The 57,671-nt window shown below is 42.0% G+C and carries 53 protein-coding genes and 1 riboswitch (1 of these 54 only partly in view); of the genes, 43 read left to right on the forward strand and 10 right to left on the reverse strand.

Annotation, left to right across the window (positions count from 1 at the left end):
* Nucleotides 1–309: 309 nt before the first annotated feature.
* Nucleotides 310–411: riboswitch (purine riboswitch) on the reverse strand.
* 184 nt (nucleotides 412–595) lie between these two features.
* The 12 genes from KH400_RS04315 to KH400_RS04370 all read left to right on the forward strand — a co-directional run bounded on the left by KH400_RS04315 (nucleotide 596) and on the right by KH400_RS04370 (nucleotide 11,614).
* Nucleotides 596–1,369, forward strand: coding sequence for a thiazole synthase (locus KH400_RS04315; protein ID WP_217222260.1), 774 nt, complete (start codon nucleotides 596–598; stop codon nucleotides 1,367–1,369).
* Nucleotides 1,370–1,401: 32 nt separating this feature from the next.
* Nucleotides 1,402–2,505 carry a 2-iminoacetate synthase ThiH gene (thiH, locus tag KH400_RS04320; protein ID WP_217222262.1) on the forward strand — a complete coding sequence of 368 codons (1,104 nt, stop codon included), beginning with the start codon at nucleotides 1,402–1,404 and terminating at the stop codon, nucleotides 2,503–2,505.
* A 161-nt stretch (nucleotides 2,506–2,666) separates the two neighbouring features.
* Entirely contained in the window at nucleotides 2,667–3,332 is a 666-nt protein-coding gene (locus KH400_RS04325; protein WP_217222264.1) for a uracil-DNA glycosylase, read from the forward strand.
* 102 nt (nucleotides 3,333–3,434) lie between these two features.
* Nucleotides 3,435–4,253 (forward strand): aldo/keto reductase, encoded by an 819-nt coding sequence (locus KH400_RS04330; protein ID WP_217222650.1) that lies wholly within the window; start codon nucleotides 3,435–3,437, stop codon nucleotides 4,251–4,253.
* Nucleotides 4,254–4,420: 167 nt separating this feature from the next.
* Nucleotides 4,421–5,380, forward strand: coding sequence for a YbgA family protein (locus KH400_RS04335; RefSeq protein WP_217222266.1), 960 nt, complete (start codon nucleotides 4,421–4,423; stop codon nucleotides 5,378–5,380).
* A gap of 181 nt (nucleotides 5,381–5,561) precedes the next feature.
* Nucleotides 5,562–6,830 (forward strand): ammonium transporter, encoded by a 1,269-nt coding sequence (locus tag KH400_RS04340; protein ID WP_217222268.1) that lies wholly within the window; start codon nucleotides 5,562–5,564, stop codon nucleotides 6,828–6,830.
* Between the two features lie 35 nt (nucleotides 6,831–6,865).
* A complete protein-coding gene (locus tag KH400_RS04345) occupies nucleotides 6,866–7,834 on the forward strand; it encodes a DUF294 nucleotidyltransferase-like domain-containing protein (RefSeq protein WP_246589368.1) in 969 nt (322 codons plus the stop codon).
* A 4-nt stretch (nucleotides 7,835–7,838) separates the two neighbouring features.
* On the forward strand, nucleotides 7,839–8,576 hold the full coding sequence (locus KH400_RS04350; protein ID WP_246589369.1) for an exonuclease domain-containing protein: 738 nt from the start codon (nucleotides 7,839–7,841) through the stop codon (nucleotides 8,574–8,576).
* Between the two features lie 50 nt (nucleotides 8,577–8,626).
* On the forward strand, nucleotides 8,627–8,974 hold the full coding sequence (locus tag KH400_RS25250; protein ID WP_217222270.1) for a MerR family transcriptional regulator: 348 nt from the start codon (nucleotides 8,627–8,629) through the stop codon (nucleotides 8,972–8,974).
* 259 nt (nucleotides 8,975–9,233) lie between these two features.
* The gene (locus KH400_RS23965; protein ID WP_217222271.1) at nucleotides 9,234–10,841 is read left to right on the forward strand and encodes an ATP-binding protein; all 1,608 of its coding nucleotides are present in this window, start codon (nucleotides 9,234–9,236) and stop codon (nucleotides 10,839–10,841) included.
* 13 nt (nucleotides 10,842–10,854) lie between these two features.
* On the forward strand, nucleotides 10,855–11,154 hold the full coding sequence (locus tag KH400_RS04365; protein WP_217222274.1) for a DUF5327 family protein: 300 nt from the start codon (nucleotides 10,855–10,857) through the stop codon (nucleotides 11,152–11,154).
* Between the two features lie 85 nt (nucleotides 11,155–11,239).
* A complete protein-coding gene (locus KH400_RS04370; protein ID WP_217222275.1) occupies nucleotides 11,240–11,614 on the forward strand; it encodes a DUF423 domain-containing protein in 375 nt (124 codons plus the stop codon).
* Between the two features lie 94 nt (nucleotides 11,615–11,708).
* Here the strand turns inward: KH400_RS04370 and gerQ are convergent, their stop codons facing one another.
* The 3 genes from gerQ to hemQ form a co-directional block, all read right to left on the reverse strand.
* Nucleotides 11,709–12,410, reverse strand: coding sequence for a spore coat protein GerQ (gerQ, locus tag KH400_RS04375; protein WP_312889026.1), 702 nt, complete (start codon nucleotides 12,408–12,410; stop codon nucleotides 11,709–11,711).
* Between the two features lie 35 nt (nucleotides 12,411–12,445).
* On the reverse strand, nucleotides 12,446–12,877 hold the full coding sequence (locus KH400_RS04380) for a cell wall hydrolase (RefSeq protein WP_217222277.1): 432 nt from the start codon (nucleotides 12,875–12,877) through the stop codon (nucleotides 12,446–12,448).
* A 344-nt stretch (nucleotides 12,878–13,221) separates the two neighbouring features.
* Nucleotides 13,222–13,971: a hydrogen peroxide-dependent heme synthase gene (gene hemQ, locus KH400_RS04385; protein ID WP_217222279.1), complete on the reverse strand. Its 750-nt coding sequence runs from the start codon at nucleotides 13,969–13,971 to the stop codon at nucleotides 13,222–13,224.
* A 313-nt stretch (nucleotides 13,972–14,284) separates the two neighbouring features.
* Between hemQ and pta the strand changes: the two genes are divergently transcribed.
* Nucleotides 14,285–15,274 (forward strand): phosphate acetyltransferase, encoded by a 990-nt coding sequence (gene pta, locus KH400_RS04390; protein WP_217222281.1) that lies wholly within the window; start codon nucleotides 14,285–14,287, stop codon nucleotides 15,272–15,274.
* A 56-nt stretch (nucleotides 15,275–15,330) separates the two neighbouring features.
* Here the strand turns inward: pta and lipL are convergent, their stop codons facing one another.
* A complete protein-coding gene (gene lipL / locus KH400_RS04395; RefSeq protein WP_217222283.1) occupies nucleotides 15,331–16,158 on the reverse strand; it encodes an octanoyl-[GcvH]:protein N-octanoyltransferase in 828 nt (275 codons plus the stop codon).
* A gap of 222 nt (nucleotides 16,159–16,380) precedes the next feature.
* Here lipL and KH400_RS04400 point away from each other — a divergent pair, with 222 nt between their 5' ends.
* The 4 genes from KH400_RS04400 (at nucleotide 16,381) to KH400_RS04415 (ending at nucleotide 19,961) form a co-directional block, all read left to right on the forward strand.
* Nucleotides 16,381–16,605, forward strand: a complete 225-nt coding sequence (locus tag KH400_RS04400; RefSeq protein WP_217222286.1) for a YuzB family protein — start codon at nucleotides 16,381–16,383, stop codon at nucleotides 16,603–16,605.
* A 154-nt stretch (nucleotides 16,606–16,759) separates the two neighbouring features.
* Nucleotides 16,760–17,989: a dicarboxylate/amino acid:cation symporter gene (locus KH400_RS04405; RefSeq protein ID WP_217222288.1), complete on the forward strand. Its 1,230-nt coding sequence runs from the start codon at nucleotides 16,760–16,762 to the stop codon at nucleotides 17,987–17,989.
* Nucleotides 17,990–18,145: 156 nt separating this feature from the next.
* Complete coding sequence (locus KH400_RS04410; RefSeq protein WP_217222290.1) at nucleotides 18,146–19,441, forward strand: HD domain-containing protein; 1,296 nt, start codon at nucleotides 18,146–18,148, stop codon at nucleotides 19,439–19,441.
* A 13-nt stretch (nucleotides 19,442–19,454) separates the two neighbouring features.
* Nucleotides 19,455–19,961, forward strand: a complete 507-nt coding sequence (locus KH400_RS04415) for a YwgA family protein (protein ID WP_217222292.1) — start codon at nucleotides 19,455–19,457, stop codon at nucleotides 19,959–19,961.
* 158 nt (nucleotides 19,962–20,119) lie between these two features.
* Here the strand turns inward: KH400_RS04415 and thmT are convergent, their stop codons facing one another.
* Complete coding sequence (gene thmT / locus KH400_RS04420; protein WP_217222294.1) at nucleotides 20,120–20,305, reverse strand: 2-hydroxymuconate tautomerase; 186 nt, start codon at nucleotides 20,303–20,305, stop codon at nucleotides 20,120–20,122.
* Nucleotides 20,306–20,699: 394 nt separating this feature from the next.
* Here thmT and KH400_RS04425 point away from each other — a divergent pair, with 394 nt between their 5' ends.
* Entirely contained in the window at nucleotides 20,700–21,224 is a 525-nt protein-coding gene (locus KH400_RS04425) for a YwhD family protein (RefSeq protein WP_217222296.1), read from the forward strand.
* A 182-nt stretch (nucleotides 21,225–21,406) separates the two neighbouring features.
* Here KH400_RS04425 and KH400_RS04430 read toward each other — a convergent pair whose 3' ends face one another.
* On the reverse strand, nucleotides 21,407–23,473 hold the full coding sequence (locus KH400_RS04430; protein ID WP_217222298.1) for a transglycosylase domain-containing protein: 2,067 nt from the start codon (nucleotides 23,471–23,473) through the stop codon (nucleotides 21,407–21,409).
* 374 nt (nucleotides 23,474–23,847) lie between these two features.
* Here KH400_RS04430 and speE point away from each other — a divergent pair, with 374 nt between their 5' ends.
* From speE to KH400_RS04460, 6 genes are all read left to right on the forward strand, one after another.
* Nucleotides 23,848–24,681 (forward strand): polyamine aminopropyltransferase, encoded by an 834-nt coding sequence (gene speE, locus KH400_RS04435; RefSeq protein ID WP_217222300.1) that lies wholly within the window; start codon nucleotides 23,848–23,850, stop codon nucleotides 24,679–24,681.
* Nucleotides 24,682–24,705: 24 nt separating this feature from the next.
* Nucleotides 24,706–25,578, forward strand: coding sequence for an agmatinase (gene speB, locus KH400_RS04440; protein ID WP_217222302.1), 873 nt, complete (start codon nucleotides 24,706–24,708; stop codon nucleotides 25,576–25,578).
* Nucleotides 25,579–25,728: 150 nt separating this feature from the next.
* The gene (locus tag KH400_RS04445; protein ID WP_217222304.1) at nucleotides 25,729–26,178 is read left to right on the forward strand and encodes a YwiB family protein; all 450 of its coding nucleotides are present in this window, start codon (nucleotides 25,729–25,731) and stop codon (nucleotides 26,176–26,178) included.
* 4 nt (nucleotides 26,179–26,182) lie between these two features.
* Entirely contained in the window at nucleotides 26,183–27,853 is a 1,671-nt protein-coding gene (argS, locus tag KH400_RS04450) for an arginine--tRNA ligase (protein WP_217222307.1), read from the forward strand.
* A 177-nt stretch (nucleotides 27,854–28,030) separates the two neighbouring features.
* Entirely contained in the window at nucleotides 28,031–28,210 is a 180-nt protein-coding gene (locus KH400_RS04455) for a XapX domain-containing protein (RefSeq protein ID WP_217222309.1), read from the forward strand.
* A gap of 37 nt (nucleotides 28,211–28,247) precedes the next feature.
* Complete coding sequence (locus KH400_RS04460; protein ID WP_217222311.1) at nucleotides 28,248–29,024, forward strand: alpha/beta fold hydrolase; 777 nt, start codon at nucleotides 28,248–28,250, stop codon at nucleotides 29,022–29,024.
* A gap of 1 nt (nucleotide 29,025) precedes the next feature.
* On the opposite strand, the gene KH400_RS04465 is transcribed toward KH400_RS04460, so the two are convergent.
* Together KH400_RS04465 and cls are read right to left on the reverse strand one after the other, a co-directional pair.
* The gene (locus KH400_RS04465) at nucleotides 29,026–30,909 is read right to left on the reverse strand and encodes a heavy metal translocating P-type ATPase (RefSeq protein WP_217222313.1); all 1,884 of its coding nucleotides are present in this window, start codon (nucleotides 30,907–30,909) and stop codon (nucleotides 29,026–29,028) included.
* 231 nt (nucleotides 30,910–31,140) lie between these two features.
* Nucleotides 31,141–32,337: a cardiolipin synthase gene (gene cls, locus KH400_RS04470; RefSeq protein WP_217222315.1), complete on the reverse strand. Its 1,197-nt coding sequence runs from the start codon at nucleotides 32,335–32,337 to the stop codon at nucleotides 31,141–31,143.
* A gap of 339 nt (nucleotides 32,338–32,676) precedes the next feature.
* Here cls and KH400_RS04475 point away from each other — a divergent pair, with 339 nt between their 5' ends.
* The 10 genes from KH400_RS04475 (at nucleotide 32,677) to pyrG (ending at nucleotide 47,127) form a co-directional block, all read left to right on the forward strand.
* Nucleotides 32,677–34,779, forward strand: coding sequence for a heterodisulfide reductase-related iron-sulfur binding cluster (locus KH400_RS04475; protein ID WP_217222317.1), 2,103 nt, complete (start codon nucleotides 32,677–32,679; stop codon nucleotides 34,777–34,779).
* A 201-nt stretch (nucleotides 34,780–34,980) separates the two neighbouring features.
* On the forward strand, nucleotides 34,981–36,162 hold the full coding sequence (locus tag KH400_RS04480) for an acetyl-CoA C-acetyltransferase (protein WP_217222319.1): 1,182 nt from the start codon (nucleotides 34,981–34,983) through the stop codon (nucleotides 36,160–36,162).
* 81 nt (nucleotides 36,163–36,243) lie between these two features.
* On the forward strand, nucleotides 36,244–36,462 hold the full coding sequence (locus KH400_RS04485) for a hypothetical protein (protein ID WP_217222321.1): 219 nt from the start codon (nucleotides 36,244–36,246) through the stop codon (nucleotides 36,460–36,462).
* A 90-nt stretch (nucleotides 36,463–36,552) separates the two neighbouring features.
* Nucleotides 36,553–37,404 (forward strand): 3-hydroxybutyryl-CoA dehydrogenase, encoded by an 852-nt coding sequence (locus tag KH400_RS04490; RefSeq protein ID WP_217222323.1) that lies wholly within the window; start codon nucleotides 36,553–36,555, stop codon nucleotides 37,402–37,404.
* A 36-nt stretch (nucleotides 37,405–37,440) separates the two neighbouring features.
* Nucleotides 37,441–38,583: an acyl-CoA dehydrogenase gene (locus KH400_RS04495; protein WP_217222325.1), complete on the forward strand. Its 1,143-nt coding sequence runs from the start codon at nucleotides 37,441–37,443 to the stop codon at nucleotides 38,581–38,583.
* 146 nt (nucleotides 38,584–38,729) lie between these two features.
* A complete protein-coding gene (locus tag KH400_RS04500; protein WP_217222327.1) occupies nucleotides 38,730–39,872 on the forward strand; it encodes an acyl-CoA dehydrogenase in 1,143 nt (380 codons plus the stop codon).
* Between the two features lie 107 nt (nucleotides 39,873–39,979).
* Complete coding sequence (locus KH400_RS04505; RefSeq protein WP_217222329.1) at nucleotides 39,980–40,618, forward strand: TetR/AcrR family transcriptional regulator; 639 nt, start codon at nucleotides 39,980–39,982, stop codon at nucleotides 40,616–40,618.
* Nucleotides 40,619–40,669: 51 nt separating this feature from the next.
* Nucleotides 40,670–43,933 carry a fused isobutyryl-CoA mutase/GTPase IcmF gene (gene icmF / locus KH400_RS04510; protein WP_217222331.1) on the forward strand — a complete coding sequence of 1,088 codons (3,264 nt, stop codon included), beginning with the start codon at nucleotides 40,670–40,672 and terminating at the stop codon, nucleotides 43,931–43,933.
* Nucleotides 43,934–44,689: 756 nt separating this feature from the next.
* Nucleotides 44,690–45,157 (forward strand): DNA-directed RNA polymerase subunit delta, encoded by a 468-nt coding sequence (gene rpoE / locus KH400_RS04515; protein ID WP_246589382.1) that lies wholly within the window; start codon nucleotides 44,690–44,692, stop codon nucleotides 45,155–45,157.
* A gap of 371 nt (nucleotides 45,158–45,528) precedes the next feature.
* On the forward strand, nucleotides 45,529–47,127 hold the full coding sequence (gene pyrG / locus KH400_RS04520) for a CTP synthase (RefSeq protein ID WP_217222335.1): 1,599 nt from the start codon (nucleotides 45,529–45,531) through the stop codon (nucleotides 47,125–47,127).
* Nucleotides 47,128–47,794: 667 nt separating this feature from the next.
* Here pyrG and KH400_RS04525 read toward each other — a convergent pair.
* Nucleotides 47,795–48,322: a DUF2529 domain-containing protein gene (locus KH400_RS04525; protein ID WP_217222337.1), complete on the reverse strand. Its 528-nt coding sequence runs from the start codon at nucleotides 48,320–48,322 to the stop codon at nucleotides 47,795–47,797.
* Nucleotides 48,323–48,525: 203 nt separating this feature from the next.
* Between KH400_RS04525 and KH400_RS04530 the strand changes: the two genes are divergently transcribed.
* The 9 genes from KH400_RS04530 to KH400_RS04570 all read left to right on the forward strand — a co-directional run bounded on the left by KH400_RS04530 (nucleotide 48,526) and on the right by KH400_RS04570 (nucleotide 57,310).
* Nucleotides 48,526–48,885 carry a response regulator gene (locus KH400_RS04530; RefSeq protein ID WP_312889027.1) on the forward strand — a complete coding sequence of 120 codons (360 nt, stop codon included), beginning with the start codon at nucleotides 48,526–48,528 and terminating at the stop codon, nucleotides 48,883–48,885.
* Between the two features lie 318 nt (nucleotides 48,886–49,203).
* Nucleotides 49,204–50,067: a class II fructose-1,6-bisphosphate aldolase gene (gene fba / locus KH400_RS04535; protein WP_217222341.1), complete on the forward strand. Its 864-nt coding sequence runs from the start codon at nucleotides 49,204–49,206 to the stop codon at nucleotides 50,065–50,067.
* A 155-nt stretch (nucleotides 50,068–50,222) separates the two neighbouring features.
* A complete protein-coding gene (fsa, locus tag KH400_RS04540) occupies nucleotides 50,223–50,861 on the forward strand; it encodes a fructose-6-phosphate aldolase (protein ID WP_217222342.1) in 639 nt (212 codons plus the stop codon).
* A gap of 242 nt (nucleotides 50,862–51,103) precedes the next feature.
* Nucleotides 51,104–52,393, forward strand: a complete 1,290-nt coding sequence (murA, locus tag KH400_RS04545; protein ID WP_217222345.1) for a UDP-N-acetylglucosamine 1-carboxyvinyltransferase — start codon at nucleotides 51,104–51,106, stop codon at nucleotides 52,391–52,393.
* 102 nt (nucleotides 52,394–52,495) lie between these two features.
* Nucleotides 52,496–53,461 carry a class II fructose-bisphosphatase gene (gene glpX, locus KH400_RS04550; protein WP_217222347.1) on the forward strand — a complete coding sequence of 322 codons (966 nt, stop codon included), beginning with the start codon at nucleotides 52,496–52,498 and terminating at the stop codon, nucleotides 53,459–53,461.
* 620 nt (nucleotides 53,462–54,081) lie between these two features.
* Nucleotides 54,082–55,359: a transcription termination factor Rho gene (gene rho / locus KH400_RS04555; RefSeq protein WP_217222350.1), complete on the forward strand. Its 1,278-nt coding sequence runs from the start codon at nucleotides 54,082–54,084 to the stop codon at nucleotides 55,357–55,359.
* Nucleotides 55,360–55,554: 195 nt separating this feature from the next.
* Nucleotides 55,555–55,800 (forward strand): type B 50S ribosomal protein L31, encoded by a 246-nt coding sequence (locus KH400_RS04560; protein WP_217222352.1) that lies wholly within the window; start codon nucleotides 55,555–55,557, stop codon nucleotides 55,798–55,800.
* Between the two features lie 338 nt (nucleotides 55,801–56,138).
* Nucleotides 56,139–56,747, forward strand: coding sequence for a thymidine kinase (locus tag KH400_RS04565; protein WP_217222354.1), 609 nt, complete (start codon nucleotides 56,139–56,141; stop codon nucleotides 56,745–56,747).
* Between the two features lie 107 nt (nucleotides 56,748–56,854).
* Nucleotides 56,855–57,310, forward strand: coding sequence for a hypothetical protein (locus KH400_RS04570; RefSeq protein ID WP_217222356.1), 456 nt, complete (start codon nucleotides 56,855–56,857; stop codon nucleotides 57,308–57,310).
* Nucleotides 57,311–57,414: 104 nt separating this feature from the next.
* Here the strand turns inward: KH400_RS04570 and KH400_RS04575 are convergent, their stop codons facing one another.
* Nucleotides 57,415–57,671: the 3' portion of an FAD-dependent oxidoreductase gene (locus KH400_RS04575; RefSeq protein ID WP_217222358.1), read on the reverse strand. Its footprint extends 1,075 nt past the window's final position; the window shows 257 of its 1,332 coding nt (coding positions 1,076–1,332); its start codon lies off the right edge, out of view; it ends in the stop codon at nucleotides 57,415–57,417.

Here is a 57,671-nt window from a genome sequence, read left to right on the forward strand (position 1 = left end):
AAGCGCTGTTATGCTTCGAATGACGGACCGAAGTGACCTCGAGCCGATGGCACCTGAAGCTAGACAAATAGAAAAGCTGAAGGTGCCCGCTTATCGGCGACCAGCACTGGAGGGCCGACATAAGAAGCGCTGTTATGCTTCGAATGACGGACCGAAGTGACCTCGAGCCGATGGCACCTGAAGCTAGACAAATAGAAAAGCGCCAGGTGCCCGGTGGAGAGCACTAAAACAAAAAAAGCTTTGGCCTCTTCGGCCAAAGCTTCCACAAAGGATATGTAAAATAAACACAACCTTAAAAGGGGAAAAGGTTGTGTCCTCATAATCCTTCGTAGTCAGGCCATTTATGGTAGCCTGGTAGAAACTTTCAAGCCATATCCTTGAAAATATACGACAAAATTATACTTTTTCGACTAGTATGGTAACCAATTTTAGCAGGGGGCTATAGCCTCGTCAATCATTTTCTTTTAGAGTGTTATTGTTTTAAAGTATAGAATCTTCAGTGTCTTTTTGTGAGCGTGAGGGAACGCACAGTTTTTCATAGAGAGCGGTGCTATAGTGGGGAAGTGGAATATTTTATCTCTAAGGGGTTGACCAAATGAATGATCAATTAGTTATCGGAGGAAAAGAACTTTCTAGCCGATTGTTTATTGGGACGGGTAAATATTATAGTGACGAGGTAATTCCTGAAGTTATCAACCGATCGAAAAGTGAGGTTATTACGGTAGCTGTTCGACGTGTTGACTTGAATCGTTCTGAACAGCATGTCATGAAATACATACCGAAGGAGATGACGTTACTTCCTAATACGTCTGGAGCCAGAACAGCGGAAGAGGCGGTTAGGATTGCACGTTTAGCTCGTGCTGCTGGGATGGGGAACTGGATTAAGATTGAAGTCATCTCAGATCAAAAGTATCTTCTCCCTGATAATGAAGAGACGATCAAGGCGACAGAGCAATTAGCTGCAGAAGGATTTGTTGTTTTACCTTATATGAGTCCAGACTTAATGGCGGCAAAAAAGCTTGAAGAAGCAGGTGCAGCGGCAGTGATGCCACTAGGAGCACCAATTGGAACAAATCGCGGTTTGCAAACGAAAGAATTAATTAAACTACTAATCTCTGAAAGTAAAGTGCCAATTATTATTGATGCAGGTATCGGAAAACCTTCAGAAGCCGCTGAAGCTATGGAATTAGGTGCAGCGGCTGTTCTTGTTAATACTGCGATTGCCGCTGCAAAGGATCCGGTTGCAATGGCTGAGGCGTTTGCACAAGCGGTCGAGGCAGGACGAACGGCGTATCGCACCGGTATGGCGACAAAGTCAGAAACAGCAAATGCATCTTCGCCATTAACTAGTTTTTTAGACTCGATATAAGAGGAGAAACCAATGAGAAGGGAAGGGAAAGTGTGAGTTTTTATCTGATTTACAAACAGCTAAAAGACGTACCGATTGAAACTTATATGCAAAGTGTTTCAGAAGCTGATGTTCGTGTGGTACTAACGAAGCAGGAACTGAATCAAGAGGATTTGCTTGCCTTGTTATCACCAGCAGCTGAACGTATCCTAGAGGAAATAGCAGAGCAAGCTCATCGTTTAACTGTACAGCACTTTGGCAAAACGATTCAATTGTTCAATCCACTTTATGTCTCAGATTATTGTGTTAATCATTGTACGTATTGTAGTTTTAGTGTTACGAATGAATTTGAAAGGAAAATTTTAACGGAAGAAGAGATTGAAGTAGAGGCACAAACACTTCGAGCAACAGGGATTGAACATGTGTTGCTCTTAACCGGTGAATCGAAGCAGCATACACCTGTTTCCTATTTAAAAGATTGCGTTAAAATCTTAAGAAAATATTTTTCATCGATTGCGATTGAAGTCAATCCGCTTGATACCGAAGAGTATGAAGAGCTCTTTGCAGCAGGTGTTGACGGGGTTACTGTTTATCAGGAAACTTACAATGAAGATATTTACAAGCAATATCATGTTAAAGGACCAAAACGAAACTACTTGTACCGTCTTGATACGCCGGAACGGGCATGTGAGGCAGGAATGCGCTCGGTTAACATTGGTGCTTTACTTGGCCTAGATGACTGGCGTAAAGAAGTATTTCTGATGGCGATGCACGCTCAATATTTGCAAACGACGTACCTCGGTACAGAGATTAGTGTGAGTTTACCACGAATCCGACCAACGATTGGGGACTTTATTCCAACAACGGCGGTATACGACCGCTATCTTGTGCAATGTATGCTCGCATTACGCTTATTTTTACCTCGATCAGGGATTACATTGTCAACGAGAGAGTCCCCTGAATTAAGGGATCATTTACTACCTTTAGGGGTAACGAAAATGTCTGCAGGTGCTAGTACAGAAGTCGGCGGTTATTCACAAGATGATAAAGGCACCAACCAATTCGAGATCTCGGATGAACGTAATGTCAATGAGATTAGTGAAGCACTAATCCGTAAAGGGTACCAACCGATCTATAAAGATTGGGTTCATTTATAAACGAGAGAACAATCGTTCAGGCGATGTTAGAGAGTAGTCAGCCAATCGAGGGTAGCGGATCTTTTCTTTTCCGTTACCCTCATTTTTCTGCTTTACTGTCACGGTTGCTCGTATGGTAAAATCATAGCGAATAAAAGGATTGATAAGGTGTGTTTTTATAGATGAGATTTGTAAATAATGATTGGGCTGAGATTCTTGCTGAAGAATTTGAGCAGGAATATCTCCAAAGGTTAAGTGAACATTTGCGAAATGAATATCAAACAAAGACGATTTATCCTGCGTATGACGATGTTTTCCGTGCGTTTACACTAACGTCTTATCATGATACGAAGGTTGTCGTTTTAGGACAAGATCCTTATCACGGTGAAGGGCAGGCACATGGATTAAGTTTTTCAGTTCAGCATGGGGCGAAGCAACCGCCGTCGTTAAAAAATATCTTTAAAGAACTTGAAGCTGATCTTGGTGTCTCTATTCCAAGTCACGGTTCACTCGTTTCGTGGGCAAAGCAAGGGGTATTATTGTTAAATACGGTGTTAACGGTCGAAGAAGGAAAAGCCAATGCTCATAAAGGAATGGGTTGGGAGAGGTTTACAGATCAAGTGATTAAGAAGCTAAATGAGCGTAATCAACCCGTCGTTTTTCTCTTATGGGGTAAGCACGCTCAAGCAAAACAAGCGTTCATTACACATCATCCGATCATCACTTCGCCACATCCAAGCCCACTATCAGCTCGACGTGGCTTTTTTGGGAGCCGCCCGTTTTCTCGCGTCAATGAGTATCTCACTCAATCAGGAATAGAACCGATTGATTGGGGGAAGTTTGAGTGAGGAATCCTTACCGATCAGGTCGGGATCGTTGAAAGCGAGCTAACGATATCGGTATAATGAAAGAGTACTATGACAAAAGGGGGCTTTCTTTTGATAAACAAGATGAGTGACGATACAACATTACATAACGGTGTAAAAATGCCATGGCTAGGCCTCGGTGTGTATAAAGCAGAGGAAGGAAATGAAGTTGAACGAGCGGTGAAGACAGCGATTGAAGCTGGCTATCGTAGCATTGATACGGCTTCATTTTATTTTAATGAAAGTGGTGTTGGTAACGCCGTTAAAGATGTTGAAGTACCTAGAGAAGAATTGTTTATTACGACGAAGGTTTGGAATGACGATCAAGGCTATGAAGAAACATTGGCAGCCTTTGAAGAAAGCCGTAAGAAGCTCGACCTCGATTACATTGACCTCTACTTAATTCATTGGCCGGTAGCAGGAAAGTTTAAAGATACGTGGCGAGCACTAGAGAAATTATATAAAGATGGTCTTGTGAAGGCAATTGGGGTTAGTAATTTTCAAATTCATCACCTTAAAGACTTAATGGAAACTGCAGAAATTAAACCGATGGTCAATCAAGTTGAATTTCATCCACTTCTTACTCAAAAAGAACTGCTGAACTATTGTAAGCAAGAGAACATTCAGCTTGAGGCGTGGCGTCCATTAACACGTGGTGAACTGTTTGATGACCCAACAGTTGTTGAATTAAGTAAGAAATATGGAAAATCACCTGCACAAGTGATGTTACGTTGGAACTTAGAGCATGGTGTTGTGACGATTCCAAAATCTGTAACTGAAAAGCGAATTGTTGAGAATGCCGATATTTTTGATTTTGAACTAGAACAAGCTGATGTTGAAAAGCTTGATCAGTTAAATCAAAACAAACGTCTTGGTCCAGATCCTGATAACTTTGACTTTTAATTGTATAGCAAAAAAGCACACCTCACGTTGTGGAGGTGTGCTTTTTTGGGATCGCTAGGCTAAGGTAGGCTCCTTCATTGTTTAGGTGTGAGTGAGGATTTGCTTGGTATTGTGTCTGTTCATTAGGAGATGATAAGCATAACTATTATTTCATAATGGAGGCGCTGATGAGACGTTTTGCAAAGCCTACAGTCGTCGTAAGTAAATGCTTAGAGTTTGAAGCGTGCCGCTATAATGGTGATAAGATTACCAATGCAACCATCTGTGATCTCAAGCCATATGTTGAGTTTATTCCTGTTTGTCCTGAAGTAGAAATTGGTTTATCCATCCCACGTGAGACGATTCGCCTCGTCGATAAAGAAGGCAAAAATCATTTACTTCAGCCATCAACAGGTGAAGATCTAACCGAGTCGATGAGCGAATTTAGTGAGGAGTTTTTGAATAACGTCGGCTCTGTCGACGGTTTTATTTTAAAGAGCCGTTCACCTACTTGCGGGATAAAAGATGCGCGCGTTTATAAAGGAATTGAAAAGGGACCGACGATTGGAAAAGCGAATGGGATATTTGCTGACCACGTGATGCAGCAGTTTGGCGGGGTGGCGATTGAAGATGAAGGCAGGTTAAATAATTTTACGATCCGAGAACGTTTTTTTATAAAATTATTTACATTAGCGGAGTTCCGTGATGTTAAGCAGTCACAGTCAATTGGTCAGCTTGAGCGGTTCCATCAGAAAAATTATTATTTATTTAAAGCGTTTCGCTCACCGTTACTGCAAAAGTTAGAAAGCTTAATCAAAACGTACGATCAGCAAGGTATATTTGCAGAATACGAACACTATTTAAAACCGATGTTTCAACGCATGGCTCGTTATGACTCGAACATAAATGTCTGCAACGAGATCGTTGAGCGTTTTCGTACGGAGCTTTCTAGCAATGAGTATCAGTTTTATCAGGAAATGATTGAAAAGTATCGGCAAAAGAAGATTCCTTTTAGCAGTGTTCAAGCAATCCTAAAAGCATGGGCAGTTCGATTTGAGGATCAATGGTTATTACAGCAAACCTATTTTGAACCATATCCAGAATCATTGCTGACAATCTCTGATTCAGGAAAAGGAAGAGATTATTAAGGGGGTCCCTAGGGGCCCCCGTTTTATGAACAGTGAAGAATACTCTGGTGAGTAGAGGTACAAAAAGCGTGTAAAGTTATCTGACAAATCAATAGATTCAGTATTTTGAGAATGTATAATGAAAGTAACAGAAGATGTTAGCTAACTTAACGCTAACGAAAAATGGAGAGGAGAGATTGATTTGGACTCAATATTTTTAATGAACAATGTTTGGATCATGATTTGTGCAGTACTCGTTTTATTAATGCAAGGGGGCTTCATCTTACTAGAAGCTGGGTCAACAAGAATGAAGAATGCCGGCCATATCGCTGGTAAAACAATCTTCACTGTTGGGATTGCGTCACTCGTATTCTGGGCAGTCGGTTATGGCTTTATTTACGGTGAAGGAAATGCTTTTATCGGTTTATCTGACTTCTTCTACGGTGATGCAAGTTCAACAGTCGATGGTCTTGCTGGATCGATTGATTTCTTTTTCCAGTTAGCGTTTGCGGCGATTGCCTTAACGGTTGCTTTTGGCGGTTTTGCTGAACGTGCGAAATTATCGGTTTATATCGTTTTTGCTGTTTTGTTCTCAGCACTTGTTTATCCTGTTGTCGCACATTGGATTTGGGGAGCGGGTTGGTTAGCTGATTTAGGGAAGCAAGACTTTGCTGGTTCGACCGTTGTCCACTTAACAGGAGCGATGGCAGCATTAGCAGCGACGATTTTACTTAAACCACGTATTGGAAAATACAACAGTGATGGCTCATCAAACAACCTTTACGGACATAACCAAGTGTATACGGCGTTAGGTGTACTTGTCCTTTGGGTCGGTTGGTTTGGTTTTAACGCTGGTAGTACGTTAGAAGTAGCAGATGCATTCTTTGGGTATGTCGCTTTAAATACACAATTAGCAGCAGCTGCTGGTGCTGTGGCAGCATTACTGATTGCTTGGGCGGCAACTGGAAAAGCAGATGTTCCAACGACATTAAATGGTGCACTAGCCGGGCTCGTTGCGATTACAGCATCATGTGCGTTCGTTGCACCGTGGGCAGCGGTTGTTATTGGCCTCATTGGTGGATTAATTGTATTCGCTAGTATGAAATTCTTTGATAAGGCAAAAATCGATGACCCAATCTTCGCTTTATCTGTCCATGGTGTTGCTGGGATTTGGGGAACGATTTCAACTGGATTCTTTGCTACTCCAGAATTAGCGGCAATGAATGGTGGTCTTCCGGGGCTGTTCTATGGTGGCGGCTTTACACAACTAGGTGTTCAAACGATTGGTGTTGCTGCTGGTGGTATCTACGCATTTATTGTATCAATGGTCATTCTAGTCGTCATGAAAAACGCCATGGGTGGCTTGCGTGTTACAGAGGAAGAAGAGATTATCGGTTTAGATATGAGTGAACATGGAAGCTACGGTTATCCAGAAAGCTTTGGTGGCGATTCACAAAAGCCTGGCGCATAAAGAAAGTGAGCAACAGGTGAGAAGGGAGTTCGACATTGAGTACCCAGTTAACGACATATCAATCAGTTCGAGAGTGGCGGGAGCAACAAATGAGAAGTGTCGCTAGAGACCACCATACATTAAATCAATTTCATGAGCAAGTGATTTATCAGGTCGTTCAAATGGCGCAGGTACGGATGGAAAGTGAGTGGGGCAAACCGCCTGCTCACTTTGCTTTCTTTGTGATGGGGAGTACGGCAAGGTTTGAACAATCGGTTTGGAGTGATCAGGATCATGGTCTTATTTATGAGGATGGTGCAGAACCAAGCTATTTCTTAACGTTAGGTGAAGAAATCTCACGAGGGCTCGAACAAGCGGGTTATGCACGGTGTGATGGAAAGGTGATGGCGTCTAACCGACTATGGTGCAAATCACAACATGAGTGGCATGAACAGCTCGAGAGATGGCTTGACGAAAGAAGTTGGGAGACGATTCGCCATTTCCTCACTTTTTTTGATTCTCGTGTCGTTTGTGGTGAAGAAGATTACCTAGATCAGCTGAAGGACGGTTTATTTTCATATATTGATAAACATCCGGCCGTGCTAAAAAGGTTGATTGAAAATACGAGTCATATTAAGAAAGCGGTAGGGGTGTTTGGTCAATTTTTAGTTGAGACGTCTGGGAAGTATAGTGGTTGTCTTCGCTTAAAAGAGACAGCATTTTTCCCTTATGTCAATGCGCTGCGATTATTAGCAATCTATGAACAGGTAACCGAGACGTCAACATTAACGCGGTTTACAATTCTAGCAAAAAAACATCAAAAAGTTGCTCCTTATGAACGTGACTTTAAGAACCTGCTAGCGCTTCGTCTACGGTTTCAAGCAAATCAAACCGATTATGATTCGGTACATTATTTAGACATGAAGAAATTATCGAGAGCGGATAAAAAGCAATTGAAAGCAATTATAAAACATGGTCGAAAGCTCTTTATGAATGCGAAGGAAATCGTAGAAAAAGGGTGTTAAACAAATGGTAATGAATCACATGGTTCAGCTTATGAAACAGTTGTCAGGTAAAGTTGGTTCTAGCATTTATAGCTCAGTCTCTAATCAAGGAAATCCCCATCATGTCTCATTTTTGCGACAAATGGAAAAAGAGGTCAAGCAGCAAAAAGACGTGCTTGAACAACCGCTTGATAAATTAAATGTCATCGTCTTTGACCTTGAAACGACAGGCTTCTATCCTGATCAGGGGGACAAAGTTTTATCGATTGGTGCGGTCAAGGTTAATGGTGATGTCATTGATGAATGTGACTGTTTTTATTCACTTGTACACGCAAATGTCAACGTTGATCCTAGAATTAGTGAACTAACAGGCATCACGACCGCTGATCTAAAAACGGCTCCTTCACTTCAGCAAGTGCTTGGTGAGTTTTATCGATATATTGAAGGACAAGTGCTTGTCGCTCATCATGCGAATCATGAAAAGAGCTTTATGCAGCATGCCACGTGGAGTGTACGTCGAAAGAACTTTCAGCACCGCATCATTGATACGTCATTTTTGACGCGGCTTTTTCAAACAAGTGAGCGCTTGGTGAGTTTAGATGAATGCTGTAGTTATTTTGGAATTGCAACAAACGGTAGACATCACGCCTTACATGATGCAAAAATGACAGCCGAACTTTGGCGGGCTAGTGTGAAAAAGGTTCAAGACCTAGGCTATCAAACATTAAATGATATTTATGTTCAATTAGCGAAAATGAGATAGAAGGTTAAGGTACGTTTTGTCAGATTTACTTTGTGAAGGAGGCGTGTTCATTGAGTCAGGACCTTCCGCGTCATATCGCCATTTTTCCGATTAGTGTCGTTCAAGAGCTTACGAATCTAACAGCTAGACAAATTCGATATTATGAAGAGCAAGGACTAATCAAACCAGCCCGAAACCAAGGGAATCAACGGATCTTCTCATTACATGATATTGAACGATTTATAGAAATTAAGGGCTTCATTGACCGCGGCGTCAATATCGCTGGAATTAAGGCAATGTTTGAATCAGAGTTACAAATAGAAAACCGTTTGCCTGCTGATGTCAAGACTAGTTATGTTCAAGTTTCAGACAAAACTATCAATGAATGGATGAAGATATTACGCCAAAGGTTGAAATGAGGGGTGGAGTTAGCCGTTGTATTCAGGTAAAAAGGTAGGACTGTTTTATAAGATTGGTGACTAATCTTTTAAGACAGTTCTATTTTTCATTTATCTAAAGCATTTATAGTTATTTTCGATCAGAAAACGTTATGGTATACTTTTTGCAAGTATGGATTATAAGGATTGTTCATTAGGGTAGATGCATGGTTGTTCTCTCGTTAAATGGGCCTTTTGAACACGTACGATATGCGATTTTCATAAGAAAGAAGGCGCTAGTGTGGACGAAAAAAGGACGACTCTTATTTATGATCGAAATCAATTAATAGCCAAATTGACATGGGTGTTTTTTACTATAACCGTTTTGACGAATGCTTTAGTTGACCCGCTTATTCTTGTGTATATTATCCCTGCAGGTCTGCTGACCTGTCTTGTAATGACAAGGGTTGCTAGAAAAGATCGAGTAACCGAAAATTCGATGTATGTTGCTGTTCTGACATTGTTTTTATTTTTCTTTTTTCTTATTCAAATTGAACCGATCTTATTAAATTTTATCTTTATCTGGTTTGCATTGCTGCTTAGTTCCATTTATCATCAAGACCGACCAATTCTTTTGGCTGGTTTTTTAACGGTTGCTTGTACGATTTATTTTTTTAGTTTTTATCAGGAGCAAATTTTCCCTAATAGCGATCCCGTTGATGTGATCTATTTCTCGTTATTTGGGCTATTTTTTACTGTCTTTTTAATTTATTCGAGCCGTTTTACGGAACGGCTTCGCGAACGAGCGGAACAAAAAGAAGCGAAGACATCAGATCAATTATGGGAAACAAGAGAGTATCTCGAGTCGTTTTTTAACCATATGACAGATGCAGTTGTAGTACATGATCGGCATGGAATGATTATGAAGGTTAACAAACGCTTCGAAGGAATGTATGGCTGGAAGGAAGATGAGATTGTTGGACAGCGGGTGCCGTTTATCAAAGAGGAGAGTGTTGATGAAATTTACCGCTTATGGTCTCGGTTAGACTCTGGGCAGTCTGATTATGAAATGAGTCATCATACGAAAACCGGTGAGCTGATTGATGTTAGCATGACAATATCGCCGATCCGCAATAAAAGCGGAGAGGTTGTAGCTTTGGCGACGATCGCTAAGGATTATACGGAGCGAAAGAAGACAGAAGAATTGCTGAGGCGTTCGGAAAAGCTTTCAGTTGTTGGTCAGCTCGCAGCGGGGGTTGCACATGAAATTCGAAATCCGCTAACCGTTGTCTCAGGATTTATCCAATTATTGCAGCAAAACCAAAAAATGTCTCCAGAACATTTTGAGATGATTGATTCTGAATTAAAAAGGGTAAATACGATTATCGGCGAATTTTTACTATTAGCGAAACCTAACGATGTGAAATTTGAATATAAAAGTATACTTCCGTTAGTTGAAGAAGTTGTAACATTATTAAATACGACGGCGGTTATGCAAAATATTAAAATCTTTTTAAGCTATGATGAACGAGTGCCGCATATCAAATGTGAACCAAACCAAATTAAGCAAGTGATTATCAATCTGTTGAAAAACGCGATCGAAGCGATGAAATTTGGGGGTTCGATTTATGTGTATGTTGGGAGCTATCATGATGACTATGTTAGAATTCGAGTAGTTGACCAAGGGGAAGGAATACCTGACGATAAAATGACGAAGCTCGGTGAGCCATTTTATACAACGAAAGATAAGGGAACAGGGTTAGGCTTAATGGTTAGTCATAAAATTATTGAAAATCACCACGGGCAACTTAGGTTTGTAAGCAAGCCTAATGAAGGGACGTCGGTTGATTTGTTGTTACCGAAGTCGACTCATGTTTCAACAACGGATGAGGTACAAATTAGTAAGTAGAAGGAGTGAGTCCATGAATATTTCGGCTAAAACAGTCGTATCTAAAATGGATCAACAAATGTCAATGTTAAAGGCACTTGTTAACGAAACACCGACGAAGGCTGAGAAAGTTCGAGAGCAAGCGAAGGTCATTAAAATGTATTGTGAGTTACTCACTGATGAAGCTGATGAGCAGCCGACTGTTGTTACTAACAAACCGAGCGAAGCTCCAAAGCAAGTAGCATCAGTTCAGCCGGTGCAGGCGGTTCAATCAACGAGTTTGACACCTACACAAGGGAATGAAGACGGAAACGATAACCTGTTAGAATTTTAACAAAAGTGGTGCTTGCTTTTCAGGTAACTGTGCCTTGTGTTATCCTATTTTTAACAGTAGAAACAGATAGAGTGGGGAGACGATCATGGCAAACTTATTTATCATGCTAGGAAGTATCGGTGCAGGGTTAGCAGTAGCGCTAGGAGCATTTGGAGCCCATGGATTAGAAGGAAAGCTAACGGAACGCTTTATGCAAAATTTCCAAACAGGCGTCCAGTATCAAATGTATCACTCACTTGGTTTACTAGCGATTGGCATATTAGCTAGTAAAGCAGCTAGTACGTCAATGTTCGTGTGGGCAGGCTGGTTAATGGTCGTTGGTATCATTTTATTTTCAGGAAGCTTGTACGTGTTAAGTTTAACAGGGATTACAAAACTTGGTGCGATCACACCATTAGGTGGAGTAGCCTTTATTGCTGGTTGGGTGTTGCTAGCGATTGCTGCAGTGAAATCATTGTAAGTCTTTTTAACGAAGAAACTGATAGAACGAAAAAGATGCTTCTCATAAACTGAGAAGCATCTTTTTGGTAACTAGCACCAACTGACAAAGTGGCTTAACGAGGTTGATATTGACTTAATTCTCCAGGTGCAAACCCATCAAATGGATATTCATATTCAATTTCTTCATCAAAGCTGACAAAGTCAAGGTATACCATAAGGAGTAAGTACCATCTGCCTGTTTCAGGATCACTAATGACGATATGGTCACGGCCTGCCTCTTCAAGACGTCCGACAAATACCCGTGATGTCCACTCTGGGTTATTTTCAAATGTCATGTGGACACGAACGATTTTACCTCGGTTGAGGCGCAAGATGTTTTCAATATAAGACTGTTCCATTGGAAGCATACCAGGTACATCTGGGAACCCAGGACTAGGTGCCGGTGGCATTGGTGGTACTTGTAATCCAGGTTGGAAACCTCCTGGGAATGGCTGTTGTGGCATCCCTGGCTGAAAACCTCCTGGAAATGGCTGTTGTGGCATCCCTGGTTGGAGACCCCCTGGGAATGGCTCTTGCGGCATCCCTGGCTGAAAACCTCCTGGAAATGGCTGTTGTGGCATCCCTGGCTGAAATCCCCCTGGAAATGGTTGTTGTGGCATCATCCCCGGTTGGAAACCTCCTGGGAACCCTGGGGATGGTTGTTGCGGCATCCCTGCAAATTGTTCCATTGGGTCCATATATGGCATCTCATTCGGGTCTGCATGTGGTTGTTGACCTGTTTGTTGTGGGTCTTGAGGGCTCCATTGATGTTGCATGAAATCACTCCTTAACTAAATTTTGTTCAATGAATTTAAAAAGTGCCGAAAACTGAAGGGCAATCATTGTGTATGGGTTGATAGAAGCAATGGAGCTTGTAACGCCCTGTGTTCCATTGCCCCCACCATTGAGCTGGACAACTCCCCTCAGGCCTAAAAAACCATAGTGAAAATTCAGCTGGTTGGAAGCGCTCACCATTGACAAGACGTCTAGCTAACCTAATTTCTTTATCGCGTGCCCGTTGATAAAAGTAACCTTTTTGCACTGCTTCAAAGCCACCTGGTGACTGAAAGGCCATTTGTGGAACAGTTCGAATATCTTCAAAGTCTAAACAGTTGGCCCTGACGCGGTTGACCATTGTGTTCCCTGCTAACAGCATCCCTTGAACGCCTTCCCCTTCAGCTTCAGCTCGAATCAATCGTGCCAAAACCTTCATATCTTCTTCTGAAGCTTTGATGACAGCCATCGCTTCACCTCCACAGTTGATAAAGAAGTACGAGTGAGTGTACTTCAGTGCTCTTGTTGTTTGGAAGACGATGTTTTAATTAATACGATGAACGAAAATGCTATCGTATGTAACAACAAATCATTTACATGAAGTCCTGTTGTTTTGTTGCAGTTAGTTCAACTATATGAACCTAGATTTTTAACTATGCCACTTTTATTAGAGTCTGTTTTAAAAAAGCGCCTCCCCTGTTTGAATGGACTTTAACATGATCCACTAGAAAAACGATGTAAAAAAGAGCGTGTTCTAAAGGTAGTTAACACCTTTTAGAACACGCCCTCGGGCCTTTATGCTTGTTATTTTTTTTATACGTGAAAGAATGCGGGAATGTTTTCTTCTGTTAAGATATTTCCAACGTAGAAGGAACCGAATTCTCCAAAACGAGCGGAAACTTCGTCGAAACGCATCTCATAGACAAGCTTTTTAAATTGGAGCACATCATCAGCGAATAACGTAACGCCCCATTCCCAATCATCAAAGCCGACAGAGCCAGTGATCACTTGTTTAACTTTTCCTGCATAGCTGCGACCAATCATGCCGTGACTTCTCATCATTGAACGTCGCTCATCCATCGAAAGCATGTACCAATTATCGTTTCCTTGGCGACGCTTGTCCATTGGATAGAAGCAGATGTGGTTTGCTTTTGGTAAAGTTGGTTTTAAACGTGCTTGAATCTGTGGATCATCTTCAGGGTTTGTACCATCTTTTGCAGGCATATAGTTACTAAGCTCAACGACTGAGACGTAAGAATATGTAGGAATTGTGAACTCAGCAAAACGAGTTTTATTAAACTCATTTTCAATGTCATTTAATTCTTCCATCGTTGGGCGTAGCAGCATCATCACTAGATCTGCTTTTTGTCCAACAATAGAGTATAACGCGTGACTGCCTTCTTTCTTTTCTTCTGTATTGTTCCATTTTTCAACTAATCCAAGGAATTCATTAAGGATCGATTGGCGCTCTTCACTAGAAAGTGTCTTCCATGCTGGCCAATTAATTGTACGGAAGTCATGCAGGCAATACCAGCCATCTAACGTTTTTGCTGCTTCACTCATGATTTATACACTCCTTAGTTATTAAAATTATCAGTTTTACGTTGTCGATACATGGTTAATCATACCATACTTCAAAGAATATATTCAAAACAGACGGTATGACGTTAACAAAAGGTGGTATCGTTGGCCCTGCATGATGCAAAACGGAATGGGACATGCTGAATAGAAGAGAGTGTGAGGTTAAAAAGCTGACTTCTAGATAAGAATCATTTGAATATTACCATTTTTAGTACATTGACAAATACGGTTTATTTTTGATTTCAAGAGGAGTATTCTAATGGTAAGATGACCCGATTATTAGGAGGATATATACATGAGTGATCTCTTTACTGAAATAAAAGCGAAGGTAAAACAAGACCGTCCAACGGTTGTGTTCCCCGAAGGCCTTGATGAGCGAATTTTAAAAGCAGCTCATCAATTGGCTACAGACGAAGTCGTCAAACCGATTTTAATTGGCAATCAAGAAGAAATTGCTGCAAAGGCAAAGGATTTAAATGTTTCATTAACGGGTATAGAAGTGATTAATCCGGCAAGCTATGAGCAATTCGATATGCTTGTACAATCATTTGTGGAACGTCGAAAAGGCAAGGAAACGGAAGAGTCAGCACGAGAAAAACTTCTTGACCCAAACTATTTTGGTACGATGCTCGTTCACGTTGATTTAGCAGATGGGTTAGTAAGTGGAGCAGTTCATTCGACGGGTGACACGGTTCGTCCGGCCTTACAAATCATTAAAACACAGCCAGGAATTAAGAAGACATCAGGTGTATTTGTGATGGTTAAGGATGAGCAAAAGTTTGTCTTTGGTGACTGTGCGATTAACATTTCGCCAAATGATGAAGAGTTAGCTGAAATCGCGATTGCGACAGCAGAAACGGCGAAAGTCTTTGATCTTGATCCAAAAGTTGCAATGTTAAGCTTCTCAACAAAAGGATCAGCGTCTTCAATTGAAACGAAAAAGGTTTCTGCGGCAACGAAAATTGCTCAGGAATCTCGCCCAGACTTAGTCATTGATGGTGAATTCCAATTTGATGCTGCGTTCGTACCAGCGGTTGCTCAGAAAAAGGCACCTGATTCGCCATTACGTGGTGAGGCCAATGTGTTTATCTTCCCGAGCTTAGAATCTGGGAACCTCGGCTATAAAATTGCACAACGCTTAGGCGGATATGAAGCAATAGGACCGATTTTACAAGGCTTAAATAAGCCAGTGAATGATTTATCACGTGGATGTAATGAACAAGATGTTTATAAGTTAGCTCTAATTACAGCGATGCAATCGATTCAAAATAAAGTGTTATCATAATAGATGAAGCAAAGGGCACTGAAAAAGTGGATTTCACACTATTTCAGTGCCCTCGTTTATTCCTCCAGTGCTTTTTCATTTCGTTTGAGGACGCGCTCGTAATGATGATCCAACACATTCATTTCATCAGCTGTTAGTTGTGATGGGAGTAGTTTAGCACCATGAGTGTTTAGGGTCGTCAGTAACTTGTACATAACGGATTGGATCGTCAGTTCCTCACCGAGTAATTCCGATAACGATGCCATTGTCTTTGGGGTAATCGTTGGGTAATCGAATTTTACCGGTTGACCTTGGACGGCAAGGTCATAAAATTTACCGATAAGAGCGGCGCGTTCAGAACCGCTGTTTGTGACACATAAGTAAATCTGTACGGCCACGCCACCGCGTATGCGGCGTTGGGAAATACCAGCAAATTTTTTACCACCAATACTTAAGTCATAACTGCCGGGGCAGTAGGAGCCAACGATTTCCTTTGCTTCAATTGTTATATCTTTATCTGCAAACATCGCTTGAATGAGAGCATACATGAGATCGTAGCCATGATTAATCGAAAACTTCTTTTCCTCTTTGACGATCAGTGACAGATTGAGAATGCCCTCATCAAGGACAACAGCGAGTCCGCCTGAATTGCGGACAATCGCGCGATAGCCGCTCTCACGTAAAAACTGAACACCTTCTTTGATCATTGGAAGACGGCTGTCTTGAATGCCGAGTACAATCGTCTGATGATGAACCCAGGCGCGAACAACAGCTTCGGAATCGCCGGTGCCAATGGAGGTGCATAACGTATCATCAATCGCAAATGATTGCAGCGCATCAAAGCCTGGTCCAAGCGTTGTTTGGTCAATGAAACGCCAAGGTTGTTTAAGTTGTTGTAGTGACATAATCGTTCCCTTGCCTTTGTCAAAAATTTTCGTTTGCTGTTAGCATTATATCATGTTTTGTCTTATTGTATTGCTGCTGATCCCGCACTTTACTTCTTACAGTCTCCCTTTATCGGAGCGAATGAGTACTTTTTTGTGTTTATGGGAAAGTTAATTTGCATATCAAAGGACAAACATTGTACAATGAAGGATAGTGAATAGAAACGAAAGGAATTGTTACCGATGGCAAACGAATTTAGAGTCTGTGATATTTGCCAAGCAACGAATATAAAAACATTGCTCCCACGCTTAAAGAAGCTTGATGCTGGCGCTGAAATTCATATTGGCTGTCAATCGTACTGTGGCCCTGGGCGGAAAAAAGCTTTTACGATGGTAAATAATCGCCCAATTACAGCACCAGACGAAGACCAGCTGATTGAGAAGATAGAAAAAAAGCTAAAAAAGTAAAGAAACATAAGTAATGTGAACAGTCGAGGCTATCCTAAGAATTTATCGGATAGTCTTTTTATTTTGTATAAAATATATTAAAATAATATATTAGAAAAAGTGTATACGCGTAGTCTATCATTCTTGCATAGCAAGTGAAAGAGAGGAGAAAAAAATGAAGTTAACGAAACAGATTATTATCGCGCTTATCTTAGGTATAATTGTCGGAATTGCGTTTCATTCATTTGCACCACAGGCGTTTGAAATCGTTGACACTTATATGTTGACGCCAGTTGGACAATTATTCTTGAAAATGATTACAATGCTGGTTGTTCCACTTGTGTTCTTCTCAATTATTTTAGGGACAGCGGGGATGAGTGATCCGAAAGTGCTCGGTCGGATCGGCGGGAAAACCATCCTTTATTATATTGTGACAACGGCGATTGCTCTTGTGATTGGATTAGCGGTTGCTCATGTGATTCAACCAGGACAAAGCGGTATTATGGCTGGGGATGTCCAGACAGAGACGTTCGAGGCAGAAGAGGCACCGCCAGTTATGGATACATTATTAAATATTATCCCGTCTAACCCAATTGACGCGCTTGCATCAGGGGAAATGCTGCAAATTATTGCTTTTGCGATCTTTGTTGGTTTTGCATTAGCTAGACTTGGTGAAAAGACGGAAGGAATCGTTAAGCTCGTTGAGCAAGGGAACGAGATTATGATGTTTTTAGTCACACTTGCGATGAAGCTAGCGCCTTATGGTGCGTTTGCGTTAATCGCTTCAGCACTTGGGAACCAAGGGACTGGTGCGTTACAGTCAATGGGGCTGTATATGATTTCAATTGTCATTGCATTAGTGCTTCATGCTGTTGTGACGTATGGAGGGGCGGTTGCTCTTCTTGGAAAGCAGAACCCACTGCAATTTTTCAAAAACTTCTTCCCAGCAATGACAGTCGCCTTTAGTACGTCGAGTAGTAGTGCAACATTACCGATTTCAATGCGTACGGCTCAAGAAAATTTAAAAGTTCCTAAGTCAGTATCAAGCTTTGTTCAGCCACTTGGAGCGACGATCAATATGGATGGAACGGCGATCATGCAAGCGGTAGCAACCGTTTTTATTGCTCAAGTCTATATGATCGACCTCTCTTTTGCAGATTTACTAACCGTTATTTTAACGGCAACACTTGCAAGTATTGGTACTGCTGGAGTGCCAGGTGTTGGGATCATTATGCTAACGATGGTGCTTACCTCTGTTGGCCTTCCGGTTGAAGGGGTTGCGTTAATTTTAGCCGTTGACCGTATCCTTGATATGACGCGAACAGCGATCAATATTACAGGTGATGCATCATGTGCTGTTGTTGTTGCTAAGTCTGAAGAAAAGCATTTGAAAGAAAACGAATAAACATTAATACAGTAACAATATGAAGGTGAAGGGACGAGTTGCGTCCCTTCATTTTTTATATTTAATGATCGTAAGACTTCTAGTATAATGAGAGTGATATGTAGAGAACGGAAGGTAACGAAGCGTACGAGAACGAAGTCTGAAGGGAGCGTCGTAATGTCATCTGCCTACGGTAAGTTAGAGGAAGAAAAAGTATTTAAAGATCCTGTCCACCGCTATATTCATGTACGAGATGAGTTAATTTGGGAATTAATAGGCACAAGAGAATTTCAGCGGTTACGGCGCATTCGTCAGCTCGGAACGACGTATTTGACGTTCCATGGTGCTGAGCATACCCGATTTAATCATTCACTCGGTGTGTATGAAATTGTGCGGCGTATTATTGAAGGGTTTGAAGGCCGGCCAGATTGGGATGAGAATGAGCGTCTGTTGTGTTTAACAGCTGCGCTTTTACATGATGTTGGGCATGGGCCATTTTCGCATTCATTTGAAAAAGTCTTCAATTTGGATCACGAGGACTGGACGAGAGAGATTATTTTAGGGAAGACTGAAATAAATAAAGTCTTGCGACGTGTTAGTGATTCTTTTGCAGAGAAGGTTGCTGATGTCATTGAGAAGACGTATTCAAATAAACTTGTCGTTAGTCTGATTTCGAGTCAGATCGATGCCGATCGCATGGATTACCTGCAGCGTGATGCGTATTATACAGGAGTAAGCTACGGCCATTTTGATATGGAGCGGATTTTGCGTGTCATGCGACCCTACGATGATCAAGTCGTGATCAAGGAGAGCGGTATGCATGCGGTTGAGGATTACATTATGAGCCGATATCAGATGTATTGGCAGGTGTATTTTCATCCGGTAACGAGAAGTGCTGAAGTGATTTTAAGCAAAATTTTAAAGCGGGCGAAAAATCTCTATAAGCAAGGCTACCGCTTCAAACAAGAACCGACGCATTTTTATTCATTTTTTAATGAAAAACCAAGCCTCGATGATTATTTGCGGCTAGATGAGTCGATAACCCTCTATTATTTCCAGATTTGGGAGGAAGAGGAGGATCGCATTTTACGTGATCTTTGTGGTAGATTTTTAACGAGAAAACTATTCAAATATGTCGAATTCAACCCGAATTTACAAATGAATGATTGGCCGATGTTACAGCAATTATTTATAGATGCAGATATTGATCCGGACTATTACTTAGTGATTGATTCATCATCGGATTTACCATACGACTTTTATCGACCAGGTGAAGAGGAAGAGCGGCTGCCGATTCATTTGTTAATGCCAAATGGGAAGCTTCGCGAACTCTCGCGTGAATCGGACGTTGTTGAAGCCATTTCAGGAAAGAAACGAACTGATCACAAGCTATACTTCCCCGAAGACGTGCTAGATGATCACACAGAACACGGTGAGGTGAAGCGCAAAATTAAGGAGATTTTAATGAAATAGGAGGTTTGCCGGTTTGCTTAAAGATCATGCAAAATTGATGGCGATGTTTGAACAGACAGGTGAAATTATTGGCCGTAAAAAGCTGCAAAAAATTATCTATATCGCCAAAAAGATGAATGTTCCCTTTCATGAGCGATATAACTTTCATATGTTTGGTCCTTACTCTGAGGAACTGACGTTGCGGATTGAAGAGCTTTGTAATCTCGGATTTTTAGATGAAGTCAAGGAAAAGAAAAGCGGCTATTACCAGTATCGCTACAGTTTAACTAACGAAGGTGAGAAGTTTTTAAAGTTATATGATTTTGACCTACCGAAAATGGATGACTTGACTTGCGCGATGAATCAGTGCAGCTCCCGATTTCTTGAGCTCGTTTCAACGATTCTTTACTTTGATGATCTCCCAAAAGACGAGGTAAAGGAAAAAGTAATGACATTGAAACGAAAACAGAATTACACGGATGATGACATTGATGAAGCGTATGACTATATTGAGCAGTTGCAGCAAACGGTTGTTCACTAATAAGTGGACAAGCTAAAACAAAGGGGCTGTCCTTAAGTAACATCACCTTCCTAATGAGGTGAGCAGTCACTTATCGGACAGCCCCTTTGCTAAGTGTGTGCTTAGTGGGAAAAAGCAAATTTATTTCAGTAGGAAAATCCTAATGAAGTAACGTGAGTTTACATATCGCTAATACGTGTGCCTGCGACCCCATAATGAGTTTTTGGCATTTCTTCAATGATGACCTGAACTTTTTCTTTTGGGGCATCGACAGTATCTGATACAGCATTTGTCACTTTTTCAACTAATGCACGCTTTTGGTCATCATTACGACCTTCGAGCATTTTTACAGTAACGATAGGCATGAGGCTTCTCTCCTTTTTGTACATTCCTTAGATAAAGTGTGTGTATTCTTTTCTGTTAAACATACTATTCGAGAAGTTTAGGCAAAATCCTGCAAAAACATACAACAAAGTTAAAAAATTTGTTCAGTTGATGAGAACGTGAACAGTGGTGAAAAGGTAAGGCTGAAATTGGAAATGGATCGGTATTATCGTGTACAATTTAACTAAATGTGCGTATTCAAAAAGGAGGACAAAAAGAACCGAGTAGTTCGAGGCGGCGTAGCTAGGAGCAGTGGAGCGTATGTTTTTAATACGTGAGCAGTGCACGAGCAAGCCAACGAAGAAACTCGACGGTGATTTTTACCGGACTTTTTGAATATCCTCTAAATGATAATTAGGGAAGGAATGATGAGACATGGATCTCTTTAATGATGATAAGAAAAAGAAAAAAGGATCAGGCTTTAATATTTTAAGTGGAGACTCTACGTCTGGACATGGTGGGTATGGTACTGGGGTATTAAGTCTTGATAACATATCTCCTGTGATTGTTGATCCTGAAGATAACGATGCGTATGTAGATATGGGGGCCCTTCATGCAAGATCTGCAGTTGAGAAACGGATCAAATTCCTCCCCAATCGTGATGAAGTCCCAAATGGCCGCCTATATTGGCTCGTCTGGGTCACGATTGAACATAAGGGAGATGGCGCTTACTATGCAGGAGTGACTGCTTGTGAAATGACAGTGGATATTGAGATACGACGTGGCTATAAGAGTTTACCTGAACACGTAAATAAGATGGATAAGTCATTGAAACGTCATATAATGGTTGATCATATGGATGATCACTCGAAGAAGCTATTAGCGACATTTTTGAAAGAACACAACCAAGACATGTGGGAGCGTTCCGCTGAGCAGTTAAAGCAAGATCTATTAGGGTAAGGATACGTTTGTCAATACCTTGATTTTATGAAGTTTGAATAATTTGTGAATGATAAATGTTTCACTTGAGCTTTTTAAAAAATAAAAGTAAACTAACTATAGTGTAAACACATTATACTAGGACATAAAAAGGCGCAAACAAGAGCTGATCTCTGTTTGCGCCTTTTTACTTGCTTCATTCTCTATTGAAACCACTTGATAATTCGGTCTAAAAACTTCTCCTTTTCTTCTTCTTCATCGGTCGGTTCTGCATCATTGTGATCTTCTATATGCTCAGTACAATATTCAGTTGGTTCAGTTCCTGTTATAAAGGACATTTCTCGTTGCACCGGACATGATTCGGTTGCTAATAGTCCATTGCTTGGATTAACAGTGACCGTCGTGACGTCACTTGGCTTGCGGAACGGAATCTTTAATTGGTCAGCTAAGGCATCTTCAATAAAGTTCGCCCAAATCTTTTTGGCGTGTTGGCCTTCGGTAGAGTGGTGAATACTTTGACCTTGGTCATAGCCAATCCAAACGCCGGCAACGAGCTGTGGTGTGTAACCAATCATCCAACTATCAGTCGACGTTGACCCTGATTTGCCTGCAACCGGACGATTGATAAGGTGGGCAATTGATTGGCCTGTAACTGATGTATAGTCATTTAGCGATGTATCAAACATTCCTGTCATTAAGTCGGTCATGACATAGGCGAGCTCAGGCTTAAGTACTTGCTCCATGATTGGTTCTTGCTCATAGAGAACTTCGCCGTCTTGGTCAACGACCTTTTTGATAAAGCGTGGCTCTACTTTGATACCGCCATTAGCAAATGGGCTATAGCTGTTGACAATTTCTAGGACGCCGACAGGCATTGTACCGAGTGCCAGTGATGGAATGTCAGCAAGTGGACTTGTGATGCCCATTCTTTCAGCCGTCTCGACGAGGTATTCGGTCCCTAAGAAGATGTTTGTTTTTACAGCATATATATTATCTGAAAAGGCGATCGCTTGTGCCATCGTAATAAAATCATCAGCATAGTTATCAGCAAAGTTGCCAGGCGAGTATTCTTTGCGCCCGTCATCATAATTAAATGTTGTCGGCTCACTTTTTAACGTTGAAGCTGGAGTGAATCCTTGTTCAAGAGCTGCATAGTAGAGAAATGGCTTAAACGTTGATCCTGGCATCCGTTTCGCTTGTGTGGCACGGTTGAACGGGCTTTCTTGATAATCACGGCCACCAACAAGTGCACGGACATCACCATTTCGTGGATCAATCGCAACTAAGGCTGTTTGTAACTCAGATTCATCACCAATTTCGCGTTTAACCCATTGTTCGGCTTTGGATTGCATGTCTGCATCTAACGTCGTATAAATGTGCAAGCCCCCAGATTCAATCAGTTCGGGGTCAATATCAAGCTCGTTAATGAGTTGTTGGCGGACGGCATCTTGGAAATAGGCACCGGTCTGAGCAGTTTGACTTTCATGTTCTTCAGAGAAATCAAACGTCTGACGCTTTGCCTGTTCAGCCTCTTCCTGACCAATGAAATTCGTTGTTACCATCGCGTTGAGGATCGTCTCTTGGCGTCCTTTTGCACGGTCAAAGTGTTGCAAAGGTGAGTAATAGGTTGGTCCTTTCGGGATACCGGCAAGTAAACTAGCCTCCGCTAAGCTGAGCTCAGATGCGGATTTGTTGAAATAGTGATGGGCTGCAGCCTCAATCCCGTAGGCACCGTGCCCATAATAGATCGTATTTAAATAGCCTTCCAAAATTTCCTTCTTCGTATAGTTTACTTCTAGTTTTAGTGCATAAAGCGCTTCATTGATTTTTCGTTGCCATGTTTTATCATGACCTAAATATAGATTACGTGCATATTGTTGTGTGATCGTACTTGCCCCTTGCGCAAACGAACCGCTTTGGATGTTTGCCAGTGCAGCTGCGCCGATCCGCACAAAATCAAAGCCGTGGTGTTCATAAAATTTACGGTCTTCGATTGCAATGGTTGCTTCAATGACTTCGGGGGCGATTTCGTCTAAGCTGACCCAATAGCGGTTTTGGCCTTGATGACTTTCGCCGATTATTGTATTGTCGTTTCCGTAAATCACTGATGTTTGTGGGACGTGTAACGGTGGCGGCCCTTGGATTTTAATGTAGGAAAGTAAACCGATGATAACCGCCATTGCGAGTATACTTAAGACGAGAACTGCTCGAAAAAAACGTCTAAACCATTTCCATGTTTGTTTAAAGCGATGATTTGTGATGACTTCCACGCTAGGCACCTCTTATTCTCATCATTTTTAAAAGATACTTTCTAGCTTAGGTAAGTCTATCCAATTTTAAACATCGCTTAATGTAAGGAAGTTTCTCTTGCATTTTTTACCGATTGAATTATACTTTTTCTGTGCCGTTTAGATGGTTGAGCTTAATTGGAATAAAGTCATTGAGTTGGCGGTTCCGCTTCGCCGACTGTTGTCGTCGCAAACGGTTAGCACCGTTTTCGGGCTCGCTAAGCTGGGGGATAGCACATTATTGTTTAAAGGCTGTTTGGCTTTGAGGGGGGCAAAAAATACGATGATCATCGTGATTGGTCACGTACATTATAGGGAAAGCTGATAGAATAGAATAACTACTAGAGGTGAAAGCAATGGAATTTTGGTTTACAGAAAAACAAACAGAGCATTTTGGGATCACTGCGAGAGTGAAGCGGACTTTACATACAGAACAAACCGATTTTCAAAAACTAGATGTCGTTGAAACAGAAGAATTCGGAAACATGCTCTTACTTGATGGCATGGTGATGACAACAGAAAAGGATGAGTTCGTCTATCATGAAATGGTCGCCCACGTCCCATTATTTACACACCCGAACCCAAAACAAGTGTTAGTCGTTGGTGGAGGAGACGGTGGTGTGATTCGCGAGGTGTTAAAGCACCCGTCTGTTGAAAAAGCAACGTTAGTTGAGATTGATGGTAAAGTCATTGAGTACTCAAAAAAATATCTACCAACAATCGCAGGAAGCCTTGAGGACCCACGTGTCGAAGTGAAGGTCGCAGATGGGTTTATGCATATTGCAGAAAGTGAAAATGATTATGATGTGATTATGGTCGATTCAACGGAACCGGTAGGTCCGGCAGTAAAACTGTTCGAAAAAGGCTTTTATGAAGGAATCTCGAAGGCGCTGAAAGAGGATGGCATCTTTGTTGCCCAAACGGATAACCCATGGTTCCATTCGGAGCTCGTTGCGCAAGTGTATCAGGATGTAAAAGAGATTTTCCCGATCACAAACATCTATACAGCAAATATTCCGACATACCCAAGCGGATTGTGGACATTTACGATCGGGTCGAAAAAGCATGACCCATTAGCTGTATCTGACGATCGTTTTCATGACATCGAGACGAACTATTATACGAAAGAGATTCACAGCGCTGCGTTTGCGTTGCCGAAATTTGTAGCAGATCTTAAAGAAAACAAATAGGAGAGGAAAGCGAGGGGCTGTTTGATGCGATTTGATGAAGCCTATTCTGGTAATGTCTTTATAATGAGTCATCCGAATTTTGATGAAAGCGAAGCGGTTATCTATGGCATGCCAATGGACTTTACGGCAAGCTTTCGTCCGGGGTCGCGGTTTGGACCAGCGAGAATCCGTGAAGTCTCAATTGGACTTGAAGAGTATAGCCCATACCTTGATCGCCATCTTGAAGACGTCAAATTTTACGACGCCGGTGATATTCCGCTACCATTCGGTAATCCTGGGCGGAGTCTTGATATGATTGAGGAATTCGTTGAGAAAATTATCGCTGCTGGTAAGTTTCCATTAGGGCTTGGCGGTGAGCACCTCGTCTCATGGCCGATTTTTAAAGTCCTTCATAGAAAATACCCTGATGTCGCAGTTATTCATATTGATGCTCATACGGATTTGCGTGAGGAGTATGAAGGGGAGCCATTGTCACATTCAACACCGATTCGAAAAGCGTGTGAGTTGCTTGGTCCAGAAAATGTTTATTCATTTGGAATTCGTTCTGGGATGCGTGAAGAGTTTCAATATGCCAAAGACGTTGGCATGTATTTGGCCAAGTTTGACGTTGTAGAGCCACTTAAAGAGGTCCTGCCAAAACTGTCAGGCCGTGATGTCTATGTAACGATTGATATTGATGTTCTTGACCCTGCCCATGCACCAGGAACAGGCACAGCTGAAGCTGGGGGGATTACGTCAAAAGAGCTGCTTGAAGCAATTACACTGATTGCAAATGCTAATGTCAATGTCGTCGGTGCAGACCTCGTTGAAGTGGCTCCCGCTTATGACCCAACGGAGCAAACACAAATTGCTGCTAGTAAATTTGTTCGCGAAATGCTATTAGGCTGGGTAAAATAAGAGGGGAGGAAAAGCTAACGTTTCTCATATTGAATGGGAGTTAGCTTTTTTTCCTATCTCTTGATTTTTGCTTGCATGAAAGAGCAGGAACCGCTAAACTGATTCATCAGAGACAGAACAATGATTATAGCGTTTTAGCGTGCAAGATCAGTGAAAGGCGTGAGTCGCGTGGAGCAAATCCCGATTCAAGTACATATGACAACCGAAATCAATGACGATGAAAATCGACATGAGCGAATTGTCGTCAAGGCGAACGGAACATTAGTTGAAAAAAATGAAACGGTTTATATACGCTATACCGAAGAAGTTGCCGAAATGGGTGAAGTTCGTAATACGATCAAAGTCAAAGATGATGAAGTCATGATCATTCGCCAAGGCGCGATTGCGATGAAACAGCGTTTTAAATCCGGTAAACAGACGGAGAGCATTTATAAAAGTCGCTACGGAGCAATGGAAATGAAGGCAGACACAGAAGCGGTTGCTTATACGTGGTATAATCAGGAGAAAGTGAGAAAGCTCGTTTTTTCTTATTTGCTGCAATTACAAGGGGAAGATGTCGGGCATTACCTTGTAACATTGAAGATAAAGGAGGATCTATAACAAGATGAATATCGTTGAACAAGTTAAAGAACGATTAAAACAAGAAATTGTTGCTGCCGTGATAAAAGCGGAGCTCGCAACGGAAGACCAAATTCCTGCCGTTAATCTTGAAATTCCAAAAGAAAAATCGCACGGTGATTATGCTAGTAATATGGCGATGCAATTAGCGCGAATTGCGAAAAAAGCACCACGCCAAATCGCTGAAGATATCGTGGCAAACTTTGATAAAGGAAAAGCGTCGATTGAAAAGATTGATATTGCTGGACCTGGTTTTATTAACTTTTACATGGATAACGGCTATTTACGTGATATCGTTACAAACGTTCTGCAAGCAGGCGGTACGTACGGTGAGACAAATGTCGGGAACAACCAGAAAATTCAAGTGGAGTTCGTTTCCGCAAATCCAACGGGGAATCTCCATTTAGGACATGCCCGCGGCGCAGCGGTTGGTGACTCACTTTGTAATATTTTAGATAAAGCAGGCTTTGATGTTGCTCGTGAATATTACATAAATGATGCCGGAAACCAAATTCATAACCTAGCACTTTCGGTTGAAGCGCGTTATTTCCAAGCATTAGGGCTTGAAAAAGAGATGCCTGAAGATGGCTATCACGGCGAAGATATCGTTGGTTTCGGTAAAGAGCTTGCCGAAGAGTATGGCGATAAGTATGTCAATGTTGATGAAGATGAGCGTCTACAATTTTTCCGTGAATACGGGTTAAAGCGAGAGCTTGATAAATTAAAGGATGACTTAAAAGACTTCCGTGTCGAGTTTGATGAGTGGTACTCAGAAACGTCACTATATACGTCTGGAAAAGTTGAAGAAACGTTACAGCTACTTGAAGAGAAAGGCAAGACGTATGACGAAGACGGAGCAAAATGGTTCCGTTCAACAGAGTACGGTGATGATAAAGACCGCGTTTTAATCAAAAATGACGGATCATATACGTACTTAACACCGGACATTGCCTACCACCAAGATAAAATGAACCGTGGCTTTGATAAGCTTATTAACATTTGGGGAGCAGACCACCATGGTTATATCCCACGAATGAGAGCGGCGATTCAAGCGCTTGGCTACGAGGCAGACCAGCTTGATGTTGAAATCATTCAAATGGTGAGCTTGTTCCAAGGCGGAGAAAAAGTAAAAATGAGTAAACGTACAGGAAAGGCGGTTACGCTTCGTGACTTAATGGAAGAAGTGGGGATTGACGCCACTCGTTATTTCTTTGCGATGCGTAGTGCCGACACACATTTAGATTTTGATATGGATCTAGCGGTATCAAAATCAAATGAAAACCCTGTTTATTACGTTCAATATGCACATGCACGTGTATGCAGTATTTTAAGACAAGCCGATGAGATCGGGTTGCAGTATGATGAGAACACAGATTTATCTACAATTTCATCTGAGAAAGAATATGATTTACTAAAAAAACTCGGTGAATTTCCTGAAGCGGTTGCTGAAGCAGCTGAAAAGTATTCACCGCACCGCTTGACGAATTATGTATTTGAATTAGCGGCAACATTGCATAGCTTCTACAATGCAGAACGTGTAATCGACCCTGAAGATAAAGAAAAGAGTCAAGCACGATCAGCGTTAGTCAAAGCGGTGCAAATCACATTACAAAATGCGTTAGACTTAATTGGTGTTGAAGCACCAGAGCGAATGTAACAATGATGAACCTATATTGAAAGAACGGCCAAATCGGATACGGTTTGGCCGTTTTTATAGGTGTCTCATTATGGTGCCTGGCACCTTAGTACCGGTGCCAGGCACCATAATGCAATGAAGGGGAGTAAATAGTGCAACGTAAGGGCATAGTAAAAGTGAAAAAGGAAGTGATAAAACATGCAAGAGACAATATTAGCATTAATTGCAGGGTTACTTGTTGGTTTTATATTTGCGCTCATTAAGCTACCAATTCCTGCACCACCCGCTCTCCCTGGTGTGATTGGGATCATTGGCATATATCTCGGTTATAAGCTCTATCAATGGGTTCTGCCGTTTTTTACAGCTGGCGGTGCGTAAGCTTAAAGAATAATCCAGCGATGAGGTGATCACAGCAATGCCATACGCATATACAGAGGACGCCATTCCAATTTATTATGAGGCTGCTGGCCATGGAGTGCCGATTATCTTTATCCATTCGCCAGCACTAGGTCATGTCGTATTTAAAAAGCAACGTTCGTTAGCGAGTGATAAGCAAGTGATTACCTATGACCTTCGAGGGAACGGCAGAAGCGGTAGTAATGATCAGCCGATGACGATGCCACAATTAACAAAAGACGTTCTTGCAGTATTGAATGATCTTGAGGTAGAACGCGCGGTGATTTGTGGTTATTCAAATGGCTGTTCCGTTGCCCTAGAGTTTGCGCTCTCTTATCCAGAACGAACCGAAGCCGTGATTTTATGTGGTGGTTTTCCTGAAGTGAATAGCTTTTTATTGCAGAATGAATTCAAATTAGGGATTTATACATCACAGCTAAAGGCAGTCGGCCTGCTTGCGAATGTTTTAGCAAAGGCGCATTGTAAGACGAAAGAGTTTGAGCAGGAATTGAGACAATATGTGTTACGTTCAAATCCGAACGTTGTCGCCCAACAGTTTAATGAAGGGCTTCATTACCAATGCACGAACAGGCTAACAGACCTCAAGAAACCACTATTACTTGTTTATGGTCGTTGGGATGTTGTTGTCCCTCACTACCGCAAGCTGTTTCTAGAGAGGGTTGATGATGTTGAGGTTGCTTGGGTCTCCAAGGCAACACACCAAATCCCTACGAAGCATGCGGATGAATTTAATCACATTATTCGTGATTTTATTGAACGGAAAGTTAACGCGTAAATTATCCTCTCAGAAGTCTAAGACCATTAAGAATCACGAGGATGGTACTGCCTTCATGGCCAATGACTCCGAGTGGCAATGAAAGTTGTTGCATAAAATTTGAGGCAAGTAAGAGGACGATTACAGCAATTGAGAAAACAATGTTTTGTTTAATGATACGGTTCATACGCTTTGAGAGCTGAATTGCTTTTGCAATTTTAGCGAGATTATTTTTCATAAGGACAATATCGGCCGTATCGATTGCGACATCGGTGCCGTTACCCATAGCAATTCCGACATTTGCTGTCGCGAGTGCCGGAGCATCATTAATACCATCACCAACCATCGCGACTTTGCGATCAGGGTGTTGTAGCTTTTTGATTTCATTGACCTTTGCTTCTGGTAAACAATTGGCGATGCACTCATCAATTTTCGTTTCCGCTTGGATGGCTCTGGCCGTTTGAGGGTGATCACCGGTAATCATCACGGTTCGGATCTTTGCTTGTTTGAAAGAAGCAATCGCTTCAACGGCTACTTCTCGAACGCGGTCTTTAAGGGCAAGGAGTCCAAGGACGCCATCTCCATTTGCAACATAAACAATTGTTTTCCCTTCTTTTGCAAGCTCACTTGCTTGCTCGGGGAAAAAGTCTTTTACGTCTCGCTCATTGATGAAGTCACGCTTACCAATTCGGTAGGTGTATTTGTCGATAGTAGCTTCAATTCCCCAACCGGTCACATCTTCTACTTTATCAGGTTGCAAGAGTGAAAACGTAGCTTGCTCGTTTGCGTATGCAGTGATCGATTCAGCAAGAGGATGATTCGATTGGCTCTCAATAGAGGAGACAAGTTGGTAAAATTGTTGCGGTTTAACCGATTCAGCTAGCCATACATCGGTAACTTCAGGTGTTCCATTCGTTAGTGTTCCAGTTTTATCGAGGGCAATCGCATCAATGTGAGCGAGATTTTCAAGATGGATCCCCCCTTTAAAAAGAATGCCATTCCGCGCACCATTTGAAATGGCTGATAACGTTGCTGGCATAATCGATGCAACGAGTGCACATGGCGAAGCAACAACGAGCATAACCATCGCGCGATAGAGCGTTTCATTCCAGCTCCAACCGAATAAGTAGTGGGGGAGAAACATCATTAAGGCGACAATGATTAAAACGGTTTTTACATATGGACCTTCAAAGCGTTCGATGAATTGTTGTGAAGGTGATTTTTCTTTTTTTGCCGATTGAACGAGTGTAATAATCTTTTGAAAAAGTGTTTCTGAACTTGGTTTGGTGACATTAACCGTAATCAACCCCTTGCCGTTGACGGTACCTGCAAACACGTCTGCATGCTTTTCTTTTGCTACCGGAACAGGTTCACCGGTGATTGTTGATTCATCAATGGTCGTTTCACCATGAACAATCACACCATCAGCAGGGATCCGTTCACCTGCTTTGACGATAATGTGATCGCCAGCTACTAACTCAGCGACTGCCACGGTTTGTTCTTTGTCATCTTTAATAACGGTTGCCTCTTCAGGTTGCAAATTCATTAATGAAGAGATTTCGTGTTCACTTTTTTGCATCGTATAGGTTTCAAGTGCACCACTAACAGAGAAGATGAAAATTAAAATCGCCCCTTCAACCCAGTAGCCAATCAATGCGGCGCCAATCGCAGCAATAATCATCAGTACTTCGACACTTAACCTTTTCTCATGGATGAGCGTCTCGAGTCCTTCATGTGCTTTATAATATCCACCGATCACATAAGCAGCGAGATATAAAAGTACTGAAAGCGTTGAAAAATCGAATCTCGAAACGATCCAGGCGATGAGCAGTAAAACACCGCTTCCAAGTGCAAATAGGAGTTCAAGATATTGAAATGACGGTTTTTGTCCATGCTGACAGTTCATAAGATCGACCTCCTTATGAGTTAAATGAGAACAACAATCAAGATCATTTTCCCGTATAAATGACAAGAGGGACTGCTCTAAAAGGTTGTAGCCTTTTAGGACAGTCCCTCAGCAATGTTCGAGTGCTTGCCACTGTCAGTGACGAGCCATTGCTAATGGTTGCTATTTGTTTTTAGTTTATCACTGTTACCTCAAGGTTAGAATCACTTTTCGCCTAAATTAAGGAAATTGTCATAAAAGACCGGAAAAGGCGGTGGCGAGTCGCTCTTTGCCACGGTGAACGAGGGAGCGCTGCTCGTATTTTTTCACAGTAAGCTCCTCTGATTTAGTGATGTCATATTCCATTGCTTCAATCACTGTATCAATAAATGACTTATCATAAATAATACAATTTAATTCATGGTCAATAAATAAGCTTCGTTTATCCCAGTTAGCGGTCCCGATATCGCATACTTGTTCATCAATAACAACGGCTTTAGCGTGATAGAACCCATCGTGGAAGTGATAAATTAAGCACCCAGCGGCGAGCATATCTGAGAAATACGGATATGACCCCTCTTTCACTAGCGGATGATCGCTCATTTTTGGGAGAATCAATTTTACCTCAACGCCCCGCTTACAAGCGGCAATCAGCTCACCTTGAAGTTTTTCCCCTGGTATAAAGTATGGCGTACCAATCAAAATGGTTCGCTTTGCTTGCTTGACAAGGTCAAGGAACGTGTCTTCAAGGAAGACTCCATCGGTCGGCAGGATGCGGAGCGGGATGGGGCCTTTTTTAAGCTCAGGATAAATCGTTTCCCCGCGTGGTTCCTCCCCTGTGGCAACCTTCCAGTCCTGTAAAAACTGTTCCTGTAAATCTTGAACGCCATCACCTGCAAGCCTCAGGTGGAAGTCGCGCCAATGCCCATACTTCTTACTACGTCCCACATATTCATCACCAACATTAAAGCCGCCAGTATAGCCGACCTTGCCGTCGATCACCGTGATTTTACGATGGTTTCTTCGGTTTAGTGTAAAAAACAGGAAAGGGAACTTTGGTGGATGTGAATAAGCAAACGTAATTCCCGCCTGTTTTAATTGTCTAACTGTACGTCGCTTGACTCCAGACCCAAACCAATCAACTAATAACCTGACTTCAACACCTTGGTTTACTTTTGCTTTGAGGAGGGTAAATAGGTCATTAGCAAGTTGGTCGTCTTGTACAATATAAAAAAGGATATGAATATGGTGTTTTGCTTCTTCAATATCCGTAAACATCGCTTCAAAAAAATCATTACCATTAGGAAGAAACGTCACATCACCATAACGTGTCTGCTGCGTTGTTTTATTTGCTTCATTTTGTTGCTGTTTCATCCCTAATTTAAAGTCAATTCGTAGCCAGATTACTAGTGCAATGATTAATAAAATGATGACCGTTGTGGCAACCATGGAGACCTCCTTCTATCGTAACTAAGTGAATGCGTCTATATTTTGCCCAAAACGAATAAAGTAATAAGAAAAAAAAGGGGGTTTTTAGAGAAGAAAAAAATTTTTTAAAAAAATGGTCGACTGAATGCTCATTCACCATTTCTTTATGTTATACTGTTTTTAAAAGTTAATATTTTCAAAATTCATAACGTTAGTAATTGTAGGAGGGAGTAAGTTCATAAAGTTGATTAAAGTGATTAGATGAACACCAAGAAGGGGAGAGAAGCGTATCACTTTTTGCAAACGCTTAAATTCCTAGTTTTGATTTGTAAGCGTTATATTTAAGGAGGAGTTGTTGACATGGGAACATTACAGCTAATTAATTTACTAGCATTCCTAGCCATCGTTGCCTATGCGATCTTCTTATTTGCTTCGTTAGTAAAAACTCGTTATGAGTACATTAAACTCGGGCAAAAAGTTGAATTCGATCATACGATGAAGGAACGCTGGGATGCAGTGCTTGTAAATGTCTTCGGACAGAAGAAGCTGATGAAGGATAAGAAGAGTGGAGCGATCCACGTCATGTTCTTCTACGGATTCTTACTCGTACAATTTAGTGCGATTGATGTGATTTGGAAAGGGCTAGCGGTTGGGTCACACTTACCACTCGGTCCGGTTTATCCATATTTCACGTTTTTCCAAGAGATTGTCGTACTAATGATTTTAGTGGCCGTTGTATGGGCCTTTTACCGCCGTTACATTGAAAAGCTTGTCCGCCTAAAACGAGGCTGGAAGAGCGGTCTTGTTCTCATTTTTATTGGTGGATTAATGGTTTCAAAGCTATTTGCCAAAGGGATGGAGAAGGTTTGGCTTGATAAGCCGTTAACAGGGTTCGAACCAGTTGCATCTGCGATTGCCAGTGTATTTGCAGGGATTGGTCCGACAGCTGCAGCTGCAATTTTCTTTGTCTTCTGGTGGATGCACTTATTATTCTTACTTACTTTCCTCGTCTATATTCCACAATCTAAGCACGCGCACTTAATTGCAGGTCCAGCAAACGTCTTCGTTGGACGTACGCATAAGGTTGGTCAGCTTGCTTCGATTGATTTTGAAGATGAAACAAAAGAAGAATTTGGTGTTGGGAAAGTAGAAGACTTTAACCAAAAGCAGTTGCTTGATTTTTACGCCTGTGTGGAATGTGGACGCTGTACAAACATGTGTCCAGCGACAGGTACAGGGAAAATGCTTTCACCGATGGACTTAATCGTCAAAATGCGTGATCATTTAACAGAAAAAGGAGCCGCAGTCACGTCACGCTCGCCATGGATGCCGACATTTGCGTTTAACCATACGAAAGGCAACCAACTGGCGATGCAAGGGGCTGGAAGTGAAGAAGCTGCCGCCGGTTATGACGTTAGCTTGATCGGTGATGTTATTACAGAAGAAGAAATTTGGGCATGTACGACGTGCCGAAACTGTGAAGATCAATGTCCAGTGATGAACGAACACGTTGATAAAATTATTGATTTACGCCGTTATCTCGTTTTAACAGAAGGAAAAATGGACCCAGAGGCACAGCGTGCGATGATGAACATCGAGCGTCAAGGCAACCCTTGGGGGATTAGCCGTAAGGAACGTGAAAACTGGAGAGATGGCCGCGATGATATCCATGTGCCAACGATTAAGGAAGCGAAAAAAGCAGGCGAAGAGTTTGAATACTTGTTCTTTGTTGGCTCAATGGGTTCATATGATAAACGAAGTCAGAAAGTCGCACAGTCCTTAGCGAAAGTTTTAAATGAAGCTGGTGTTACTTTTGCGATTATTGGTAACAAAGAAAAGAACTCAGGGGACACTCCACGACGTATCGGGAATGAATTTTTGTTCCAAGAGCTTGCGACGGCAAACATTGAATTGTTCCAAAAGAACGAAGTGAAAAAGATCGTGACAATCGATCCGCATGCGTACAATACGTTTAAAAATGAGTACCCTGAATTCGGGTTAGAGGACGTTGAAGTCTATCACCATACCGAATTACTTGATAAGTTGATTAAAGAAGGTAAAATCACACCGAAGTATGAAGTCAATGAGACAATCACATACCATGACTCTTGTTATTTAGGCCGTTACAACGAAGTGTATGAACCGCCACGCGAGATTTTAAAAGCGATTCCAGGTGTGAACATCGTTGAAATGGACCGTAACCGTGAAAACGGGATGTGCTGTGGTGCCGGTGGTGGCATGATGTGGACAGAAGAAGATGCTGGTGAGCGTATTAATGTGGCACGAACAGAGCAAGCACTTGAAGCGAATCCGACAATGATCGGAAGCGGCTGTCCATACTGCTTAACGATGTTAAGTGACGGTACGAAAGCAAAAGAAGTTGAAGATGACATTTCAACTCTTGATATTGTAGAAATTTTAGAAAAGTCTTTAATTAAAAAGGAAACGGAAGTCGTTTCGTAGAACCTAAGCTATGATTGCTGTTGAATCTTGTCGTTCGGGCTTTATCGGAAGTCATAAATAAAGCCCGAATATTGGAGCTGGTTGTTAAAGTTAACTAAGGTCACTGATCTTTTTTTAAAAACTAACCTGAGCGAGCGTTCGATCGATAGTTTGATTGACGTGAATTCTCAGAAATGACATGGAGAGAGGGAGGCTTTTCGAATGACAAAATCAGTCATTGTTGCTGGAGCAAGAACACCATTTGGAAAATTTGGAGGCGCACTAAGCTCGTTTAAAGCTGCAGAGCTTGGTGGGATCGCGATTAAGGAGGCACTAGTACGCGCAGGTGTGAAACCTGATCAAGTCGATGAACTGATCATGGGGAGTGTTCTCCAAGGCGGTCAAGGGCAAATTCCTTCGCGTCAAGCAAGCCGTTATGCAGGCTTACCTTGGGACGTACAAACAGAAACAATTAACAAAGTTTGTGCTTCTGGTTTAAGAAGTGTAACACTTGCCGACCAAATTATTCGTGCGGGAGATAGTGAAGTCATCGTTGCTGGTGGAATGGAGTCGATGAGTAATGCCCCATACTTCTTACCAAATGCACGCTGGGGCTTGCGAATGGGCGACAGTCAAGTGAAGGATTTGATGACTCATGATGGTTTAACGTGTTCGTTCGAAGGTGTGCATATGGGCACATATGGAAACAGTGTCGCTGACGAATATGAGCTCACGCGTGAAGAGCAGGATGAGTGGTCATACCGTAGCCATGAGCGAGCGTTAAAAGCGATTGATGAAGGTAGATTCAGTGATGAAATCGTTGCTGTTGAAGTCCCACAACGAAAAGGTGAACCAATCACAGTTGAGCATGATGAAGCACCAAGACGTGGCACGTCAGCGGAAAGCCTTTCTAAATTAAAGCCTGTGTTTGGCAAAGATGGCACAATTACAGCTGGTAATGCCCCAGGTGTTAATGATGGTGCAGGTGCAGTCGTCTTAATGAGCGAGGAACGTGCGAACAAAGAGGGCAAAGAGCCACTTGCAACGATTCTCGGGCATACAGCGATTGCGATTGAAGCGAGCAGCTTCCCGAAGACGCCAGGCCTTGTCATTAATAAATTATTAGAGAAAACAGGGAAGTCATTAGAAGAGATTGATTTATTTGAAGTCAACGAAGCATTTGCTGCTGTAGCATTAGCAAGTGGTAAAATCGCCGAACTTGATCCTGAAAAAGTCAATGTAAACGGAGGAGCTGTAGCTCTTGGACACCCAATTGGTGCAAGCGGAACAAGAATCATCCTCACCCTTGCCCACGAATTAAAACGCCGCGGCGGCGGCATCGGCATCGCCTCCATCTGCTCAGGCGGCGGCCAAGGCGACGCAATTATGATTGAAGTGAAATAGGGAAGTTGGAAAGTGGAAAGTGGAAAGTAGTTAGTTGTTAGTAGTTAGTTGGTTAGGAATTAGTAAAACCTGAGCGGGCACTTGCAAAAGGGGAAACGTCACAAAGTTCGTGGTCACCTAAAAAAGGGTAGAGAACGTGAGGGAGTTCCGCAAACAGTTGCTAAACTGTTTGCACCGACGGCGGTCGGTGTAGTGGAAGTGAAGCAGTGGCGTGGTAAGCCCGATCTTGGCTTACCAAAGACCACGAATTCACATCCACGTAACGGAACGCACTCACCCCCTCATCCAACAGCTATTTAACGGTAACTAACCAACTAATAACTATCAAACTATGACAACGCTTACTAAATATATAAAGAAAATAAATGCGATGAGTGGAGGAATGAAACAATGAATATTAAAACCGTAATGGTCATCGGAGCAGGACAAATGGGATCAGGTATCGCCCAAGTAAACGCCATGTCAGGCTATCAAGTCTACCTACACGACCTAAAAGACGAACTAGTAGAACGCGGTCTCAACACAATCACAAAAAACCTCGATCGCCAAGTGAAAAAAGAACGCATGACAGAAACAGAAAAAACAGACACCCTAGCACGCATCACACCATCAACAGACCTAAATAACGCAAAAAACGTAGACCTAGTGATTGAAGCTGCTATTGAAAACATGGAAATTAAATCAAAACTCTTTTCTGACCTCGACGAACTTGCACCCGAGCATGCCATTTTAGCAACGAACACATCTTCACTACCAATTACAGAAATTGCAGCAGCAACGAATCGTCCAGAAAAAGTCATCGGGATGCACTTTATGAACCCAGTACCAGTGATGAAACTAGTCGAAGTTATCCGCGGCTTAGCAACCACTGATGAAGTTTATAACACGATTGAAGATATGTCTAAAAGCCTTAACAAAGTACCCGTTGAAGTCAATGACTTCCCAGGATTTGTTTCAAACCGAATTCTTTTGCCAATGATTAACGAAGCGATTTATGCCGTATATGAAGGCGTTGCCAAGCCAGAGGCGATCGATGAAGTAATGAAACTCGGTATGAATCACCCAATGGGACCACTGACACTTGCTGATTTTATCGGTTTAGATACATGTCTCTACATTATGGAGACTTTACATGATGGTCTTGGTGACGATAAATACCGTCCATGTCCATTACTTCGTAAGTACGTAAAAGCAGGTTGGTTAGGAAAGAAATCAGGCCGCGGCTTCTATCAATATAGCTAAACATCAAGAGACATCGAAAGGGTGGAGTGAGAGAGAATGAATTTGACATTTACAGAAGAACAACAAATGATGCGTAAAATGGTTCGTGATTTTGCCGAAGAGCAAATTGCCCCACATATTGAAACAATGGAGGGAACCGACCAATTCCCAATTGAGATTGTCAAACAGATGGGGGAGCTTGGCTTGATGGGGATTCCGATAGCTGAAGAACACGGTGGCTCTGGAATGGATTTTACGTCGTATATTATTGCGATTAATGAGTTATCAAAGGTGAGTGCAACAATTGGTGTGATTTTATCGGTGCACACATCCGTCGGGACCAATCCGATTCTATACTTTGGGAATGAAGAGCAAAAGAAAAAATATGTGACAAAGCTAGCGAGCGGTGAGTATTTAGGTGCGTTTGGGCTAACGGAACCAGGCGCTGGATCAGATGCTGCTAGCTTGCGGACAACAGCTGTTAAACAAGGTGACCATTACATTTTAAATGGTTCAAAGATCTTTATTACTAACGCTGAAGTTGCTGATACGTATATTGTCTTTGCAGTCACTGACGCTGAAGCGGGTTCACGAGGAATTTCTGCATTTATCGTTGAGAAGGACACTCCTGGCTTTACGGTCGGAAAAAAAGAGAAAAAGATGGGCTTACATGGTTCAAATACGAATGAGCTCATTTTCGATCAAGCCAAAGTGCCTCAAGAGAACTTACTTGGTAATGAAGGCGAAGGGTTTAAAATTGCGATGGCTAACCTTGATGTTGGACGCATCGGCATCGCTGCACAAGCATTAGGGATTGCTGAAGCGGCACTTGAGGCTGCAACCAATTATGCAAAAGAGCGCAAACAGTTTGGTAAACCAATCGGTGCTCAGCAAGGATTAGGATTTAAACTTGCTGATATGGCGACAAAGGTTGAGGCGGCTAGGTTGCTTGTTTACCGAGCTGCAAACTTGCGTGAACAAGGTAAGCCGTGTGGTCAAGAGGCATCAATGGCTAAGTTGTTTGCGTCACGCACCGCGGTTGAAGTGGCGATTGAAGCCGTCCAAGTATACGGTGGCTACGGCTACACAAAAGAATACCCAGTGGAACGCTATTTCCGAGATGCGAAAATCACTGAAATCTATGAAGGCACAAGTGAGATTCAGAGAATTGTCATTAACAAACGCTTGCTAGCCGATTAATCGTAAGCCCAGTCCACAGCTAAGCTAATGTCTGTCAATTGAAGCTTCACCCTTGTTCATAGTCTATACACGACCTGATTCTTGATTCTAAAACGATTTCTAAAGGAAATGAAATAAATAATAAAAAAGAGTGGGAGAGATGAGCAATGAATTTTAATTTAACCGAAGAACAAGAAATGATAAGAAAAATGGTCCGGGACTTTGCTAAAAATGAAGTTGAACCAACAGCAGAAGCACGAGATGAAGAAGAGCGCTTTGATCGACAAATCTTTGATCAAATGGCGGAACTCGGTTTAACGGGGATTCCGTGGCCGGAAGAGTATGGTGGAATTGGTGCAGACTATGTTAGCTATGTGATTGCAGTTGAAGAATTATCACGCGTTTGTGCATCAACGGGGGTAACGTTATCGGCACACCTTTCACTTGCGAGCTGGCCGATCTTTAAATATGGTACTGAAGAGCAAAAACACAAGTTTTTACGTCCATTAGCAGAAGGGAAGAAAATCGGTGCGTATGGCTTAACAGAGCCAGGCTCAGGTTCTGATGCAGCTGCAATGAAAACGACGGCTAAACTTGATGGAGATTCTTATGTTTTGAATGGATCCAAGATCTTTATTACCAACGGTGGGATTGCTGATATTTATGTTGTCTTTGCAGTCACTGACCCAGAGGCGCGCCATAAAGGTGTAAGTGCCTTTATCGTTGAAGCAGATACACCTGGATTTTCTGTTGGTAAAAAAGAAAAGAAACTAGGAATTCGTTCATCTCCAACAACTGAAATCATTATGGAAGATTGCCGCGTTCCTGTTGGAAATCGTCTTGGTGAAGAAGGGGACGGCTTTAAAGTAGCAATGACAACACTTGATGGTGGTCGTAATGGAATTGCAGCTCAGGCGCTTGGAATTGCACAAGGAGCTCTTGATGCCTCGATTGACTATGCAAAAGAACGTAAGCAATTTGGTAAGCCCATCGGTGCAAACCAAGGGATCGGCTTTAAATTAGCGGATATGGCAACAAAGATTGAAGCCTCTCGCTTATTAACGTACCAAGCCGCTTGGAATGAAAGCCAAGGTGTACCATACGGCAAGGAGTCTGCAATGTCAAAACTATTTGCTGGTGACACAGCAATGGAAGTGACGACAGAAGCTGTGCAAGTCTTTGGTGGTTATGGTTATACGAAGGACTACCCAGTTGAGCGTTATATGCGTGATGCAAAAATCACTCAAATCTATGAAGGAACAAACGAAATTCAACGCCTTGTTATCTCCAAGATGCTTTTAGCTGACTAGGAAAGTAGTTTATAATAGTTGCTAGTGCCAAGGGGCCCTTTCGTCCATCTGGTTGACGGGGTCTCACGTAGCGACTATAAAACTTAATGGGAGAGAGGTATTCTCTGTTGAAGAAAAAGAAAGTACCTTCGATGGTAAAAGATCAGCAATTAATTAAAAAACGACGTGAACAGATGATTAAAGGTGCAGTGACCCTGTTTAAGCAAAAAGGCTTTCACCGTACGACAACACGAGAAATTGCCAAAGAGTCAGGTTTTAGCATCGGAACGTTGTATGAATATATAGGTTCAAAAGAAGATGTGTTGTACTTAGTCTGTGATTCGATCTATGAGCAAGTGCGCGATCGTCTTCAGCAATATTTACAAACAACAGAACAGGCAGGCATGGATCGCTTAAAACTAGCGATTGCGTCTTTCTTTAAAGTCGTAGATGAAATGCAAGATGAGGTACTAGTCATGTACCAGGAAGCAAAGTCATTACCGAAGGAAGCGCTTCCGTATGTGCTTGAAAAAGATATTGAAATGACAGAAATGATGGAACAGATCATTAATGACTGTGTCGAGCAAGGCCTTCTCGAATTGTCTGCGCAAGAGGTGAAGCTTGTTGCTAACAATATCATTATCCAAGGCCATATGTGGACATTCCGTCGCTGGATTTTACAAAAATTATATACAATCGAAGAGTATACCGAACTTCAGATTGAGCAGCTATTACAAGGGATCGACATGGATAAGAGTAAAAGCTAGATTCGATAAATAGCCCACATATCTAGTGGGAATTTCAGGAGGAGGAATAAGATGGAAACGGTTGAGATTTATCGTCCGAAAAATCACGTTCGTTTTGTAACCGCTTCAAGTTTATTTGATGGTCATGATGCTTCGATTAATATTATGAGACGGATCATTCAAGCGAGTGGAGCAGAGGTAATCCACTTAGGCCATAACCGCTCAGTTGAAGACATCGTCAATGCTGCGATTCAAGAGGATGTTCAAGGAATCGCAATCTCATCCTATCAAGGCGGGCATGTTGAGTTTTTCAAATATTGCTACGACCTTTTACAAGAAAGAGGTGCAGGTCACATCCGTATATACGGCGGTGGCGGTGGAGTTATTATTCCCGCGGAAATAAAAGAACTGCATGACTATGGGGTTGCCCGAATTTTTTCTCCTGAAGATGGACGAAAGAACGGTCTGCAAGGGATGATCAACCGAATGATTGAGGAGTGCGATTATCCAACGGTGAAGGATTTATCCAATGAGGTTGATGAGCTTAAAAATAGAAACGTTCGTGCGGTAGCTCGTTTTATTACACTAGCTGAGCAGCAAGCACAATCGGCTAAAGAAACAGCGGCAACACTTGAAGAAACGCTTGATCAATTAAAAGGGATGACAACCGATGTACCGGTTCTTGGGATTACTGGAACGGGTGGTGCCGGAAAAAGTTCGTTAACGGATGAGCTTGTACGTCGTTTCTTAAATGAATTTGAGGATAAGACGGTAGCGATCCTTTCGATTGACCCGACGAAACAAAAAACCGGTGGGGCGTTATTAGGGGACCGTATCCGCATGAACTCAATTAATACACCACGTGTGTTTATGCGTAGTTTAGCGACACGTGGATCACGTACAGAAGTATCGGAAAGTATTAAAGATGCGATTGAAGTGGCAAAAGCGGCTGGTTATGACTTAATCATTGTTGAAACGAGCGGGATTGGCCAAGGCGACGCACAAATTACTGAAGTTTCTGATGTTTCGATGTATGTGATGACAAGCGAATTCGGGGCCCCGTCACAGCTTGAAAAGATCGACATGATCGACTTTGCTGATTTAATTGCAATCAATAAATTTGAGCGTAAAGGCTCAGAAGATGCTCTCCGTGATGTTCGCAAGCAGTATCAACGCAGCCGCAACTTGTTCCATACAGATCCGAATGAAATGCCTGTTTATGGAACGATTGCGAGTCAGTTCAATGACTTAGGCACGAATACATTGTTTGCAGCCCTTGTCAAAACGATTAATGAAAAATGTGGGACTGATTGGGAGACGAATCTTGAGACAACGAAAGATGTTGTCAAGAAGAACATGATCATTCCACCGGAACAAACACAATATTTACGTGACATTGTGCAAACCGTACGTAATTATAAAAAATTCACGGATGAACAAGTGACGATCGCTCGAAAGATTTATCAAGTTACAGGCACGATTGCCGCGCTAAAAGAGACGGACAATGCCGATGAATCTGTAGTTGAGCAACTTGAAAGCGTGAAAGCTCATTACGAAACAAAACTCCATCCTGAAGCAAAAGCAATCCTTGATAATTGGGATACGTTAAAAGAGCAGTATGCAGGCGATACATTTGTAACAAAAATTCGTGACAAAGAGATTGTTACAGAATTGACGACGGAAAGCCTATCAGGGTTAAAGGTGCCGAAAGTCGCTTTACCGAAGTTTGAGGATTGGGGCGAGATTTTAAGATGGTCGATGGCTGAAAATGTTCCAGGTTCATTCCCATATACAGCTGGTGTATTCCCGTTCAAGCGTAAAGGGGAAGATCCGAAGCGTCAGTTTGCTGGAGAAGGAACACCAGAGCGAACGAATCGCCGTTTCCACTATTTATCGAAGGATGATGATGCAAAGCGTTTAAGTACAGCCTTTGATTCTGTAACACTTTATGGTGAAGACCCAGATTACCGCCCTGACATTTACGGAAAAGTCGGTGAGAGTGGTGTCAGCATTTGTACGTTAGATGACATGAAAAAGCTTTATGCAGGCTTTGATCTTTGTGCACCGTCAACATCGGTATCGATGACGATCAATGGCCCAGCCCCAATTATTTTAGCGATGTTTATGAACACGGCAATTGATCAGCAAATCGATATGTTTGAACGTGAACAAGGTCGTCGCGCTACGGACGAAGAGAAGGCTGATATTAAAGCAAAGACGTTATCAACGGTTCGTGGTACCGTTCAGGCTGATATTTTAAAAGAAGACCAAGGACAAAACACGTGCATTTTCTCAACGGAATTTGCGTTACGTCTCATGGGTGATATTCAGCAGTACTTTATTGATAACGAAGTCCGTAACTACTATTCGGTTTCGATCTCAGGCTATCATATCGCTGAAGCTGGAGCGAACCCGATCAGTCAGCTCGCGTTTACGCTTGCGAATGGTTTTACGTACGTAGAGTACTATTTAAGTCGTGGTATGGACATTAACGATTTTGCACCGAACTTATCGTTCTTCTTTAGTAATGGACTTGACCCAGAATACTCGGTACTAGGACGTGTGGCACGTCGCATTTGGGCTACGGTGATGAAAAACAAGTACAATGCCAATTCGCGTAGTCAGAAGCTAAAGTACCATATCCAAACGTCTGGACGTTCCTTGCACGCTCAAGAGATGGACTTTAATGATATTCGTACGACACTTCAAGCGTTAATGGCGATTTATGATAACTGTAACTCTTTGCACACGAACGCTTATGATGAAGCCGTGACAACACCAACGGAAGAATCAGTTCGTCGCGCGATGGCGATTCAAATGATTATTACAAAAGAGTTAGGGCTAGCGAAAAATGAAAACTCACTACAAGGCTCATTTGTTATTGAAGAGCTAACAGACTTAGTTGAAGAGGCTGTGCTTCAAGAGCTTGAGCGCATGAATGACCGTGGTGGCGTATTAGGGGCAATGGAAACGCAATACCAGCGCGGAAAAATTCAAGAAGAATCGATGTATTATGAAATGAAGAAGCATAGTGGTGAGCTACCGATTATCGGTGTGAACACGTACGAAAATCCAAACCCTCCATCTGAGGAAGAGTTTGAGATGGAACTTGCCCGTGCTTCGAAGGAAGAAAAAGAGCAGCAAATTGCGAATCTGCGTGCTTTCCAAGAGCGTCACAAGGAAGAAGCGCCAGAAGCATTAAAGCGCCTGCAAGAAGCTGCTGTAAGCGGCGGAAACATCTTCGAGGAGCTTATGGATGCGGTCCGAGTCGCAAGTCTTGGCCAAATCACAACAGCCCTTTACCGTGTTGGCGGTCAATATCGTCGTAACATGTAACGTAGGAAAGCTAGGGTTGGGCTAAAACTAGTTAAACTAGGCTGGGACAAAAGGTGAAAACCAACCTTTTGTCCCAGCTTCTTTTGCTGTGGCATGTAGGAGAGGGTGGATCTAAGTGTCTACCTTGGTGTGTGAGGGACGAAAAAAGGGCCTGAGTGTCCGCAAGAGAGTAGGAGCGGACTGAGGATCCCTTATTGTGTGTAAAAAGACTGAAACGAGCGATGAAACGGACCGAGGATGCGCTATTGCCCTAAAATCGGGTCAAAATGGAGAAGAAAAGGGGAAATAGGGAACCTGGTGTCCGCAAGCAAGTAGGACTATGCGTAAATCGGCGGAATAAGGTCCTGAGGGTCCGTAGTAGTAGTCTAATTAAAGAACTGCGAACAAACCGCTGAACCAACACTCAAGAAGAGGTACACCCATTTAACGGTCATGCATGGCCTCCAAAAAGGAGGAACCAAACAAACGCAGAGGGAGACGGAAGTCGACGAAGTGGTTAGATGGAGAGAACGTGGAAAGCCTGACTTTGGCTTTCCAAAGAGCTCGGAATCGCACCCACGTTAGGGATCGCCCTCTAATCTACATAAGTTCGAAGAGTATTAGAAATGCATCCGAAAATAAAATCAGGAATTTATTTACTCGTTGCTAGCATAATCGCTAAAAATATGTTTATAATGAAAAGTATGATTTTTGTAGCTACAACTGGAAACTAATACATAGATGAACTTTATTGAAAGGAAGTGCTTTTCGTTGAGTATGAAAACATTCAGTAAAGAAGAGATTGAAGAAATGTCAATGATTGAAGTCGCTTATGAAGTAATGAAAGAAGATCAAAAGGCGTTTGTATTCAATGACCTTATTAAACGCATCGCCGAAGAGAAAGACGTTTCAATTGAAGAGGTCAACGAGCGCATTTCTCATTTATATACTGAACTTAACACAGACGGCCGTTTTGTTATGGCTGGCGAAAACACATGGGGCTTAAAAAACTGGTACGCGCTTGAGCAAATCGAAGAGGAGCTTAACACACCAGCAAAGCCTCGTAAGAAACCGAAGAAAAAGCGTAAAGAAGAGGATGTTGTCGAAGAAGGTTTCGATGATGAATTAGAAGATGAATTTGAAGATCTAGAAGATGAGTTGGATCAGCTCTCACATGCTGAAGATAACGATGAGGAATTTGAAGGCAGCGATCTTGAAGAAGATGACGATGAATTAGACAAGTAATATAACAAAATAATCACCGCTAGCTTGACTTTTAGATTTGAACTAGGTACAATCAATTTCGGGCTTTTAGAATCTAATTATAAATAATATTCGTTTTAGAAATGATATGTATCGTTCAAAGCAAAAGTGTGCCCCCAATGTATGGGAGTGGTCTCACTTTTGCTTTTTTTATTTGATATGGAACGATCTTATCTGGCACTCGTTCTTTTCATTGACCAATAAAAACTAGCTCTAACAGCGAGTAAAGAGGGTATACTAATCGCGATGATTTCGTAGGTGTGCTCGGGTTTTTACGTGCAGATGAAAAGGAATAAAGATAAACAAATATATGTAAACAAAGTTAATCGAATTTTGAAAGAGGGGTAGATGAGATGGCAACGAAGTATATTTTTGTCACTGGAGGCGTTGTGTCGTCATTAGGTAAAGGGATTACAGCTGCTTCATTAGGACGTTTATTAAAAAATCGAGGATTAAAAGTAACCATTCAAAAGTTTGATCCGTATATCAACGTTGACCCAGGTACGATGAGTCCATATCAGCACGGTGAAGTTTTTGTTACGGATGATGGAGCAGAAACGGATCTGGATTTAGGGCATTATGAGCGTTTTATTGATATTAATCTTAGTCAAAACAGTAACGTAACAACAGGTAAGATCTATTCAACCGTATTAAAGAAAGAGCGTCGCGGTGACTACCTAGGTGGTACGGTTCAGGTGATCCCACATGTGACTAACGAGATTAAAGAACGCGTATTTCGTGCCGGCCGTGAAACAAATGCTGATGTTGTCATCACTGAAATCGGTGGTACCGTAGGTGATATCGAAAGTTTACCGTTCTTAGAGGCGATTCGCCAAATTAAAAGTGATGTAGGTGTCGATCATGTCATGTACATTCACTGTACATTAATTCCATACTTAGCTGCTGCCGGTGAAATGAAATCAAAACCAACACAACATAGTGTAAAAGAGCTTCGTAGTCTAGGGATTCAACCGAATGTGATTGTCGTCCGTACAGAAAATCCTGTGCCACAAGACATGAAGGAAAAGATTGCGTTGTTCTGTGACATTAATAAAAACTCTGTTATCGAAGCGCGTGATGCAGATACGCTTTACCAAGTACCATTGGATTTACAAGCACAAAAGCTAGATCAGATTGTTTGTGATCACCTAAGCTTACGCTGCAGTCAAGCAGATATGACTGAATGGAAAGCACTTGTTGAAAAAGTTCAAAACCTATCAGCACGTACAACGATTGCACTTGTTGGTAAATATGTTGCTTTACCAGATGCATATCTGTCTGTCGCAGAATCACTTCGTCATGCCGGCTATACGTATGACGCTGATATTGATATTAAATGGATTAATTCAGAAGAGGTTACTGAAGAGAATGTCGCAGAGCTTCTTCAAAATGTTGATGGTGTCCTCGTGCCTGGTGGATTCGGTGATCGTGGTATTGAAGGGAAAATTACAGCGATTAAGTATGCGCGTGAAAACAAGGTACCTTTCCTTGGGATTTGTTTAGGAATGCAATTGGCTTCAGTTGAATATGCACGCAACGTATTAGGGTTAGACGGTGCAAACTCAGCAGAGCTTAATCCTGAGACGAGCTACCCAATCATTGACCTACTACCAGAGCAAAAGGATGTTGAAGATTTAGGTGGAACGCTTCGTTTAGGCCTTTACCCTTGTAAGCTTGAAGAAGGGTCGAAAGCCTTTGAAGCGTATGGTGAACCCGTTGTATATGAGCGTCACCGTCACCGTTATGAGTTTAACAACGAGTATCGTGAACAAATGGAGAAGGCTGGATTTATTTTCTCAGGGACAAGCCCAGATGGACGTTTAGCTGAAATTATTGAAATTAAAGATCATCCATTCTTTGTTGCGTCACAGTTCCATCCAGAATTTGTGTCACGCCCAACACGCCCGCAACCATTGTTCCGTGAATTCATCAACGCTTCATTAAATAAATAAAGAAGAGTAGTGCCCACTATGGAATAAACTCATAGTGGGCTTTTTTGTGTCGTATAGGTGTGTGCCGTGCAAGAAGGAGCATTAGTTTTTACAAATGTTAAAAACGCTCAAAGCTGAAAGGGAACGAGCTTTGAGCGTTGCTTTTTATATATTTATTAAAAAGGCTGATAAACAAATAAGAAATCCAACGATATAAAAATAACCTAGCGATATAGCTGAAAAAGTTAGGGAGAGGTCGGAACTACGACCGAAAATAAGTCTGGATGCAAAGAAAACAACTATGCCTGCTAAGGTTAGATTAAACGTACGTAAAAACATCATATTCCCCTTGTTTCAATCGAATCTTATGGAGGTGGGTAGGTGATCGACATCGCTGAAGGACAAAACCCCGGCTAAATCTCCCGTAAATGTGCTTCATGCCGTTGATGAAAGACAAAACCCCAGCTAAATCTCCTGGAAGTGTCCTTCATACCGCTGATGAAGGACAAACTCACGGCTAATAGAAGCAGAAATGTCTTTCATGCCGTCGAAAGGACAACTCCACCGGCTTTTCGCCCCGAAAAGCAATCTCGAATAAAAGCGGGCTGAGGGTCCGTCTTTATTGATTTTTCCACCATCTACGGCACAGGTAGCTAATCCTCTGCCCCTCAGCGGATTCCTCAATTTTTTATTGTTCCTCAACAATCTCCATCGTCGTTAAGTACAAGCCATAATAAACATAAAGGGCAGTCATTACAGCTGGGAAACCGATACGTTCACCAGATTCAGTTGGTACGAGCGGTTGCAGTAACTTTGTATCAATATGAAAGTCAGCGATCTCATTTAATTGTGGATTCTCTGTCTCTCTGACTGCTGAGACACCGATCACAACAGCACCGTCTGCCTGCAGCGACTTTGCTAGTTCAACTACATCTCCGTCATCAGCAAACCGTGCGAACAAGATAATACGATCACGATTTGTCCATGGCGCTATCGTGTTGTCTGTCATCAGTGCTTGACAATGTGGGAGGCGTTCTTGGCCGTATTGGGCTTCAGCGGTTACGGCAGCCATTTCACCCACTCCATGGATGTAAATCGTTCCATCAGCAACAATTGCTTGTGCTAGGGCGCGAGCACTGTCTTCGATCACTTCTTCTTCGTCATTTTTTATCGTTTGAAACATACCCTGTAGTTGAGTCGAAAAGATTTGTAGCATTTAAACGTCCACCTTTCATAATCATCGTCCCCATATTATATCGAAAAGCAATTGGAAAATCATTGCCGTTTAATGTAGAAAGTTTCAAGATGGAGGAGGAAAATGGTGGTAGGTAGCGAATAATAATTCTTAGTAGCTAGTAAAAATCGCTAGGGCTCATCCCGCGCGGTTTTGAACAGATCGAAAAGTGGGGGCGTTTGACTGTGGAAAAAATTTTGGTTGTCGATGACCAGTATGGAATCCGGGTATTACTTAATGAAATTTTACAAAAAGATGGGTATCAGTTGTATCAGGCGGCAAATGGGGTTCAGGCATTAACAATCGTAGAAGAAGAGGAGCCTGATTTAGTCCTCTTAGATATGAAGATTCCAGGAATGGATGGGCTAGAAATTTTGAAGCGAATTAAGGAAATGAATTCAGACATTCGTGTGATTATGATGACAGCTTATGGTGAACTGAACATGATTAATGAAGCAATGAACCTTGGTGCAGTGACTCACTTTGCTAAGCCGTTTGATATCGATGATGTAAGGGAAGTGATTAGAGAGAACCTCGATTCATAGGAGTACTTTTACAAAAATTTGAAATCCTGTGAAAAAGGAAGCAAGGAAGCGTTTTCATGTAAAAAACCAAGATTTATTGCGAAATATAAGTGATTTTCGCTTTTGATATGCTATAATGTGAGTGAGTTGCTAATAGAGGGATGTTTTTCATTTCGTACCATTGATTGTTTGGAGTACATACTGTATTGGTTTTTAGTTGCATTCGGATAATTGCTACTTGAAAAGGGAATCTTTTTATTAGGTACGAAATTAATGTTAGCTCTATTAGAGGAATGACATCAGATGTCTGCTCATCAATTTCAAAGGAGGATCTTACTTATGCCTTTAGTTTCAATGAAAGAAATGCTCGATATAGCAAAAGCCGAAGGGTACGCTGTTGGGCAATTCAACTTAAATAACCTTGAATTCACACAAGCAATTTTACAAGCGGCTGAAGAAGAGAAATCACCGGTTATTTGTGGCGTGTCAGAAGGAGCTGCTCGTTACATGGGTGGTTTCAAATTTATTGTAAATATGGTTGAATCATTAATGGAAGCTTATAACGTTACAGTTCCTGTTGCGATTCACCTAGACCATGGTTCAAGCTTTGAAAAATGTGTAGAAGCGATTCATGCTGGGTTTACTTCAGTAATGATTGACGGTTCACACCATCCATTAGAGGAGAACATTGCCCTAACGAAGCGTGTTGTTGATGTTGCTCATGCTGTTGGAGTATCTGTTGAAGCAGAACTTGGTCGTATCGGCGGACAAGAGGATGACTTAATTGTTGATGATGCTGAAGCTGCATATGCTATTCCATCTGAATGTGAAAAGTTAATCAATGAAACAGGTGTTGACTGTTTTGCACCAGCACTTGGTTCAGTGCACGGTCCATACAAAGGTGAGCCAAACCTTGGATTTGACCGTATGAAAGAAATCAATGATCTTACAGGAGTACCGCTTGTTCTTCATGGCGGAACTGGAATTCCAACAAATGATATTAAAAAAGCCATTTCACTAGGTCATGCAAAAATCAATGTAAATACAGAAAGCCAACTTTCTGCATCTAAAGCTGTTCGTGATGTGTTAGCTGAAAAGCCTGAGCTATATGACCCACGTAAATATTTAGGGCCAGCACGTGACGCAATCAAAGAAACAGTGCAAGAAAAAATGCGTGAATTTGGTTCTTCAAATAAAGCGTAATGTATAATATAAAGAGTTAAAAGTTCGATTCCATTCGTATCTTTTAACTCTTCCTTTTTATAAAAAGTTGTTTAAAAAATCAGGAAATAGGGCCATCTTTGTCTCTATATCTCGTTTTTAAACAAAAAATTTATTACATATAAGGGGTGTTTGGGATGAAGTTTTTTATTGATACCGCCAATCTGGATGAAATTCGTGAAGCAAATGATCTAGGAATTTTAGCAGGAGTAACGACAAACCCTTCACTAGTGGCTAAAGAAGGCGTCGATTTCCATGAGCGCTTACGTGAAATTACAAGCATTGTTTCAGGATCTGTTAGTGCAGAAGTCATTGCCACAGATGCCGCTGGAATGATCAAAGAGGGTAAAGAATTGGCAGCGATTGCACCGAATATTACGGTGAAAGTACCAATGACAACAGAAGGTTTGAAAGCTGTTAAAGCCTTTTCTGATGAAGGCATTAAGACGAATGTTACACTCGTTTTTTCTGCCAACCAAGCGCTACTAGCAGCAAGAGCTGGAGCAACTTATGTTTCGCCATTTTTAGGACGTCTTGATGATATCGGTCAAAACGGGCTCGATTTAATTAGCCAAATCTCGGAATTGTTTGAGGTCCATGGCATTCAAACTGAAATTATCGCAGCATCGATCCGCCATCCAATGCATGTGACTGAATCAGCACTAAGAGGTGCGCATATTGGGACGATCCCGTTTAAGGTGATTGAACAGCTAACAAAACACCCATTAACGGATCAAGGGATTGAAAAGTTTTTAGCTGACTGGAATAATCGCTAATGCTAAAAAGAGGTGTCTGATGGGGTTGAAACCTTATCAGACGCCTCTCAACCAACCTAATAACAGTGGGTGGTTGACGGTGATTATGTGTTTTAAAGTAGAAACGTGACGATTCTGTTCAAGTGATTTTGTGGTGATTCATTATTTAATTTTAATGATTTTTGGGTATAATGGAAGATAATTGGGTACATGGATATTTGAGCTCATTTCCAACTAAGAATGGATGAGGAAGGGAAGCGTTTATGGATAAGTTAATGATTGAAGGAGGCTCCCCGCTAGAGGGTGAAGTACAAATTAGTGGTGCAAAAAACAGTGCAGTAGCCTTAATTCCTGCAGCCATTTTAGCAGACTCTGAGGTTACGATTGATAATTTGCCACAAATATCTGATGTGTCACTGTTAGCAGAATTACTTGAAGAGATAGGCGGTAAAGTTGAGCTTGATGAGCATACAATTCGTGTGCAACCGGAAGAGATGATAGCGATGCCATTACCAAATGGTGCTGTTAAGAAGCTAAGAGCATCTTATTACTTAATGGGTGCGATGCTCGGTAAGTTTAAAAAGGCTGTCATTGGACTTCCGGGAGGCTGTAACTTAGGTCCGCGTCCGATCGATCAACATATTAAAGGGTTTGAAGCCTTAGGTGCGAAGGTCACCAATGAGCAAGGCGCGATTTATTTGCGTGCGGATGAGCTCGTTGGTGCGAGGATTTATTTAGATGTCGTCAGTGTTGGGGCGACCATTAATATTATGCTAGCAGCTGTTCGTGCGAAGGGACGAACGGTCATTGAAAATGCTGCTAAAGAGCCAGAAATCATTGACGTAGCGACATTGCTTTCAAGCATGGGCGCACGAATTAAAGGTGCAGGTACCAATGTGATTCGGATTGATGGTGTTGAATCGTTAAGTGGCTGTCGCCATTCGATTATTCCGGATCGGATTGAAGCAGGTACATTTATGATTGTTGCTGCTGCGATGGGACGACGTGTGCTCATTGATAACATTATCCCTGACCATGTGGAGTCTTTAATTGCAAAAATGAGAGAGATGGGTATTCATATTGAGGTCTTTGACGATCAAGTCGTCATTCAAGGCGCCGGTAAAGAATTAACGGGAGTCGATGTGAAAACACTCGTCTATCCAGGGTTCCCGACTGATTTGCAGCAACCATTTACAAGTCTTTTGACGCGTGCACGAGGGACGAGTATTGTCACGGATACGATTTATGATGCTCGCTTTAAGCATGTTGACGAATTGCGCCGTATGGGTGCAAATATTAAAGTTGAAGGACGTTCAGCGATTATTAATGGTCATACACAGCTTGAAGGTGCACGGGTGAGTGCGAGTGATTTACGTGCAGGTGCTGCTCTTGTCGTCGCGGGATTGATGGCCGATGGAATTACTGAGATTTCTGGTGTGGAGCACATTGATCGTGGCTATGAAAATCTCGAGAGTAAACTGCTCGGCTTAGGAGCTAATATTTGGCGAGAAAAAATGAATGGGGAAGAAGTAAGACAGCTAGAAAATTCATAAAAAAGGAAAATTCGTTGGAATATCGCCGTTAGTAGTGTAAAATGAAACCGGTTAACTGTAATCGAGAGAATATTGAATCAATGAGTAAGGGGAGAGAGAAGCATGGAAAGAAGTTTAACGATGGAACTTGTACGAGTAACAGAAGCGGCTGCACTTTCATCAGCTCGTTGGATGGGTCGAGGGCTTAAGGAGGAAGCAGACGATGCTGCTACTCAAGCAATGCGTGATGTTTTTGATACAATTCCGATGAAAGGTACGGTAGTCATTGGGGAAGGCGAAATGGACGAAGCACCGATGCTATATATTGGTGAGAAATTAGGGACAGGTTATGGACCTAGAGTTGACGTTGCTGTAGACCCACTAGAAGGGACGAACATCGTTGCTGCTGGTGAATGGAATGCGCTAGCTGTTATTGCCATTGCAGATCACGGTAACCTTCTCCATGCACCAGATATGTATATGGATAAAATCGCAGTCGGTCCTGAGGCTGTCGGTAAAATTGACATTGATGCCCCTGTCATTGATAACCTAAAAGCGGTTGCTGAAGCGAAAGGGAAAGATGTTGAAGATCTCGTTGTCGTTATTTTAAATCGTAAACGACATGAGAAAATTATTAATGAAGTGCGCGAAGCAGGTGCACGAATTAAATTGCTCCGTGACGGTGATGTTGCGGCAGCAATAAATACGGCGTTTGATGATACAGGTGTTGACATCATGCTAGGTGCAGGTGGTGCTCCTGAAGGTGTTATTGCTGCTGTTGGCTTGAAATGTTTAGGTGGCGAACTCCAAGGAAAACTACTTCCACATAATGAAGAAGAACTAGCTCGTTGTAAGAAGATGGGCATTGATGATGTCAACCGTAAGCTAACGATGGATGACCTCGTTAGTGGTGATGATTGCATCTTTGCAGCAACCGGGGTGACTGATGGCGAGCTTTTACAAGGTGTACATTATAAAGGCTCAAACGCAACAACGCAATCACTCGTTATGCGAGCGAAATCGGGAACAGTTCGCTTTATTGATGGAAAACATAGTATGCAGAAGAAGCCTGATCTAGTTATTAAATAAACTCGATGAATGCTGAATGGTTGAAGGTTCTGAGAGCCCTGCCGTTCAGTATTTTCATTTTGCACAAAAAAGTTTTCACTAAAAACTCTTCGGGACAGAACATATATTCGTCGATTTGTGGTATAATTATTATAAATGATATGGAAAAGCTTGAATAAATACCAATGATGTGGTTAAAATAAGAATTGTGACTAATTCCATTTATATTATATTTTTACCTTCTTAATAATGTTAAGCACTTCAATTTCCCTTTCGGTTTTGCCCAATTTCGAAGAACCCCAACGGATTGATTTATTACTTACCAATAGGCTGTGTTAAAGTTTAGTGTTGATGCTCGTTGATATTGGGCTCATTTCGTGAGAAACCTTAGTTTCGTACGCCCTTCAAGTACTGAAAGGTTGGAAGATATGAATGAAATCATGGAGAAAATTTATTTTCTCATAGGATTTCATTCATATCTTCCATAAAATGAGCCCGATATCAACATTCAACGATAACAGAGCCTACCAATAAAGACCAATTAAAAAATTATAAAAAGAGTACGTGAAAACGGCTAGCGAACCTACGTAAGGTTTGTTTATATACATACGCGAAAAATAACTGTAAAGTGTGGTGTCATAATGGGAGTTAATATAGCGAAACTAGAGACGATGAAGTTAAAAGAACTTTATGAATTAGCTCGTAATTATAAGGTTTCATATTATAGTAAGTTAACAAAGAAAGAATTAATTTTTGCGATTTTAAAGGGACAAGCTGAAGAGGATGGACTTATGTTCATGGAAGGTGTGCTTGAAATCATTCAGTCAGAAGGATTTGGTTTCTTGCGACCAATTAATTATATGCCAAGCTCGGAGGATATTTATATATCAGCCTCGCAAATCCGCCGTTTTGACCTTCGCAACGGTGACAAGGTTTCTGGTAAGGTACGCCCGCCAAAAGAAAATGAGCGTTACCATGGCTTGTTACATGTTGAAGCGGTCAATGGCGAAGATCCAGATACATCGAAAGAGCGACCATACTTTCCAGCCCTAACACCGCTCTATCCGGAACAAAAAATTGAGCTTGAGACAGATCCACGACGAACGTCTTCACGAATCATTGATATGATTTCCCCGGTCGGTTTTGGTCAACGTGGACTAATCGTTGCCCCACCAAAAGCAGGTAAAACATCGCTTCTTAAAGAAGTAGCCAATAGCATTGCCACTAACCATCCAGATTCGGAATTAATTGTTTTACTTATTGATGAGCGGCCAGAGGAGGTAACGGATATCGAACGGTCAGTTAAGGCTGAGGTTGTAAGCTCGACGTTCGATGAAGTGCCAGAAAATCATATTAAAGTTGCTGAACTTGTATTAGAACGCGCGATGCGTCTTGTTGAACATAAAAAAGACGTAATTATCTTAATGGATAGTATAACCCGTCTTGCTCGGGCTTATAATCTGGTGATTCCGCCAAGTGGACGTACGCTATCAGGGGGGATCGACCCCGCTTCGTTCCATCGACCAAAACGTTTCTTTGGAGCTGCGCGTAACATTGAAGAAGGTGGAAGCTTAACGATTTTAGCAACAGCGTTGATCGATACAGGTTCTCGTATGGATGACGTGATCTATGAAGAATTTAAAGGGACTGGAAACATGGAGCTTCACCTTGATCGTCGCTTAGCGGAACGTCGAATCTTCCCAGCGATTGATATTCGCCGTTCAGGTACACGAAAAGAGGAGCTACTAATGCCAAAAGAGCAGCTTGAGAAGTTGTGGGCGATCCGTAAGACAATGAATGACTCACCTGATTTTGTCGATCATTTCATAAAGCGTATTAAAGAGACGAAAACCAATCAGGAGTTTTTCGAAGCGATGGAAAAGGATAAGTCTGGAACAGGGCGTCGAGTCAAAAGTTAACTTGACAAAGTTCATCTAAGCTGTTTATATTATAGTTTGGAATGAAAAATTTTAATAAGCTGTCAGTTAGAAATAAATGACAATTCACTTGGTGGAAATGGAGTTGCAAAATCAGACAGGACTTGTTATAATTTCGTCATGTGTGATTAGATAACTCTGTTTCGAATAGATTCAGGGCGGAAGGAGATGAAAAGAATGAAACCAGAAATCCATCCAAATTACCGTAAAGTCGTATTTATGGATACAAGTGTCGGAACGAAGTTTTTAAGCGGATCAACTTTACATTCGGATGAAACAATTGAGTGGGAAGATGGAAACACTTATCCATTAATTAAAGTTGATGTGAGCTCTGACTCTCACCCGTTCTATACTGGACGTCAGAAATTTGCTGACGCTGGTGGACGTGTTGATCGCTTCAAGAAAAAATATAACCTTAAGTAATTCCAGTTACGTTGATAACAGGCAAGTGCATATCTCTTGCCTGTTTTTATTTTGGGTTGATATAGGATAGGTTCACATGAGCCAGTTGGGCATATGTGCTAAAGCTTGTGAGTATAAGGGTAAGTTGCTATGATTCGAGGAAGTTAAAAAGGGCCAAACAGATGCGCTCTTGTGAGTGATCATGGAATGGGCTGCCTTTTTTAAGTTTCTCGATACAATTAGTTGAAGTAAGTGCGGGCATTTAGAGGAAAGATAATCGTATCGAAACCGCTAATTGATCTTCGCTGATATAGATGAGTTTAATGATTATTTTTGTGTCAGAGGTGGGAAGTCTTACGATGTATGTGATGAAAAATGAGGGTTGGGTCGAAGTGATTTGCGGCAGTATGTTTTCGGGGAAGTCTGAGGAGTTGATCCGCCGAGTTCGACGAGCAAGCTTCGGGAATTTAAAAGTTGAAGTGTTTAAACCAGTAATTGATAATCGCTATAGTGAAGAAGAAGTGGTTTCACATAACGGTACAAAAGTGGTTGCAAAGCCAGTGCATTCGTCAGTTGAGATTCTCAAACAGCTGTCAGTATCGACTCAAGTTGTTGCGATTGACGAAGTACAATTTTTTGATGAAAACATTGTTGCAGTGGTGGAACAGTTAGCAGATCAAGGGTTCCGTGTGATCACAGCAGGACTTGATCAAGACTTTCGCAATGAGCCATTTGGCCAAGTGCTTACGCTAATGGCCTTAGCTGAAGATGTCACAAAACTACAAGCTGTTTGTCCGGTTTGTGGATCACCGGCAAGCCGTACACAACGCTTAATTGATCATAAGCCAGCGTCATATGATGATCCGGTTATATTAGTTGGTGCTTCTGAGTCATATGAACCGCGTTGTCGCCATTGCCATGAAGTACCTGGTAAGCCGAACCGTTTGCAGACAGGGGCGAACGTTTAAATTTCATCCTTTGTTGGTCGATATTAACGGACAACGTTTGTGGCACTTGTGGGATGCTAACAATGAAACAGCTTATTGAATAAAGTTGTTTTCAATGGAGGTGCCCAATGAAAAAAGCATTGCTCGGTTTTGGGATTTCGTTAATCGCACTATCAGCATGTACACCAGCACAGCCTCCACAAGCGCAATCTGCGGCAGATCAGTCAAGAATGGGACAAGTGAGCTATGGGATGTTAGGGCCAGGGCCGATCAATTATGGTCAGATTCGAGATGAGCCAACATATGGCTATAATGGCGAACTGCCTCGTTCAAGTTTTCGAACAACGAGTACGCATCGGCCTGATTTTGGGGATGATCAAGATAAAATAAGAGAAATTGTCGCTCAAAAAGAAGGTATCAATCCAGGCTATGTGGTGATTGCGGGTAAACATGCGTGGGTGAACGTACGATTCGCTGGCGATTACTCAGATCAAGAGAGACAACAGAAGCTAAAAAGTGTACGTCAGTCACTTGAGCAAGGGATTCCTCGTTACCAAGTTCATTTAAACGAGATGGATCAATAAGATTAGGTGGTTTAAGGGAGCTGTTCCATAAGTAACACCTCGTTAGGTGCCGAAACGTTCGGTGCTTGAGATGAGCGTTACTTAATGGACAGCCCTTTTTTTGCTTATCTTGACCGTCTTGCGGCTTGTTGGATCGGGTCCCATACGCCATTAAATGGAGGGGCATAACTTAAGTCAAGGTCTTCGAGTTCGTGAACCGTCATCCCGTGAAAAAGAGCGGCTGCAAGGACGTCAATCCTTTTATCAACACCAGCAGAACCAATGACTTGTCCACCGAGTAATTGCCGGTGATCTCTATGATACATCAATTTTATATGAATCGGTTTCGGATTTGGATAATAGCCTGCGATATGGAGGCTTT

Origin of the sequence: Desertibacillus haloalkaliphilus (genome assembly GCF_019039105.1) — a bacterium.
GTDB lineage: Bacteria > Bacillota > Bacilli > Bacillales > KJ1-10-99 > Desertibacillus > Desertibacillus haloalkaliphilus.

Coding starts and splice junctions, on each gene's coding strand:
- KH400_RS04315 (WP_217222260.1), top strand. CDS start 596: ATGAATGATCAATTAGTTATCGGAGGAAAAGAACTTTCTAGCCGATTG.
- KH400_RS04325 (WP_217222264.1), top strand. CDS start 2,667: ATGAGATTTGTAAATAATGATTGGGCTGAGATTCTTGCTGAAGAATTT.
- KH400_RS04330 (WP_217222650.1), top strand. CDS start 3,435: ATGAGTGACGATACAACATTACATAACGGTGTAAAAATGCCATGGCTA.
- KH400_RS04335 (WP_217222266.1), top strand. CDS start 4,421: ATGAGACGTTTTGCAAAGCCTACAGTCGTCGTAAGTAAATGCTTAGAG.
- KH400_RS04350 (WP_246589369.1), top strand. CDS start 7,839: ATGGTAATGAATCACATGGTTCAGCTTATGAAACAGTTGTCAGGTAAA.
- KH400_RS04365 (WP_217222274.1), top strand. CDS start 10,855: ATGAATATTTCGGCTAAAACAGTCGTATCTAAAATGGATCAACAAATG.
- KH400_RS04370 (WP_217222275.1), top strand. CDS start 11,240: ATGGCAAACTTATTTATCATGCTAGGAAGTATCGGTGCAGGGTTAGCA.
- gerQ (WP_312889026.1), bottom strand. CDS start 12,410: ATGCAACATCAATGGAGCCCTCAAGACCCACAACAAACAGGTCAACAA.
- KH400_RS04380 (WP_217222277.1), bottom strand. CDS start 12,877: ATGGCTGTCATCAAAGCTTCAGAAGAAGATATGAAGGTTTTGGCACGA.
- hemQ (WP_217222279.1), bottom strand. CDS start 13,971: ATGAGTGAAGCAGCAAAAACGTTAGATGGCTGGTATTGCCTGCATGAC.
- pta (WP_217222281.1), top strand. CDS start 14,285: ATGAGTGATCTCTTTACTGAAATAAAAGCGAAGGTAAAACAAGACCGT.
- lipL (WP_217222283.1), bottom strand. CDS start 16,158: ATGTCACTACAACAACTTAAACAACCTTGGCGTTTCATTGACCAAACA.
- KH400_RS04400 (WP_217222286.1), top strand. CDS start 16,381: ATGGCAAACGAATTTAGAGTCTGTGATATTTGCCAAGCAACGAATATA.
- KH400_RS04405 (WP_217222288.1), top strand. CDS start 16,760: ATGAAGTTAACGAAACAGATTATTATCGCGCTTATCTTAGGTATAATT.
- KH400_RS04410 (WP_217222290.1), top strand. CDS start 18,146: ATGTCATCTGCCTACGGTAAGTTAGAGGAAGAAAAAGTATTTAAAGAT.
- thmT (WP_217222294.1), bottom strand. CDS start 20,305: ATGCCTATCGTTACTGTAAAAATGCTCGAAGGTCGTAATGATGACCAA.
- KH400_RS04425 (WP_217222296.1), top strand. CDS start 20,700: ATGGATCTCTTTAATGATGATAAGAAAAAGAAAAAAGGATCAGGCTTT.
- speE (WP_217222300.1), top strand. CDS start 23,848: ATGGAATTTTGGTTTACAGAAAAACAAACAGAGCATTTTGGGATCACT.
- speB (WP_217222302.1), top strand. CDS start 24,706: ATGCGATTTGATGAAGCCTATTCTGGTAATGTCTTTATAATGAGTCAT.
- argS (WP_217222307.1), top strand. CDS start 26,183: ATGAATATCGTTGAACAAGTTAAAGAACGATTAAAACAAGAAATTGTT.
- KH400_RS04455 (WP_217222309.1), top strand. CDS start 28,031: ATGCAAGAGACAATATTAGCATTAATTGCAGGGTTACTTGTTGGTTTT.
- KH400_RS04460 (WP_217222311.1), top strand. CDS start 28,248: ATGCCATACGCATATACAGAGGACGCCATTCCAATTTATTATGAGGCT.
- KH400_RS04465 (WP_217222313.1), bottom strand. CDS start 30,909: ATGAACTGTCAGCATGGACAAAAACCGTCATTTCAATATCTTGAACTC.
- cls (WP_217222315.1), bottom strand. CDS start 32,337: ATGGTTGCCACAACGGTCATCATTTTATTAATCATTGCACTAGTAATC.
- KH400_RS04475 (WP_217222317.1), top strand. CDS start 32,677: ATGGGAACATTACAGCTAATTAATTTACTAGCATTCCTAGCCATCGTT.
- KH400_RS04480 (WP_217222319.1), top strand. CDS start 34,981: ATGACAAAATCAGTCATTGTTGCTGGAGCAAGAACACCATTTGGAAAA.
- KH400_RS04490 (WP_217222323.1), top strand. CDS start 36,553: ATGAATATTAAAACCGTAATGGTCATCGGAGCAGGACAAATGGGATCA.
- KH400_RS04495 (WP_217222325.1), top strand. CDS start 37,441: ATGAATTTGACATTTACAGAAGAACAACAAATGATGCGTAAAATGGTT.
- KH400_RS04500 (WP_217222327.1), top strand. CDS start 38,730: ATGAATTTTAATTTAACCGAAGAACAAGAAATGATAAGAAAAATGGTC.
- icmF (WP_217222331.1), top strand. CDS start 40,670: ATGGAAACGGTTGAGATTTATCGTCCGAAAAATCACGTTCGTTTTGTA.
- rpoE (WP_246589382.1), top strand. CDS start 44,690: ATGAAAACATTCAGTAAAGAAGAGATTGAAGAAATGTCAATGATTGAA.
- pyrG (WP_217222335.1), top strand. CDS start 45,529: ATGGCAACGAAGTATATTTTTGTCACTGGAGGCGTTGTGTCGTCATTA.
- KH400_RS04525 (WP_217222337.1), bottom strand. CDS start 48,322: ATGCTACAAATCTTTTCGACTCAACTACAGGGTATGTTTCAAACGATA.
- fba (WP_217222341.1), top strand. CDS start 49,204: ATGCCTTTAGTTTCAATGAAAGAAATGCTCGATATAGCAAAAGCCGAA.
- fsa (WP_217222342.1), top strand. CDS start 50,223: ATGAAGTTTTTTATTGATACCGCCAATCTGGATGAAATTCGTGAAGCA.
- murA (WP_217222345.1), top strand. CDS start 51,104: ATGGATAAGTTAATGATTGAAGGAGGCTCCCCGCTAGAGGGTGAAGTA.
- glpX (WP_217222347.1), top strand. CDS start 52,496: ATGGAAAGAAGTTTAACGATGGAACTTGTACGAGTAACAGAAGCGGCT.
- rho (WP_217222350.1), top strand. CDS start 54,082: ATGGGAGTTAATATAGCGAAACTAGAGACGATGAAGTTAAAAGAACTT.
- KH400_RS04560 (WP_217222352.1), top strand. CDS start 55,555: ATGAAACCAGAAATCCATCCAAATTACCGTAAAGTCGTATTTATGGAT.
- KH400_RS04565 (WP_217222354.1), top strand. CDS start 56,139: ATGTATGTGATGAAAAATGAGGGTTGGGTCGAAGTGATTTGCGGCAGT.
- KH400_RS04570 (WP_217222356.1), top strand. CDS start 56,855: ATGAAAAAAGCATTGCTCGGTTTTGGGATTTCGTTAATCGCACTATCA.